The 57,671-nt window shown below is 68.6% G+C and carries 43 protein-coding genes, 1 tRNA gene and 1 riboswitch (2 of these 45 cut by a window edge); of the genes, 16 read left to right on the top strand and 28 right to left on the bottom strand.

The window, feature by feature from the left end:
- From FK267_RS06800 to purH, 3 genes are all read right to left on the bottom strand, one after another.
- Positions 1-1,165, bottom strand: partial view of a dicarboxylate/amino acid:cation symporter gene (locus FK267_RS06800; protein WP_141406732.1) — the 5' portion only. 188 nt of this gene lie to the left of the window's left edge; only the first 1,165 of its 1,353 coding nucleotides appear in the window; the start codon lies at positions 1,163-1,165; its stop codon lies off the left edge, out of view.
- A 182-nt stretch (positions 1,166-1,347) separates the two neighbouring features.
- On the bottom strand, positions 1,348-1,647 hold the full coding sequence (locus tag FK267_RS06795; RefSeq protein ID WP_009747903.1) for a DUF3017 domain-containing protein: 300 nt from the start codon (positions 1,645-1,647) through the stop codon (positions 1,348-1,350).
- A 119-nt stretch (positions 1,648-1,766) separates the two neighbouring features.
- Positions 1,767-3,569 (bottom strand): bifunctional phosphoribosylaminoimidazolecarboxamide formyltransferase/IMP cyclohydrolase, encoded by a 1,803-nt coding sequence (gene purH / locus FK267_RS06790; protein ID WP_141406731.1) that lies wholly within the window; start codon positions 3,567-3,569, stop codon positions 1,767-1,769.
- Positions 3,570-3,594: 25 nt separating this feature from the next.
- Positions 3,595-3,684, bottom strand: a riboswitch (ZMP/ZTP riboswitch).
- Between the two features lie 147 nt (positions 3,685-3,831).
- On the opposite strand from purH, the gene FK267_RS06785 reads away from it, so the two are divergent.
- Complete coding sequence (locus FK267_RS06785) at positions 3,832-6,327, top strand: hypothetical protein (protein WP_141406730.1); 2,496 nt, start codon at positions 3,832-3,834, stop codon at positions 6,325-6,327.
- Between the two features lie 9 nt (positions 6,328-6,336).
- Here the strand turns inward: FK267_RS06785 and FK267_RS06780 are convergent, their stop codons facing one another.
- From FK267_RS06780 to sucC, 3 genes are read right to left on the bottom strand one after another with little or no spacing between them, the layout of a single operon-like run.
- Positions 6,337-7,614 (bottom strand): cell division protein PerM, encoded by a 1,278-nt coding sequence (locus FK267_RS06780; RefSeq protein WP_141406729.1) that lies wholly within the window; start codon positions 7,612-7,614, stop codon positions 6,337-6,339.
- Positions 7,611-8,552 (bottom strand): succinate--CoA ligase subunit alpha, encoded by a 942-nt coding sequence (gene sucD / locus FK267_RS06775; protein WP_009747943.1) that lies wholly within the window; start codon positions 8,550-8,552, stop codon positions 7,611-7,613. Before sucD ends, FK267_RS06780 begins: the two co-directional genes overlap by 4 nt.
- A 3-nt stretch (positions 8,553-8,555) precedes the next feature.
- Positions 8,556-9,761 (bottom strand): ADP-forming succinate--CoA ligase subunit beta, encoded by a 1,206-nt coding sequence (sucC, locus tag FK267_RS06770; protein WP_009407046.1) that lies wholly within the window; start codon positions 9,759-9,761, stop codon positions 8,556-8,558.
- A 627-nt stretch (positions 9,762-10,388) separates the two neighbouring features.
- On the opposite strand from sucC, the gene FK267_RS13425 reads away from it, so the two are divergent.
- The 3 genes from FK267_RS13425 to FK267_RS06755 all read left to right on the top strand — a co-directional run bounded on the left by FK267_RS13425 (position 10,389) and on the right by FK267_RS06755 (position 14,483).
- A complete protein-coding gene (locus FK267_RS13425) occupies positions 10,389-10,529 on the top strand; it encodes a hypothetical protein (RefSeq protein ID WP_170198613.1) in 141 nt (46 codons plus the stop codon).
- Between the two features lie 233 nt (positions 10,530-10,762).
- Positions 10,763-13,138 carry a 6-phosphofructokinase gene (locus tag FK267_RS06760; RefSeq protein WP_176746993.1) on the top strand — a complete coding sequence of 792 codons (2,376 nt, stop codon included), beginning with the start codon at positions 10,763-10,765 and terminating at the stop codon, positions 13,136-13,138.
- A gap of 43 nt (positions 13,139-13,181) precedes the next feature.
- A complete protein-coding gene (locus tag FK267_RS06755; RefSeq protein ID WP_141406728.1) occupies positions 13,182-14,483 on the top strand; it encodes a chloride channel protein in 1,302 nt (433 codons plus the stop codon).
- A gap of 12 nt (positions 14,484-14,495) precedes the next feature.
- On the opposite strand, the gene FK267_RS06750 is transcribed toward FK267_RS06755, so the two are convergent.
- Positions 14,496-14,975: a hypothetical protein gene (locus FK267_RS06750; protein ID WP_141406727.1), complete on the bottom strand. Its 480-nt coding sequence runs from the start codon at positions 14,973-14,975 to the stop codon at positions 14,496-14,498.
- A gap of 383 nt (positions 14,976-15,358) precedes the next feature.
- On the opposite strand from FK267_RS06750, the gene FK267_RS06745 reads away from it, so the two are divergent.
- Positions 15,359-16,225, top strand: coding sequence for a CPBP family intramembrane glutamic endopeptidase (locus FK267_RS06745; protein ID WP_141406726.1), 867 nt, complete (start codon positions 15,359-15,361; stop codon positions 16,223-16,225).
- Here FK267_RS06745 and FK267_RS06740 read toward each other — a convergent pair.
- Both FK267_RS06740 and FK267_RS06735 read right to left on the bottom strand, forming a co-directional pair.
- Entirely contained in the window at positions 16,215-16,862 is a 648-nt protein-coding gene (locus tag FK267_RS06740) for a nitroreductase (RefSeq protein WP_141406725.1), read from the bottom strand. The two genes, FK267_RS06745 and FK267_RS06740, sit on opposite strands and share 11 nt — an antisense overlap.
- A gap of 112 nt (positions 16,863-16,974) precedes the next feature.
- Positions 16,975-18,843, bottom strand: coding sequence for an alpha-glucosidase (locus tag FK267_RS06735; RefSeq protein ID WP_141406724.1), 1,869 nt, complete (start codon positions 18,841-18,843; stop codon positions 16,975-16,977).
- 231 nt (positions 18,844-19,074) lie between these two features.
- Between FK267_RS06735 and FK267_RS06730 the strand changes: the two genes are divergently transcribed.
- The 3 genes from FK267_RS06730 to FK267_RS06720 all read left to right on the top strand — a co-directional run bounded on the left by FK267_RS06730 (position 19,075) and on the right by FK267_RS06720 (position 23,070).
- Positions 19,075-21,609, top strand: coding sequence for a glycoside hydrolase family 31 protein (locus FK267_RS06730; RefSeq protein ID WP_141406723.1), 2,535 nt, complete (start codon positions 19,075-19,077; stop codon positions 21,607-21,609).
- Between the two features lie 79 nt (positions 21,610-21,688).
- Positions 21,689-22,354: a sugar O-acetyltransferase gene (locus tag FK267_RS06725; RefSeq protein WP_141406722.1), complete on the top strand. Its 666-nt coding sequence runs from the start codon at positions 21,689-21,691 to the stop codon at positions 22,352-22,354.
- Positions 22,351-23,070: a nitroreductase gene (locus FK267_RS06720; RefSeq protein ID WP_141406721.1), complete on the top strand. Its 720-nt coding sequence runs from the start codon at positions 22,351-22,353 to the stop codon at positions 23,068-23,070. Before FK267_RS06725 ends, FK267_RS06720 begins: the two co-directional genes overlap by 4 nt.
- Before the next feature lie 147 nt (positions 23,071-23,217).
- On the opposite strand, the gene FK267_RS06715 is transcribed toward FK267_RS06720, so the two are convergent.
- Both FK267_RS06715 and FK267_RS06710 read right to left on the bottom strand, forming a co-directional pair.
- The gene (locus tag FK267_RS06715; RefSeq protein WP_141406720.1) at positions 23,218-24,213 is read right to left on the bottom strand and encodes a CPBP family intramembrane glutamic endopeptidase; all 996 of its coding nucleotides are present in this window, start codon (positions 24,211-24,213) and stop codon (positions 23,218-23,220) included.
- A 115-nt stretch (positions 24,214-24,328) separates the two neighbouring features.
- Positions 24,329-27,238: a UvrD-helicase domain-containing protein gene (locus FK267_RS06710; RefSeq protein ID WP_141406719.1), complete on the bottom strand. Its 2,910-nt coding sequence runs from the start codon at positions 27,236-27,238 to the stop codon at positions 24,329-24,331.
- A 132-nt stretch (positions 27,239-27,370) separates the two neighbouring features.
- Here FK267_RS06710 and FK267_RS06705 point away from each other — a divergent pair, with 132 nt between their 5' ends.
- From FK267_RS06705 to FK267_RS06685, 5 genes are all read left to right on the top strand, one after another.
- Positions 27,371-28,006: a DJ-1/PfpI family protein gene (locus FK267_RS06705; protein ID WP_141406718.1), complete on the top strand. Its 636-nt coding sequence runs from the start codon at positions 27,371-27,373 to the stop codon at positions 28,004-28,006.
- Positions 27,987-28,460, top strand: a complete 474-nt coding sequence (locus tag FK267_RS06700) for a MarR family winged helix-turn-helix transcriptional regulator (protein WP_141406717.1) — start codon at positions 27,987-27,989, stop codon at positions 28,458-28,460. The genes FK267_RS06705 and FK267_RS06700 overlap by 20 nt, the downstream gene beginning before the upstream one ends.
- A gap of 360 nt (positions 28,461-28,820) precedes the next feature.
- Positions 28,821-29,816 carry an NADP-dependent oxidoreductase gene (locus tag FK267_RS06695; RefSeq protein ID WP_141406716.1) on the top strand — a complete coding sequence of 332 codons (996 nt, stop codon included), beginning with the start codon at positions 28,821-28,823 and terminating at the stop codon, positions 29,814-29,816.
- 83 nt (positions 29,817-29,899) lie between these two features.
- The gene (locus tag FK267_RS06690) at positions 29,900-30,316 is read left to right on the top strand and encodes a MarR family winged helix-turn-helix transcriptional regulator (RefSeq protein ID WP_141406715.1); all 417 of its coding nucleotides are present in this window, start codon (positions 29,900-29,902) and stop codon (positions 30,314-30,316) included.
- A gap of 293 nt (positions 30,317-30,609) precedes the next feature.
- On the top strand, positions 30,610-30,849 hold the full coding sequence (locus FK267_RS06685) for a helix-turn-helix domain-containing protein (RefSeq protein WP_309313450.1): 240 nt from the start codon (positions 30,610-30,612) through the stop codon (positions 30,847-30,849).
- On the opposite strand, the gene FK267_RS06680 is transcribed toward FK267_RS06685, so the two are convergent.
- The 13 genes from FK267_RS06680 to argS all read right to left on the bottom strand — a co-directional run bounded on the left by FK267_RS06680 (position 30,786) and on the right by argS (position 47,537).
- On the bottom strand, positions 30,786-31,178 hold the full coding sequence (locus FK267_RS06680; RefSeq protein WP_141406714.1) for a VOC family protein: 393 nt from the start codon (positions 31,176-31,178) through the stop codon (positions 30,786-30,788). The genes FK267_RS06685 and FK267_RS06680 overlap by 64 nt on opposite strands.
- Before the next feature lie 228 nt (positions 31,179-31,406).
- A complete protein-coding gene (prmC, locus tag FK267_RS06675; protein ID WP_075378619.1) occupies positions 31,407-32,303 on the bottom strand; it encodes a peptide chain release factor N(5)-glutamine methyltransferase in 897 nt (298 codons plus the stop codon).
- On the bottom strand, positions 32,293-33,387 hold the full coding sequence (gene prfA, locus FK267_RS06670) for a peptide chain release factor 1 (RefSeq protein WP_009407171.1): 1,095 nt from the start codon (positions 33,385-33,387) through the stop codon (positions 32,293-32,295). The genes prmC and prfA overlap by 11 nt, the downstream gene beginning before the upstream one ends.
- Before the next feature lie 119 nt (positions 33,388-33,506).
- A complete protein-coding gene (rpmE, locus tag FK267_RS06665) occupies positions 33,507-33,719 on the bottom strand; it encodes a 50S ribosomal protein L31 (RefSeq protein WP_003782958.1) in 213 nt (70 codons plus the stop codon).
- A 141-nt stretch (positions 33,720-33,860) separates the two neighbouring features.
- Positions 33,861-35,945, bottom strand: coding sequence for a transcription termination factor Rho (gene rho / locus FK267_RS06660; RefSeq protein WP_141406713.1), 2,085 nt, complete (start codon positions 35,943-35,945; stop codon positions 33,861-33,863).
- A gap of 376 nt (positions 35,946-36,321) precedes the next feature.
- A complete protein-coding gene (locus tag FK267_RS06650) occupies positions 36,322-37,107 on the bottom strand; it encodes a CE1759 family FMN reductase (protein WP_141406712.1) in 786 nt (261 codons plus the stop codon).
- Between the two features lies 1 nt (position 37,108).
- Positions 37,109-38,257, bottom strand: a complete 1,149-nt coding sequence (locus FK267_RS06645; protein WP_141406711.1) for a CE1758 family FMN-dependent luciferase-like monooxygenase — start codon at positions 38,255-38,257, stop codon at positions 37,109-37,111.
- Between the two features lie 896 nt (positions 38,258-39,153).
- Positions 39,154-40,056, bottom strand: coding sequence for a homoserine kinase (gene thrB, locus FK267_RS06640; RefSeq protein WP_141406710.1), 903 nt, complete (start codon positions 40,054-40,056; stop codon positions 39,154-39,156).
- Between the two features lies 1 nt (position 40,057).
- Complete coding sequence (locus FK267_RS06635) at positions 40,058-41,386, bottom strand: homoserine dehydrogenase (protein ID WP_141406709.1); 1,329 nt, start codon at positions 41,384-41,386, stop codon at positions 40,058-40,060.
- A gap of 269 nt (positions 41,387-41,655) precedes the next feature.
- Positions 41,656-41,823, bottom strand: coding sequence for a hypothetical protein (locus tag FK267_RS13420; protein WP_003786832.1), 168 nt, complete (start codon positions 41,821-41,823; stop codon positions 41,656-41,658).
- Between the two features lie 252 nt (positions 41,824-42,075).
- Positions 42,076-43,899, bottom strand: a complete 1,824-nt coding sequence (locus FK267_RS06630) for a DUF7926 domain-containing protein (protein WP_141406708.1) — start codon at positions 43,897-43,899, stop codon at positions 42,076-42,078.
- A gap of 485 nt (positions 43,900-44,384) precedes the next feature.
- Positions 44,385-45,845, bottom strand: coding sequence for a diaminopimelate decarboxylase (gene lysA, locus FK267_RS06625; RefSeq protein ID WP_141406707.1), 1,461 nt, complete (start codon positions 45,843-45,845; stop codon positions 44,385-44,387).
- 6 nt (positions 45,846-45,851) lie between these two features.
- On the bottom strand, positions 45,852-47,537 hold the full coding sequence (argS, locus tag FK267_RS06620; RefSeq protein WP_141406706.1) for an arginine--tRNA ligase: 1,686 nt from the start codon (positions 47,535-47,537) through the stop codon (positions 45,852-45,854).
- 133 nt (positions 47,538-47,670) lie between these two features.
- Between argS and FK267_RS06615 the strand changes: the two genes are divergently transcribed.
- Positions 47,671-47,743, top strand: a tRNA-Arg gene (locus tag FK267_RS06615).
- Between the two features lie 133 nt (positions 47,744-47,876).
- On the opposite strand, the gene FK267_RS06610 is transcribed toward FK267_RS06615, so the two are convergent.
- The 4 genes from FK267_RS06610 to FK267_RS06595 form a co-directional block, all read right to left on the bottom strand.
- A complete protein-coding gene (locus tag FK267_RS06610; protein ID WP_101558586.1) occupies positions 47,877-48,632 on the bottom strand; it encodes a glycerophosphodiester phosphodiesterase family protein in 756 nt (251 codons plus the stop codon).
- A 12-nt stretch (positions 48,633-48,644) separates the two neighbouring features.
- Entirely contained in the window at positions 48,645-50,840 is a 2,196-nt protein-coding gene (locus FK267_RS06605) for a M23 family metallopeptidase (protein ID WP_232622544.1), read from the bottom strand.
- 343 nt (positions 50,841-51,183) lie between these two features.
- On the bottom strand, positions 51,184-52,263 hold the full coding sequence (locus tag FK267_RS06600) for a hemolysin family protein (protein WP_141406704.1): 1,080 nt from the start codon (positions 52,261-52,263) through the stop codon (positions 51,184-51,186).
- The gene (locus tag FK267_RS06595; protein ID WP_141406703.1) at positions 52,260-53,603 is read right to left on the bottom strand and encodes a hemolysin family protein; all 1,344 of its coding nucleotides are present in this window, start codon (positions 53,601-53,603) and stop codon (positions 52,260-52,262) included. Before FK267_RS06595 ends, FK267_RS06600 begins: the two co-directional genes overlap by 4 nt.
- A 260-nt stretch (positions 53,604-53,863) precedes the next feature.
- Here FK267_RS06595 and FK267_RS06590 point away from each other — a divergent pair, with 260 nt between their 5' ends.
- Positions 53,864-55,951 (top strand): tetratricopeptide repeat protein, encoded by a 2,088-nt coding sequence (locus FK267_RS06590; RefSeq protein WP_141406702.1) that lies wholly within the window; start codon positions 53,864-53,866, stop codon positions 55,949-55,951.
- A 624-nt stretch (positions 55,952-56,575) separates the two neighbouring features.
- Positions 56,576-57,671 carry the beginning of a multifunctional oxoglutarate decarboxylase/oxoglutarate dehydrogenase thiamine pyrophosphate-binding subunit/dihydrolipoyllysine-residue succinyltransferase subunit gene (locus FK267_RS06585; protein WP_141406701.1) on the top strand. Its footprint extends 2,732 nt past the window's final position, so only the first 1,096 of its 3,828 coding nucleotides appear in the window; the start codon lies at positions 56,576-56,578; the stop codon falls past the right edge of the window.

The raw sequence follows: 57,671 nt of genomic DNA, 5'->3' as shown, positions 1-57,671 counted from the left end.
CGGTGACGTTCGTGGCGGTACCGAAGGAGTCCAGGGCGATGTAGGTGGCGATCATGAGGGCCACCTGCTGGTCATTGAAGCCGAGCATGGAGGACAGCAGACCGGTGGCCGCCATGATGGCGCCCCCGGGGACACCCGGCGCGGCCACCATCGTGATGCCGAGCATGAAGATGAAGCCGATCCACTGGGTGGTGCTCACGTGCAGGTCCTGGGTGAGGACGATCGCGAAGGCGAAGGAGAAGATCTTCGAGGTCGACCCCGCCAGGTGGATCGTGGCGCACAGGGGGATGGTGAAGGAGGCCACCGCGTCGGAGACGCCGTTCTTCTTCGTCTGACGCAGGGTGACCGGGATCGTGGCCGCTGACGAGGAGGTGCCCAGAGCCGTCAGGTAGGCCGGGAGCATGGTGAACAGTGCCTTGAGCGGGTTGCGGCGGCCGATGAGTCCCGCGGTGAGGAACTGGATGCCCAGGATGACGACCTCGAGGATGAGGACCACGACGACGACGCGCAGGAGCGCCTTCATCACCGCCCCGGCCGCCCCGGTGTAGGTGAGGTTGAGGAAGATGCCGAAGATGTGCAGGGGCAGCAGCGGGATGATGAGCCGCTCGATGAGGCGGGTGATGATGGCTCGGAACTCGATGAATCCCTTGCGCAGCACGCCCCGGGGCACCATGGACAGGCCGATGCCCAGGACGAAGGACAGCAGCAGGGCGGTCATGACCTCGACGGCCGGCGGCATCTCCACCGTGAAGTAGCTGCTCAGAGCCCCCTCCGGCTTGGAGACGTCGGCCAGAGAGGTTCCGGCGAGCAGCCGGGGGAAGGTGGCGTAGCAGACCAGGAAGGTGAGGAAGCCGGCGAAGAGGGTCGAGGTGTAGGCCAGAGCCGTCGTGATCCCGAGCCACTTACCGGCCCCGCGCCCCAGGTCGGCGATGGCGGGAGTCACCAAGCCGATGATGATGAGCGGGATGGAGAAGCTGAGGAACTGGCTGAACAGGTCGGAGAAGGTCGCGAAGACATTGCCGACGGGCTTGGGAATGAGCGGGTGGCCCCCGAAGCGAACCGAGCCCAGGAGCAGGGCCAGCAGGATCGCGCCAATGACCCAGGTCAGAATGCTGTGGCTGAGACGATGGGTCAGCGAGGGCGCGGCTGAGGGATTGCTTGACATAGAGGGACCTTCAGGGTGTGAAACGAGATGACAAGACGTCTTGACTGGGGCCAGCGTGCCATACCGCTTGGTCATGGCGCCGCACCGGACCGAAGAATGAGCACTCCCAAGGCACAGATCACACGGGGCGGCGCACAGCGTCGCCGTGAGAACTCACGCGGAGGGCACAGAGTGCTCCCCGCTCACAGGATGCGGGGCAGGTTGACGTAAGGCGACAGGAGCATCAGGACGGCGGCCAGGCCGATGCCGAGGACGACGTCGAACAGGCGGCTGCGCGCCGCCAGCCAGGTGCCGTCGGGGCGCTGGATCCGGACGATGGCCAGCATCAGGATCCCGGCGGCCGCCCACAGGACGGCGATGCGGCGGTGCCCCAGCAAGGCGATGGCTGGGACAGCCGCCAGGCCGAGGGCAACGAGGACAACACAGATGGTGCGGTAGGGCTCCTTGTGCTCGGCCTGCTGGGGATGCGGGTCATGAGTCACGGGCAGGAGCCTATCGGCGCGTGGGGTGCGGGTCCATGACCTTTCTCCGACTGGCACGCCCGCCTGGTGCCCGGCGCGAGGAGCCGGGCACCAGGCGGCGCAGGCGACCCAGTGGGAGATCAGTGGGAGAAGTGGCGGGTGCCGGTGAGGTACATGGTGACGCCGGCGGCCTGGGCGGCGTCGATGACCTCCTGGTCACGGATGGAGCCACCCGGCTGGACGACGGCGCGGACCCCGGCGTCGATGAGGACCTGGAGGCCGTCGGCGAAGGGGAAGAAGGCGTCGGAGGCGGCCACGGCCCCGCGGGCGCGCTGTGGTGCGGCCGCTCCTGCCAGGACATCGGCGGCGTCGGCCCCACCCACAGCCCCCTTCTCCTGCTGGGAGCCGTCGAGTGCGGCGTCGCCGGTGGAGCGGGCCCCCAGGGTGTTGGCCCGCTCGACGGCCAGCTTGCAGGAGTCGACGCGGTTGACCTGCCCCATGCCCACACCGACGGTGGCACCGTCATGAGCCAGGAGGACCGCGTTGGAGCGCACGGCACGCACCGAGCGCCAGGCGAAGACCAGATCGGCCAGGAGCGCGTCGTCGGCGGCCGGGCCCGCGGCCAGGGTCCAGGTCGAGGGGTCGTCGCCGGCGGCGTCCAGGACGTCACGCTCCTGGATGACGGCACCTCCCGAGACCTGCTTGATCTCGTAGCCCTCGCGCTGGGGGGCCTCGACGAGGAGCAGGCGCAGGTTCTTCTTGGTGGACAGGATCTCCACGGCCTCGTCGTCGAAGGCGGGGGCGGCGACGACCTCAGTGAAGATCGGCTTGATCTGACGGGCCATCTCGGCGGTGACGACCGTGTTGGTGGCGATGACGCCGCCGTAGGCCGAGACCGGGTCGCAGGCGTGGGCCTTGCGGTGGGCCTCGGCGACGTCGCCGGCAGCCGAGACCGCGATGCCGCAGGGGTTGGCGTGCTTGACGACGGCGACCGTGACGGCCTGGCCGTGGTCGTAGGCGGCGCGCACGGCTGCGTCGGTGTCGGTGTAGTTGTTGTAGCTCATGGCCTTGCCGTGGAGCTGGCGGGCGCCGGCCACTCCCCCGCTCGCCCCGGCGATACGGTAGACGGCGGCCCGCTGGTGGGGATTCTCCCCGTAGCGCAGGCTCGCCAGGCGCTCGTAGCAGACGCCGACGTAGGCCGGCGGTGCGGCCGGCCCGCTGGCTTCGACCTCGGCCGAGTCCGTGGCGTGGGCGACGTCGCCGGCCTCGATCTGGGCGGCCATCCAGGTCGACACGGCCGCGTCGTAGGCGGCGGTGTGGGCGAAGGCCTCGGCGGCCAGGCGGCGGCGGCCGGCCAGGGTGAAGCCGCCTTCTCGCACGGCGGCCGCGACGTCCTCGTACCGGTCGGGGCTGGTCACCACGGCGACAGCGGGGTGGTTCTTGGCGGCGGCGCGCACCATGGTGGGGCCACCGATGTCGATCTGCTCCACGCAGGCGTCGAAGGGGGCACCGGAGGCGACGGTGTCGGTGAAGGGGTAGAGGTTGACGACAACCAGGTCGATGGGGGTCACCCCCAGGGTGGCCAGCTGGTCGAGGTGGTCGGGCTTGCGGCGGTCGGCGAGGATGCCGGCATGGACGGCCGGGTGGAGGGTCTTGACCCGTCCCTCGAGGCACTCGGGGAAGCCGGTGACCTCCTCCACCGGGGTGACGGCCAGGCCCGCGGCGGCGATGGTGGCGGCGGTGGAGCCGGTGGAGACGATCTCGACACCGGCGTCGGCCAGGGCGTGGGCGAGCGGGAGGAGACCGGTCTTGTCATAGACGGAGATGAGGGCGCGGCGCACGGGGACGCGGTCGGGGCTGACGAGGCCCTCGGTGGGGACGTGAGCGGTAGGGACCGCCTGGTTCGTGGGCTGCGAGGACTGGGACGACGGGGACGTGGACATGGCGCTCCTGGTGTGGCGTGAGGAAGCAGGACGCCCAGGCGGGCGACGTCCCCTTCATGGACGGCCTCGGCCACTCCCCGGTGGTGCCCCACCCTCGCCAGTCGCAGCCGACCTCATCCTATCGGGTGGCGGCCACGACGGCATCGGATGAGGCCACCGAGCCTGCCTGACCTGACGTTTTCCATGTCGCTCCCGGCGAATCACCCGACCGAACGGCCTGTTTCCTTGCGAGCGGCTTGAGGGACCGCATACAGTCCACAGCATGACTGCGCCCATCAACATCGCAGCAACACCGGTATATCGGAGGACTCCCCCGGAGCAGTGGCAGGAGGCCGCCTCCGCCTACCGGCGCTGGTGGAGCCGCCATCCGGGATTGTCCAGTGCCCTGAACCTGGTGGTGCGCGGAGCCTATGTCCTCATGATCCCGCTGCTCATCGCCGCCCTGGTGATGGTCCCGAGGCTGGCCTACGCCGCCGTGCCGGCGGCCTTCATGGCCGTGTGCCTCATGGTGGTGGCCCTCCTGACGCGCACACGCACTATCAGCTGGCGCTCGGTTCTGCTCATGTACGGTGTCGGCACCGCCTGGTCGCTCGTCGTGGCCGCCATCATGAGCTCGGTGCGTACCCGCGCAGGCCTGTCCGTCATGGGCAACGGGATGAGTATCGCCCTGACCATTGCCCTGGAGGTTCTCAGCCCGCTGGTACCCCTGGTGCTCGTGGTCTTCCTGGCGCCGGGGCGGATGCGCCGCCTGGCGGCCTCCGACTGGGCCCTGCTGGGTTTCGCGGCCGGAGCGGGCCTGACGGCCCTCAACGACGGCATTCGGGCCCTTGAGGAGAGCAGCCTGCTCTCCTCGGTCCTGGGCAACGGGCGCCTTCCCTTCTCCTTCAACCCATGGACCTCGGGGTCGATGACCCAGGAGAACAGCAATGTCCTGGCCGTCAGCAACCAGGTGAGCACCGCGAACATCACGATGGCGGTGGCGCTGGCGATCACGCTGTGGCGCCTCAAGGACTCCCCGGCCTTCGACGGGGCCAAGAACCTCGTGTGGCTGCGGATCGTGGCCTGGATCCTGCCGGCGGTGGTCATCCTGCAGTCGGTCAGCGACCACGCCACCTACATCGCCAGGATCGCCCAGCAGCTCGGCCAGAGCGACTCCGGCGGCGGCTTCCCGGCGCTGCTCATGTTCCTGTGGAGGGTCAACGGCGGAGGCCTGAGCGCCATCCCCCTGTCCGTCATCCTCATGGCCGCCTGCCTGCTCCTGGACGCCCACCGCCGCGCCTACGCGGGCGTGCACGGCTGGACGGTGGCCGGGGCGCCGGCTCCCCGCTACCCCAATCTCACCGAGGCGCCGCCCTTCGTGCGCGCCCTCATCGTCTCGGTGGTGGCGCTGGCGAACTTCACCTGGGGCGACCTGGCCGTCACCTGGGGCGCCTACGGGGACCTGCGCCAGGGACGTCTGTACGCCATGCGGGCGGGACGGGCCACAGCCGAGCAGGTGCGCGGCGTGCGGGCCGACGCCATGGAGGCCACGACACCGGGTGCTGAGCCCAATGCCCGCCAGGGCTTCCGCCTGGGGATCCTGGTGGTCAGCGTCGTGCTGTTCCTCCTGTGCTGCATGTACGAGGTACGCACCGTCTGGCAGCTCGCCCCCGAGCTCAAGGAGACCGAGGACGACCTGTTCCTCTCCGCCCTGCCACGCCTGTTCTCCCAGTGGTGGAGCGGGTTGAGTGGCACCCAGGGGCTCCTCTACGCGATCGGTGCGCTGGCGGCGGTGGCCATGAGCCTGTCCCTCGTCCTGACGCTGGGGGCCCCGGGGCGCCGCATCAGCACGGCGCCGTCGTCGAGCAGCCTCATCAGTCACCTGCTCACTCTCACGCCGGGGCAGGCGTGCCTGGCACTGCTGGACTTCGCCATGACCTACATGCCGCGCTCGGCCCTGAGCGCCAGTCCCGCCGGGGGCGGAACCGACCTGGCCGCCGAGCTCTCCGTCAACCGGCGAATCCGGAACGCCGAGAGCTTCTCCGAGAGTCAGGCGCTGTTCACGGCGCGCACCAAGCGGCAGGTGGCGGTCGAGGCCGACATTGCGCGCCTTCGCGAGCTCGCCGAGTCCCTGGGCGTGACCGACGTCGATGCCCTGGAGCCCAGCCGGATCGATGAGACCGTCGCCGATCTGGCCGCCTCCGGGGCCGACTCCCAAGTGGTCGGGCAGATGCGCGACCTGGCCGCCTCAGTGTCGGAGCAGCAGGCCGAGATCCTGGACCTGACCCGCCGCCTCAACACCGGCAACGGCGAGCAGTTCGCCATCCTGGAGGGCTATCGGATCACCGACGACTTCCGGGGTGAGGCCATCGACCAGCGGCCGGTGGACAGCCCCGTCCACGCCCTGGCGCTGTCCCCGGCCGGGAACCAGCTGGTCGTCGTCGAGTACCAGGGGGCGGCCCCCACCATTGATGACGACGACGAGACCGACATTCCTCCCCGCAGGCTGCCGGGGCGGGCGGCGCACAAGTCGGCCGACAACGTCCTGGAGCACCTGGCCCGCGACGAGCGCGTCGCGCGGTTCTTCCGGGAGAATCCTGAGCTGTGGCGGGACATCAAGGAGGGACGCGCCCTCTTGGAGGCGAACGTCCTCTACACCCCCATCCCCGGGATGACCTACCGGGCCGGGACCGCGCTCCTGGCGGTGACGCCCGAACTCGTCGACGGCGTGGACGCGGCCGTCAGCGCCCTGAGCGGCGCGGGCACCGCGGCGCGCTGACCTGCGGGCTCAGGCCTCGCCGTCCACCTCGTCGTCGTCCGCATCGTCCTCTTCGTCAACGGCATCGTCGCGCGCGTCCTGGCGCCGGTAGGCCGCCGGCAGGACCGACTCGGGCAGGGTGTTGCGAGCCCAGGTACGCGTGTAGGGGTGGGCCAGGACGGCCATGGCCGCCAGTCCGACACCGACCTCGACGAAGACGAGGATGACGGTGTAGAGGACCAGTGGGCCGACGCTGCTCATCCGGTCCGGGCCCACGGATCCGGAGGCGGCCAGGCACAGCAGGCCCACGCCAACGGCCACGAGGAGGGCGGCCAGACCGGCGGCGCTGAGGGCGTAGCGCACCCGCAGGGCGTTGAGCACCGTCCGACGGCGCCAGGCGGCCACCATGGCGCCGGCCGTCACCACCAGGGGCAGCCACAGGCCCACGCTGCTCAGCGGCGTCGACGGCACCAGCCCCAGCAGCGGCAGGCGCGGGACGGGGCCGGCCACGACCCGGTCGGGGGCGAAGACGGTGCCCGTGCCCACGGAGAAGCCGGCGCCGATGAGCCAGGAGCAGGCCCAGATGAGCAGGGTCGGCACCCAGCCGGCCTGAAGCAGGATGAGGCCGGCCATCGCGACGAAGCCGTCCCCGGCCAGGGAGTCGTGCAGGACCGAGACCCGGCCGGCGCCGTTGACGACAGCCGCGACCACCACCAGCAGGCTCAGCAGGCTCAGGGCTCGCGTGGCCCCGTAGGCCAGTGACAGGGACGGCCCCAGCCAATGGGGTCGGCGGTCCCACCAGCGGGTCAGGGGCGGCCAGTGGTGGCCGGCGCGCATGAGCTGGATGGCGACGATGACGCCGGTGAGCAGGGCGATGCCGATGACGGCGGGCCAGGTGTCCAGCCCGGCGGGGCCGGTGAGGCAGGCCAGGGCCGCCACGACGGTCGCGGCGGCGACGATGGCCGCCCCGGCCGCCGGCCGGGAGGGGTGGGCGCGCCGCACGCAGAACCAGGTCCAACCCGCCTGCACCAGGGTGAGTCCCAGCAGCGGCAGGCTGAGCACGCCGTCGTCCTCGGAGGTCAGCGCGGTCGAGCCCCCGAAGCCGAGGCTCCACAGGGCGGTCCCGGTGTGCAGGGCGTCGCCTGCGCTGAGGATGGCCGCGGCGTTGAGGCTGGCGGCCGCCTTGGACACGGCGATCGTCGCCAGCACCACCACCAGCCAGACCAGGCCGACTGACTCGACCCCCACGCGCAGGGACCACAGGGCCCAGGACGCCAGGCTGGTGGCTCGCTGCCGCGCCAGGCTCAAGCGCTCACCTCTCCGGCCAGCTGACGGTAGAGCTCGCGGGCGATCTCAGCGGTCTGGCTGGGGGTGCGCCCCACCCGGACGCCGGCGGCCTCCAGGGCGATCTTCTTGGCCTCGGCGGTACCCGAGGAGCCGGAGACGATGGCGCCGGCGTGCCCCATGGTGCGGCCCTCGGGTGCGGTAAAGCCGGCGACGTAGGCGACGACCGGCTTGGTCATGTGCTCGCGGATGTAGGCGGCGGCCCGCTCCTCGGCGTCGCCCCCGATCTCACCGATCATGACGACCAGGCGGGTGTCGGGGTCGGCCTCGAAGGCGGCCAGGGCGTCGATGTGGGTGGTGCCGACCACCGGGTCCCCACCGATGCCGATGCAGGTGGTGAAGCCCAGATCGGACAGCTCGTGCATGAGCTGGTAGGTGAGGGTCCCGGACTTGGAGACCAGTCCCAGGGGGCCGGGGCCGGTGATGTCGGGCGGGGTGATGCCCACGTTGGAGCGGGCCGGGGAGATGATGCCGGGGCAGTTGGGGCCGATGATCTGCACGCCGTGGTCGGCCGCGTAGGCGCGCATCCAGGTGGCGTCGGCGACCGGGATGCCCTCGGTGATGACGACGAGGAGGCGCACTCCGGCGTCGACGGCCTCGACGACGGCGCCCTTGGCGAAGGCGGGCGGGACGAAGACGACGCTCACCTCGGCGCCGGTAGCCTCCTTGGCCTCGGCGACGGTGCCGTAGACGGGGACCTCAACGGTTCCGGCCTGGACCTCGCCGGCGCCGGGGCCGATGGGGGCGACGTCGAAGGCGACGGTGGTGCCGGCCTTGCGGGGGTTGACACCGGCGACGACCTTCGTGCCGGCCGAGAGCATGCGGGTGGTGTGCTTGCGGCCCTCGGAACCGGTCATGCCCTGGACGATGACGCGGTCGGTCTCAGTCAGGAAGATGCTCATGTCTCAGGCCTCCTTGCCAGCGGGCCGGCCGCTGATCTTCTCGGCGATGGCGGTGACGACGTCGGCGGCCCCGTCCATGGTGTCGACGACGGTGACGCCCTCGATGGCGGCGTCGGCCAGGATGGCGCGACCGGTGTCGGCGTTATTGCCGTCCAGGCGCACGACGACGGGCTTGGGCAGCCCGCCCAGGGACTCGACGGCGGTCACGATGCCCTGGGCGACGGTGTCGCAGGAGGTGATGCCGCCGAAGACGTTGACGAGGATTGCGCGCACCTGGGGGTCGGAGGCGACGACCTCCAGGCCGGTGGCCATGACCTCGGCCGATGAGCCGCCTCCCAGGTCGAGGAAGTTGGCGGGCTTCATGCCGCCGTGGCGCTCGCCGGCGCCGGCGACGACGTCGAGGGTGGACATGACCAGGCCGGCGCCGTTGCCCAGGACCCCGACCTCGCCCTCGAGGCGCACGTAGTTGAGGCCGGCCTCGCGGGCGCGGGCCTCCAGGGGGTCGGTGGCGGCGTTGTCGACGAGCTCGGCGTGGGCGGGGTGGCGGAAGCGGGAGTTGTCGTCGAGAGTGACCTTGCCGTCCAGGGCGATGATGCGGCCGTCGGCGGCCTTGACCAGGGGGTTGACCTCCACGAGGGTGGCGTCCTCGGCGGTGAAGACCTCCCAGAGGCGTTCGATGACGGCGGCGACCTCGTCGGCCAGGGGGCCGGCCTCGAAGCCCGCGGCCTCGACGATCCGGTGGGCGACGGCGGGGGTGATGCCCTCGAGCGGGTCGATGCCGATGCGGGCCAGGGCCTCGGGGCGCTCGACAGCGAGGGTCTCGATGTCCATGCCGCCCTCGCGCGAGCACATGGCCAGGTACTGGCGCTCAGCGCGGTCCAGGAGGATGGAGAAGTAGTACTCGGCGTCCAGGTCGACGCCGTCGGAGATGAGCACGGCGCGCACCGTGTGGCCCTTGATGTCCATGCCCAGGATGTCGCGGGCGCGGGCCTCGGCCTCCTCAGCGGTGCGGGCAAGCTTGACGCCGCCGGCCTTGCCGCGGCCGCCGGTCTTGACCTGGGCCTTGACGACCACCAGCTCGCTTCCCGCGTCGAGGAGGGACTGCGCGGCGCTGCGCGCCTCCTCGGGGGTTGTGGCCACGGCGCCGTCGAGCACGGGGACGCCGTGCTGGCGGAACAGGTTCCTGGCCTGGTATTCGTACAAATCCATGCAGCTGATCCTCTCGGGGCATGTGGATGGCTTGCGGGCGCGGGCCGACGTCGGCCGGACAGGCACCAGTGATGAGCCTAACGTCCCAGTGGCCGGTTGGGAGGGCGGACACGGGCGCGAAGCGGCGGCGTCTCACACAGCGTGGTCGCAGCGTCTCACGGCGGGGCGTGCGCACCGGGGCCTCCACCGGCCACGAGCGCCGTCCAGCCACGTAGGATGACGAGGGATGGGACACGTAGCATGAGCAAGGATCCCGAGAGTCTTCAGGGTGGGCGGCGCAGGGCGACACTGCATTCCAATCCCATCTCGACGACGGCCACGACACCCTCTATCTGCGCGACATCCACTATCTGAGGACCAACGCGGCGGCACTCACCAGAGCGCTCATGTAAGAGCCCCGATCAAACCACTACTGGATTGCGACACGCGGTCTCTACCCATGAGCGCCGTCGAGAACGTACTTTTCCTACGAGGACTGCGTTGTCCTCCAGATGACTGCGGTCCGGCCCCAGTCGTCTGGAGGAGAACGCAGTCCCCGATCGCGGAGTACGTTCCCGATCCTGCGCCGCCCGCCACGACGCGAATTATCATGAATTGACACGAGGAGGCTCGAGAAGGGAGACGGTCATGCCCGCACTAACAGCGACGAGTGCGCTGGTCGGCGCCGCGGTGCTGCTCGGCGTCTGGAGCGGCAGGCGATGGGGTCGACGACGCAAACGCGTCCTCGACGCCGAGGCCCGCAGGTTCCACACCCGCAGAGACCGGTAGTTCCTTAGCCCGTGGACCTACTGTCCCCCTGCTCCCACAGCAGGGGGACACATCGCTCCCCTCCTCCTGGGGTTCACCAGGAACCGGCGAATGCGCGGATGTCGCGGCAAGGAAACGCTTCTGGGACCACAGGCGGATGACGTGGCGGCGCTCACCAGCAACAATATGGACTGATGTCCTCCCGGCCGACGCCGGGAGCCAGGCCTACCGGCGCCCCCAGGGAAGGACCCCACATGCCAGCCGCCATGTCCTCAGACAACGCAGACACTGCCCCCTCCCCCACCGGCTCGTCGGCCGGCCCGCTGCTCGGCCTGGACGGCGAGCCCCTGCGCATCGGGGTCCTCACCTCCGGCGGTGACGCCCAGGGCATGAACGCGGCCGTGCGGGCCGTGGTGCGCACCGCCATCCGCCTGGGGGCCAGGCCCTACGCGGTCATGGAGGGCTGGGCCGGGGCCGTGGCCGGAGGCGACGGCATCCGCCCCCTGGAGTGGGACTCGGTGGGCTCCATCCTCCAGCGCGGCGGCACCATCATCGGCACCGCCCGCTCAGCCGAGTTCCGCGAGCGCGCAGGCCAGCTGGCGGCCGCCCGCAACCTGCTGGAGCACGGCATCGACCGGCTCGTGGTCATCGGCGGCGACGGCTCCCTGACCGGCACCAACGAGTTCCGCAAGAACTGGCCCTCCCTGCTGGAGGAGCTCGTCGAGACCGGTGACATCAGTGCGCAGACGGCCGCCGCCCATCCCGTCCTCATGGTGACCGGCCTGGTGGGCAGCATCGACAACGACCTGGTGGGCGCCGACATGACTATCGGCACCGACTCCGCCCTCCACCGCATCCTGGAGGCCATTGACGACATCTCCTCGACGGCCGCCTCCCACCAGCGCACCTTCGTCGTGGAGGTCATGGGCCGCCACTGCGGCTACCTGGCCCTTATGGCGGCTGTGGCCGGGGGCTGTGACTACGTCCTGGTCCCCGAGCTCCCCCCGGGCAAGGACTGGGAGGAGGACATGTGCTCCAAGCTCAAGGCGGGCCGAGAGGCCGGGCGCCGCGAGTCCATGGTGATCGTCGCCGAGGGCGCCACCGACCGCGAGGGCAACCGCATCACCGCCGACGACGTCCGCCAGGTCATCGCCGACAAGCTGGGTGAGGCCGCCCGCGTCACCATCCTGGGGCATGTCCAGCGCGGTGGCCGCCCCAGCGCCTACGACCGCTGGATGTCCACGCTGCTGGGCTGCGCTGCCGCCCGCGAGGTGGTGTCCATGGAGCCGGGCAGCGAGCCGGTCATCATCGCCGAGCGCCACAACCGCATCCACCGCCTGCCGATGATGGAGCAGATCGCGGCTACGCGCGCCGTCAAGGATCTCGTGGCCGCCCACGACTACCTCGGGGCGATCCAGGCCCGCGGGGCGAGCTTCGGCAGGATGCTCGAGCTGTTCGAAACCATGTCCACGCCTCCCGCCGAGCCGGCCACTGACGCGGGCTCGACGCCGTCGGCCTCCGACCGCCCCAAGCGGGTCGCCATCATCCACGCCGGCGGCCTGGCCCCGGGGATGAACACGGCGGCGCGCGCGGCCGTGCGCCTGGGCATCGACCACGACTTCACGATGCTGGGCGTCTACGGCGGCTTCCCCGGCCTGCTCGACGGCGACGTCCGCGAGCTGACGTGGGCCGACGTCGAGGGCTGGGTCGGTGACGGCGGCGCCCAGCTGGGCACGCGCCGCGAAGTGCCCACCATTGAGCAGCTCTACGCGCTGGGGCGGGCCATTGAGCTCCATGAGATCGACGCGCTGCTGGTCATCGGCGGCTACAACGCCTACCTGAGCGCCTACCGCCTAGTCACCGAGCGGGACCGCTACCCTGCCTTCCAGATCCCGATCGTGTGCGTGCCGGCCTCCATCGACAACAACCTGCCCGGCTCCGAGCTGAGCATCGGCACCGACACGGCTCTCAACAACGCGGTGGTGGCACTGGACTCCATCAAGCTTTCCGCGGCGGCCTCCCACCGCTGCTTCGTCGCCGAGGTCATGGGCCGCAAGTGCGGCTACCTGTCCCTGATGTCGGGCCTGGCCACCGGCGCGGAGAAGGTCTACCTCAACGAGGAGGGCATCACGCTGGCGGGCCTGGCCGCCGACTCCGAGCGGATGGTGGAGTCCTTCCGCTCGGGACGCAGCCTCTACCTGGTGATTCGCAACGAGCGGGCCAGTGTCAACTACACCACCGACGTCCTGGCCCACATCTTCGCCGAGGAAGGCAAGGGCCTCTACGACGTGCGCGAGGCGATCCTGGGTCACCAGCAGCAGGGCGGCAGCCCCACGGCCTTCGACCGGATCATGGCGACCAAGCTCGTCGCCCACTCCCTGGAGCTGCTGGCCTGCGCCCTCAAGCGCGGCGAGCCGACGGCCTCCTACGTGGGACTGGTTCGGGGCAAGGTCTCCGACCACCCGCTGGACCGTATGAACGACGACCTCGACCGCGACCACCGTCGCCCCCGTCACCAGTGGTGGCTGGGCCTGCGCCCCGCCGTGGGCCTGGTCAGCCAGGACATCGGGACCCTGACGCTTCAGGACGTGCCCGACTTCGGTGAGGCGGTCGACGACGCGGCCAGCTGACCCACTGGCCCCGGGAGCCGAGCGGCCGGGTATGGTGCCTGGCGTGCGCGCGCTGATACGACCCCGGTTCCTGGTGGCTGCCGCCGTGGCGGGCGTGGCCGCGGGTCTCATCGGAGTCGCGATGGCACTGCTCCTGGGGCTCTTCGAGTCACTGTTCTACGGCGTCACCCACGGCGGGCTCCTGGAACGCCTGGCTGCCGCCCCGCCCTGGCGGCGCGCGCTCGCCCCGGCCCTGGGCGGCCTTGTCGCAGGCAGCTTGTGGTGGTGGTTGCGCGCCACCGGCGGGGTGGCCGACGTGGAGTCTGCCGTCGCGGACCGCAGCGGTCAGGCGGCTGCCCGGATGGGGCTGGCGCGGCCCTTCCTCGACGCCGTCACCCAGGTCCTCACGGTCGGTGCGGGCAATTCGGTGGGCCGCGAGGGCGCTCCGCGTCTGGCCGCCGGGGCGGTGGCGGCCAGGCTTGCCGCCCGCCTGGGGATCGGCAGGAGTGAGGGCGCGATCCTCATTGCCTCCGCCGCCGGGGCGGGGCTGGCGGCTATGTACAACGCGCCGCTGGGTGGGGCCGCCTACGCCGTCGAGCTCGTCATGGTCGCCGGGATGCGACGGCGCGGTGCCCTCGTGGCGGTACCGGTGTGCCTCATCGCTACGCTCGTCTCCTGGCTGCACTCCCACGGGCGCCCCACCTTCGAGGTCGCCTCACCGGGTCTGTCGTCGGGGACCGTCCTCGGGCTGGTCCTGCTCGTTCCCGTGGCCGCGGTACTCGGCGTGGGGGCGAGGCGACTGTGGTCGTGGATGCTGGCGCACCGGGTGCGCGTCCCCCGGTGGCTGCCGGCGGCGATCGGTACCGCAGGACTGGTCACCGGGCTGGCGAGCCTGTGGGTCCCGGCGATCGTCGGCAATGGCCGTGACGCCATGGAGATGGCTCTGGGTACTGGCCTTCCCGGGGCCTCGAACAGCGCTGCGGGAGCGGGCCTAGTCCTGCTGGTGGGCATCGTGGCCCTCAAGCCGGTCCTCACCGGTCTCACGCTCGCCGCCGGCGCCACCGGCGGCCGGCTGGCCCCCTCCCTGGCCGCGGGCTCGAGCGCCGGAGCCGCCCTGGCGATCGCGCTCCACGCCTGCGGGGTGGAGGCCAGCGTGCCGGTCCTGGCACTGGCGGGGGCAGGTGCCGTCCTCGCCACCACTCAGAGGGCCCCCGTCTTCGGGATCGTCTTCACCTGGGAGCTGGCCCGCGCCGGAGCCTGGACGCTGGTGGCCCTGTTCGCCGTCGTCCTCGCCGCCACAGTGCTGACCGCACCAGCTTACTTCGGCAATTTAACTCGCGTGTTTCACAAACCACAGACAATATAGACACCATAACCCTTATTGCCGATTAGCGGCCACGATCATAAAACCTAAGGCCGCAAGAATTAAAAAAATAAAGCTTGATACTGACATAGGAATGGTGGCCGCCGCCCGTCGAAGCACCTCCGACAAGGCCGCCAATGCAGTCAACGCAAGCGCCCCACCAAATACAATACCACGAGCCAACCATGAATCCTCGTCCAGGGAGTAACGCCAAAACGCGCACAACAAGAGCGCAGCAAGAAGCAGATACACCCAAAACGCCGATCGTCCCGACTCAAGCCTGGAAACCCCCAGCCACACACAGAGGACTGCAACATACTGAGGGAGGACACGAGCAGAAATTGATAGCCAGGTAGGCCAATATATTTGTTTGAAATAAAAGGAAAGCCAGCAGGAAAAGCCCGCGAACACCAGCCCAACGATCGTCACAGCGAGTACCGCGCGCCAATCCCAGTCAACATAGTGATTGACGGCCACATCTTCGACATTAAACACTTACTCACACCTCAAATCTAATCGCTGAAAATACATGACCAAGAAACCAGCACCCCAAACACAACAAGACATCAATTCAGTTCCCAACGAATCGAAGTCGCGACCACAAAAGGAAGCGACCTTTAAGTCTGCATCAAAATAACATTCACCTCTCCAAGCAATACAACCACCGCACCAGGAAATCGCAGCCGCCTACAATCACACCCCACCCCCCTTTTCAATCTCCCTTAATCGGAACTGTAACACAAGTAGACAGTCCACATAAGCTCAGACTTAAGTCACTTATTCAACATTCTCAAATTAAACTAATAGGATTCTTGCTTCATTAATTTAATCGCACTAACATATCTGCGTCAGTAGATAATGTTGCCTATCGGAGCCTCATGCGCCGTCATCACGACAACGCCCCGCCTCGCCATGCCGCATCTCCTCGCCGCACGTGGCGCGCCGGTGACGGCACCGAGCGGCCGCCGACCTCGGGCGGCATCGTCGCCGTGTCGCTCGTTCTGATCTCCGGGTCCCCAGCGCTGGGCACCGCCCTGGCGCTCCTGAAGGGGCCGTGGATCCTCATGCTCGTCCTCCTTCACGTCGGCGGGCTCGCCCTGTGGTTCGGACTGTCCGGCCGAGACTGGCGCGACCTGTTGACCGGCGGCGGCATCCGCAGCAGAACCGTCCTGTTCGCCGCTGGCGCGCTGGGCGGAGTCGCCTTCGGCGGCCTGCACACCTGGATGGGGCCGACGGGTACCGGCCCGCTGTGGAAGCCGGAGATCACCGCCTCCACGGTGCTTCACGCACTGGTCTTCGCCCTGACAGTCGGCGTCGTCTACAACGCGGTCCCCGAGGAGATCACCCTCAGGCGCACCCTGTTCTCACCGATACACGAGCGCTTCGGGGCAACGGCTGCTGTGCTGATGACGACGGCGTCCTTCACCGCACTGCACCTGCCGACCTGGCTGACCTCCGACACCAGCCTCAAGGGCTACGCCTGGCAGATCCTCCACAAGGTGCTCTTCGGGCTGCTCGCCGGCTGGTCGGTGGTGCGGCTGCGGTCGGTGTTCTTCGCCCTGGGCCTGCACGTCAGCGGAAACGCGCTGGGACTGTTCATCGGCCAGCTCCAGAGCGAGAACCTGCCCGACTTCGAGATCTCGTGGCTCAACGCGGCGATCCTGCTCACCGGCGCGGCCGTGGCCGCTTCCCTCATCCTCCTCCTGGGCCGACGAGGCAAGCAGCCCTCTGCGCTCAGTCCTTGATCGTGAGGATCTCGTTGACGTCGACGCGGCTGGGGGCGAAGGCCGCCAGCGCCGAGTCTGCGGGATGGCCCAGCGCGATCCCGATCGCGACGATCTCATCGGCTCCGATCCCCATGGCCTCGCGCACCTCGTCCGGGTACATGACCAGGGCGTAGGCGTTGATAGCGCCAAGGCCCTTGTCGGCAGCCGCCAGGACGAGCATGGCGGAGAAGGCCCCGAGGTCGTGGAAGGACCACAGGGTGGATTCGACCGGGATCGTCACGTACAGGGCTGCCTGAGCGTTGAACAGCCGTCCTTGCGATGCCTGGAACTCCTGGACGCCATCACCCAGCTGCGCACCGATCTGCTCTCCGAGCGCGGCCATGTTCTCCTGGGTGGTCGCAGACCACTCTGTACGAGGCTTCACCGGGAGGTCGGCGTTTCCCTTCCTGCCGGCAGCGACGTCCGCAGCATGGCGCTTCTTGATCCCGGCCAGCGTGGCTCCCGTGGCCGCATAGACCCGCCAGGGCTGGGAGTTCACCCACGACGGCGCCTGCTGGGCGGTGCGGACAATGTCGACCAGATCCTCCCGGGAGACGGGCTGGTCGGTGAAGTCTCGTACCGAGTGACGATTGGCGACGACCTGGCTGAACTCCATGGTGCTCCCCTACTTCCGAAATCCGCGGGTGTGTCCACCGAGGCCAACGACCGGCCGGCCAGCACTATTCCAGTTGGGGCCGTCGGGTAGGCACAGAGCGCGTCCGACCTCCTCAGGCCCGACGGCGCAGCAGGACCGAGTCCCATCCCGGTAGCGCCTCCGGCAGGCCCGCGTGGGCAGAGCCGGGCTGGACGTCCGGGTCGGCGGCGCGCAGCACCTGCTCGACCCCGCTCCATTCCTCTAACTGCAGGCCCTCGGCCGCGAGCGCCGTCAGCAGGCCGCCCTGCCCGGTCAGGGGCAGGTCCTCGCGGGCGCACTGGGCGATGAGCAGCAGCTGCTCGATGCCGCCGCCCTGCGTCTCGGGGGCGCGCCACTGGCGCAGGATGACCCAGGCGGTGGGGTGGTCGGCGGCCAGGAGTCGGAAGGTGCCCAGGGCAAGGGCGTCGTCGTCGTGCCGCAGGGCGATGAGCTGGCGGTAGTGCTCGAAGACGCTGCCGGGCACTCCCACCTGGGCGGCGGCGTTGACGGTGCCGTGGTCGGGGGCCAGGGCGATCCAGGGCTCGCCGGTGGTGAACCCGGCCTTCTCGCTGCTGTCCCAGTGGACGGGGGTGCGGGCGTTGTCCCGGGAGACGGGGGCGATGCCGGCCAGGACGGCGGCCGGGTCGTCGCCGGCGCGCACGCGCTCGTGGAAGTGGTTGACGGACTCCAGGTCCCGGTAGTCATCGATGGAGCGGAAGACCGTGTTGGCCATGCCCAGCTCCTCGCCCTGGTAGATGTAGGGGGTGCCGCGGTGGGTGTGGAGGATCGTGGCGAGGGTCTTGGCCGAGCGGACACGCCAGGCGGGGTCGTCGTCGCCGAAGCGGGAGACGGCGCGGGGCTGGTCGTGGTTGTCCCAGTAGGTGGAGTTCCAGCCCTTCTCCGCGCTCACGGCGCCGGTGGGGGTCGTGGCGGGGGCGAGGGCGGCCTGCCAGTGGGCCAGGTTCTGCTTGAGGGTGACGAGCTCGAGGGGCTGGGGGTCGAACTTGCCTCCGGGCCCGTCGGTGAGGCAGACGTGCTCGAACTGGAAGACCATGTCGAGCTCGCCTCGGGCGGGGTCGGTGTAGAGGGCGGCCTCGGCGCTCGTAGCCCCGGGCATCTCCCCGACGGTGATGACATGACCGGGCCGCGGCGCGAGGACCTGCTGGTTCATCTCGTGCAGGAACTCGTGAATACGGGGGCCGTTGGCGACGGCGGCGAAGGCGTTGCCGTAGAGGTCGCCCTCGCCCTGGGGCGCGTCAGTGATCGGGTAGGTCTTGGAGATGAGGTTGATGACGTCCATGCGGAAGCCGTCGACGCCGCGGTCCAGCCACCAGGTCATCATCTCGTGGATGGCGCGGCGCACCTGCGGGTTCTCCCAGTTGAGGTCGGGCTGCTTGGGTGAGAAGAGGTGCAGGTAGAACTCCTGGGTGCCCTCGTCCCAGGCCCAGGCCGACCCGGAGAAGGCCGATCCCCAGTTGGTGGGCTCGGTGCCCGGCTGCCCGGGGGCGAGCCCGTCGACCTGCCGGGCGGGCCGCCAGATGTACCAGTCGCGCTTGGGGTCGTCCTTGGAGGAGCGACTGGCGGCGAACCAGGGGTGCTCGTCGCTGGTGTGGTTGACGACGAGGTCCATGACCAGGCGCATGCCGCGGCAGTGCAGTCCCTCGATGAGGGCGTCCAGGTCGGTCAGGGATCCGAAGAGGGGGTCGATGTCCTGGTAGTCGGAGATGTCGTAGCCGTTGTCGTCCTGAGGGGAGCGGTAGACGGGGCTGAGCCACACGACGTCGACACCCAGCTCGTCGAGGTGGTCCAGGCGGCTGGTCAGGCCGGGGATGTCACCGATCCCGTCGCCGTCGGAGTCGGCGAAGGAGCGGGGGTAGACCTGGTAGACGACGGCGCGGCGCCACCAGTCCGGGTCATCGCCGACGTGGTGGGCAGAGACGACGAGGGGTGCGGGAGAGGTCACGGGCGACTTCCTTCCTACCGGACAGGGGATGCGAGGAAAGTGGGGCGGGCCGGATGCGTGAGGGCCTTCCCCTGCTCCGCCGCCAGGGCTGACGGGGTCTTGCGGGCCGGTACCGATTGTGTCAGAAGCCGCCCGGGAGGAGGCCCGATTAAGATGAGTTCTCGCGCCTCACTCGGGGCGCCGCCTCTCCCACCGCTCCCCGTGACGACTCCTGCTGTGAAAGGCCAACCGTTGGTTTCTCCTCTCCGCGATGCCCCTGACACTCCGCGCCCGGCCGCCGCCCGCCCTGAGGCGGTCATCACCGGGACCTCGTCGGAGGAGTCCCGCTACCGGTTCACGGTGCTCACCTCTCGGCTCATCCGCATGGAGCACTCCCCCACGGGCGTCTTCACTGACGCCGCCACCCAGCTGGTCGTCAACCGCGACCTGGGTGAGACGCCGTCGTTCCGGGTGGTGCACGGCCAGGACCGCGTGGAGATCATCACCGAGCACCTGCACCTGACCCATGTGCCATCCCTGGGCTTCTCCCCCGCCGGGCTCAGTGTCAGGCTGCGTTCGACGGCGCTGCACGCCCACGGCGGCACCTGGCACCACGGCGACGTGTGGGACCCGGCCGAGACCTTCCCGACGAACCTGGGCGGCACCACCCGCACCCTTGATGAGGCCGACGGCGCCGTCGCCCTCGGTCCGGGCCTGCTGAGCCTCAACGGCATCACCGCCCTGGACGACTCGGCTTCGCTGCTGCTCACCCAGGACGAGTGGGTCCAGCCCCGCGAGCCCGGCAACCGCCTGGCCGACGGGGCGCAGGACCTCTACGTCTTCGGCTACGGTCAGGACTACCAGGAGGCGCTGCGGGACTTCTTCCGCCTCACCGGGCCCAGCCCCCTCATCCCACGGGCGCTGCTGGGCAACTGGTGGAGCCGCTACCACCCCTACAGCGACCAGGAGTACCTGGCGCTCATGGACCGCTTCGCCGCCGAGGAGCTGCCCTTCTCCGTGGCCGTCATCGACATGGACTGGCACGTCACCGACATCGACCCGGCGATCGGCACGGGTTGGACCGGCTACACCTGGAACCGGGAGCTGTTCTCGGACCCGGCGGCCTTCCTGGCCGGCCTGCACGAGCGGGGCATGCTCACCACGCTCAACGTGCACCCGGCCCAGGGGGTGCGCCGCCACGAGGAGGCCTATGAGGAGGTCTGCGCCGACCTGGGCCTGGATGCGAGCACCGGCGAGGACGTGCCCTTCAACATCGCCGACCGAGACTTCGTGGGCTCCTACCTCTCGCGCCTCCACCATCCCCTGGAGGATGAGGGCGTGGACTTCTGGTGGCTGGACTGGCAGCAGGGCGGGTCCACGACGGTTCCCGGACTGGATCCGCTGTGGATGCTCAACCACGTCCACTACCTCGACTCGGGCCGCGAGCGCCCGGCGGCCGACGGTGGTGTGGAGCGGCGCCGCCCGGTGACCTTCTCTCGCTTCGCCGACGCCTCGAGCCACCGCACCCCGGTGGGCTTCTCCGGGGACACGATCATCAGCTGGGACTCCCTGCGCTTCCAGCCGCGCTTCACAGCCACGGCCGCCAACATCGGCTACTTCTGGTGGTCCAATGACATCGGCGGGCACATGCTGGGCGGCAGCGACGACACGATGGCGGCGCGCTGGTTCCAGCTGGGCTGCTTCTCCCCCATCAACCGCCTGCACTCGTCGAACTCGGGCTTCACCTCGAAGGAGCCGTGGCGCTACTCGCGTGACGCGCGCGCCACGATGGAGGCGCACCTGCGGCTGCGTCACCGGCTGGTGCCCTACCTGTACACGTGGGCGCGCCGTTCGGCGGGTGAAGGCATCGCTCCGGTGCGTCCGGTCTACCACGACCACCCGCGTGAGCTGGCCGCCTACGAGCACCGGGGCAGCTTCTGCTTCGGGGACCTGCTGGTGGTGCCCTTCACCTCCCCGCTCGATGAGACCACGGGCCTGGGGCGGGAGCTGACCTGGCTGCCCGACGGGGTCTGGTACGACCTGCCCACGGGGCGCCGTTATGAGGCCACCACCGGCGGGCGCGGGCGCATGCTGAGCCTGTCGCGCCCCCTGGACCGGATCGGGGTGCTTGCCCGGGCCGGCTCCGTGATCCCTCTGGCCGGGAACCTGACGGAGGCGGCCGGGGACAATCCGCGCGAGCTGGAGATCGTCGTCGTGCCCGGGGGCTCGGGGAGCTTCACCCTGGAGGAGGACGACGGCTCGGCCCAGCCCGGGCAGGACCAGATCGCCCGCACCCACATGGCGCTGACCTGGCCCGAGGCCGAGGAGGAGGACGGCGCCGACGTGGTGCTGCGTATCCGCCTGGAGGGGGCGGCCGAGGTCGTGCCGGCCTCGCGGCTGGTGACGGTGCGACTCCTGGCCGGCCAGGTGGCCGGCGCCTGGCTGGGGGTGGGTGAGCGGGCGCGCCGGCTGGCCACCGAGGAGGTCAGCGGTGACGGCTTCACCCTGGGGGCCGGGACGCTGGTGCACCTGGAGGAGCTGAGCCGCCAGGAACTCATCGACGGCGTCCAGCTGGTCCTCCGCGGCACGAAGCACTCCCCAGCCGACTGGCGCGATGAGGTCCACGCAATCCTGGACGCCGCGCGCGTGGAGTACATGGCCAAGGACCTGGCTTGGGACGCGGTGCAGCGGGGCCTGAGCGGAACCGCCCTGCTGGGTGAGCTCGAGGCCCTGGGCCTGCCGGAGACGCTGCGGGCGGCCGTGGCCGAGGTGCTCCCCCACTCCTGAACAGGCTCTGAGCGCCGACTCCGGCGGGTCGGCTCGAACGGACCAACGGGCGCATCGGGCCGCCGCTAGGCTGCTGGGTATGAGTGAGACCCCCACCCCACGCTTCCCGGAGGCAGAGCCCTACTTCGAGGGCGACGAGCGCACCAACCGCGAGCGCATGCTCGCCGGTGACTGGTACGTCGCCGATGACCCCGATAACGCCAGGATCGCCGCCCACGCCCGCAAGATGCTCCACCGCTTCGAGCGGGCCTTCGCCGAGGGCGAGGAGAACTGCTGGGACCTGCTGCGCTCCGCGATCCCGGGGCTGGGCGACAAGGCACACCTGCTGCCGCCGGTGCGCGTGGACTACGGGGACAACATCGCCGTGGGTGAGGGGACCTTCGTCAACTACGGGCTCGTGGCCCTCGACGTCGCCCGGATCAGTATCGGCGCACACTGCCAGATCGGCCCGAACGTCCAGCTGCTCACGCCGGTCCACCCCCTGGAGCCGACGCCGCGCGCCTGCTCCCTGGAGGCGGCCGACCCCATCACGATCGGGGACAACGTGTGGCTGGGCGGCGGGGTCATCGTCTGCCCGGGTGTGACCATCGGGGACAACTGCGTCATCGGCGCGGGCTCGGTAGTCACCAAGGACATTCCCGCCAGCAGCCTGGCGGTGGGCAACCCGGCCCGGGTCCTGCGCCAGCTGGACGACTCCACCTTCGGCCCACGCCATCAGCACCCGTCTCAGGAGATGCCGCAATGAACCCCGAGACCTTTTCCGACCTGGCCGCTTCCCGGCACTCCGTGCGGGACTTCCGGGCCGATCCTGTACCGCCTGAGGTCATCGAGGAGATCTTGGAGGATGCCCGCCAGGCGCCGAGCTGGTCGAACACCCGCCCCTTCATGGTGGCGCTGGCCACCGGTGAGCAGACGGACCGCCTGCGGACGGCCTACGTCAAGGAGTTCGATACCATGCTCCCCGTCCAGCACAAGGAGCGCGGGGCGATGGCTCGCCTGGCCCTGAGCGGCAAGGCGCCCGACGGCGACTACCGGACCTGGGCGCCCTACCCCCCGGATCTGCTGCCCCACTCCCAGGCGGTCGGTGGCCGGCTGTACGCGCACATGGGTATCGGCCGCAAGGACCGCGAGGCCCGTGATGCGGCCGCCCGCCGCAACTGTGAGGCCTTCGGCGCCCCGGTCATCGGTTTCGTCCTGGTCCACGAGGGCCTTATGCCCTTCGCGGCGCTCGACGCCGGGATCATGTTGCAGACCCTGTTTCTGTCCGCCAAGGCCCACGGCGTCGATTCCTGCCCCCTGGGGGTCCTGGCTACCTGGCGCCGTCCCTTCGACGCCGAGTTCGAGGCTCCGTCGGACTACCGCCTCATCACGGGCTTCGCCCTGGGCTACGCCTCCGAGGCCCCGGTCAACGACTTCCGGGCCGAGCGGCGCCCCGTGCGCCTGGTGCCGAGCCGCAGCTGATCCGGTTGCGGTCGGCTCACGCCGTCACCGCCCGAGGTGCTCGACGTCGCGGTCGTACCTTGAGCCTCGCGTTCGAGGGGTAGAGGGTACGACCGCGCGCGCCATGGTACGAACACAAGGTGCTCCGTCCTGGTTTCGTGACGGATCCTAGGCCGGCTGCGTGCCGTCCAGTGCGGCCTGAGGCGGGCGGCGCCAGCAGGGCGGGACGACGAGCCCGCGCCGGCGGACCGCCAGCAGCATGGCCACACCGGCCGCGGTGCACAGCACGACCGCGACGACGGAGGCCTCGATCCCCATGACTCCACCGGTGAGCAGGTCGGGGCCGGTGAAGCGGGCCTCGATGAGTCCGCGTCCCGACCCGGTGCCGGAGATGTCGGAGCCGAAGATGCCGCCCTGGACGAAGTTCCAGGCGGCGTGCACCCCGATCGCCAGCCACAGGCGACGGGTGAGCAGGTAGCAGGCGCCCAGCAGGATGCCCGCCTCCAGTGCGATCGCCACCGCACCGAAGACGGTGGCTTGAGGGTTGCCGAGGTGAGCGGCCCCGAAGAACACCGCGGTGATGGCCAGCGCCCACCAGGTCCCCAGCCACCCCTCGATAAGGCGGAGCATGACACCTCTGACGAGGATCTCCTCGGTGAATCCGGCGACGATACCGGCTTGGAGGCCGACGAGGATCCCCGTGCTCCAACCGACGTCCACCACGTGATAGGAACCGAGCAGGGCCAGGACCGCGATGACGGCACCCATCAGCAGCGCACCCATGGCCAGGCCGGCCAGGAGCTCACGCAGTGCCGCCCCGCGCCCGCCCAGCTCGATGACGGGCCGGCCACCGACGAAGCGCACCAGCAGCCAGTACCCGAGCACGGTCAGGGGCACGGCACTGATCGCGACGATGAACGCGACACCCGGCCGGGCTACCGCCCCGCCCCCGTGTCGCACGAGTCCAGTCGCCGCCGCCAGCAGCCCGACGATCATCTGAGCGCCGAGGACGACCAGGATCCCCAGAAGGAGCTGGAGCCAGCCGAGGCGCTCCGCCTTTCGCGGAGGAATGCGCCACTGGGGACTGACCGGGACGAGCCGGTCCAGGAGGCGAGGAGCCTGCGGCTCCGCTGATGAAGTCGGGAAGGAGGCCGGGGCGTTCATGACCCCAGTGTTGCCCACCTGCCGGTCGCCACACCTCCCCCGCCAGGAGGAACCGGTGCCCACTGCCTTCAGCACGGTTTCCGATACCGCGGGGGGTGGGCGAAGGATGGATCCGTCAGATCTTGGCGACGGGGGCGTAGCGCAGGATGAGGCGCTTGGTGGTGGGGGCGCCGTCGATGACGAACTCGACGCGGGCGGTCAGGGACCGCCCCTTGCCCTCCAGGCCGACGACGGTGCCCACCCCGTAGGAGTCGTGGCGCACCTGGTCGCCGGTCCTCAGCCCGGCGACGGCTGCGGGCAGGTCCTCTGAGGCGGCGCCGGCCGGTGAGGGGGCGATCTGCTTGCCGCGGGCCTCGAGGCGGGCGGAGGCGCGCTTGGCGGCCCGGTCCTGGGCGGTCTCCACGCGCCCCAGTTTGCCCGAGCGCTTGGTGCCTGCGCCCACGGGCGGGGCGAAGTCATCGTCGTCGGAGTAGGAGCCTTGCCGGGAGGAGCCTGAGCGCCGCCCGCCTGAGCCGAAGCCGCCCTCGCCCCAGCTGCTGCCCCAGCCGGTGCCGCCGCCGCGCAGCGCCTCCATGGAGGAGGCCAGGCGCTTCCAGTCGATGGTCTCGTCCGGCACGTCGTCGAGGAAGCGGGAGGCGGGCATGGCGTTGGCGGCGCCCCAGGCCGAGCGCACGGCGGCGCGGGTGAGGTAGAGGCGTTCGCGGGCGCGGGTGAGGGCCACGTAGGCCAGGCGCCGTTCCTCGGCGAGCTCGGTCTCCTCGGTCAGGGAGCGGCTGTGGGGGAAGGTGCCGTCCTCCATGCCGGTGACGAAGACGACCGGGAACTCCAGGCCCTTGGCGGTGTGGACGGTCATGAGGGTGATATGGCCCTGCTCCTCGGCCTGCCGGGCGTCCTCGTCCTCCAGGTCGGCGCTGGGTGGGAGCTGGTCGGAGTCGGCCACGAGTGAGACGCGTTCGAGGAAGTCGGCCAGGGTGCCGTCGGGGTTGGCGGCCTGGAAGTCGCTGGCCACGGAGTGGAGCTCGGCGAGGTTCTCCACGCGGGTGGCGTCCTGGGGATCGTCGCTGGCGCGCAGCTCGGCGAGGTAGCCCGAGGCGTCCAGGGCGGAGTCGAGGATGTCGGCGACGCCGTCGCCGGCGGTGACCATGTGGCGCAGGGTGGTGAGCAGCTCGTGGAAGCCACACACCTGGTTGCGGGCCCGGGTGGTCAGGCCCTCGACCTCGGGCGGCTCGCCTACCCCGGTGGTGGAGGTGTCCTGCCCGCTGGTCTCCTCGGTCTCGGCTGTCTGGGCATCACGGGGGGCTCCGGCGGCGTCGGCGACGGCTTGCCCGAAGGAGACGGCGTAGCGGGCGGCGTGCTCGGCCAGGGCGCTCTCGGCCTTGTCGCCCAGGCCGCGTTTGGGGACGTTGAGGATGCGGCGCAGGTTGACGTCGTCGTCGGGGTTGTCGACGGCGCGCAGGTAGGCGATGGCGTCCTTGATCTCGCGGCGGTCGTAGAAGCGGGTGCCGCCGATGACCTTGTAGGGCTGGCCGGCGCGCATGAAGGCCTCTTCGAGGGCGCGGGACTGGGCGTTGGTGCGGTAGAAGACGGCGACGTCACGGGGGCGCACGCCGTGCTCGTCGGCCAGGCGGTCGACCTCCTGGCTGATCCAGCGGGCCTCATCGTGCTCGGAGTCGGCGACGTAGCCGGTGATGGGGGCACCGTCTCCGGCGGCGGTCCACAGGTTCTTCTCGCGCCGGCCGCTGTTGCGGGAGATGACGGCGTTGGCGGCCGAGAGGATGTTCTGGGTGGAGCGGTAGTTCTGCTCCAGCAGGATGGTGCGCGCCGAGGGGTAGTCCTCCTCGAACTCCTCGATGTTGCGGATGGTGGCACCGCGGAAGGCGTAGATGGACTGGTCGGAGTCACCGACGACGGTGAGCTCGCCCGGCGGCAGGGCCGAGCCCGCACCGGAGGTGCCGGGGCCGCCGACGAGCTCGCGCACGAGGACGTACTGGGCGTGGTTGGTGTCCTGGTACTCGTCGACCAGGATGTGGCGGAAGCGGCGCCGGTACATCTCGGCCACGGCCGGGCGGGTCTGGAGCAGGGCGACGGTGCGCATGATGATGTCGTCGAAGTCCAGGGCGTTGGCGGCGCGCAGGCGCTCGGCGTAGGCGCGGTAGACCTCGGCGAGGTGGCGCTCGAGGGGGTTGGAGGTGACGGCGCGCTCGGCGAACTGGGCCGGGGTGATGAGCTCGTTCTTGAGGTCGGAGATGCGGTGGGCGAAGGTCTTGGGGGTGAAACGCTTGGGGTCGATGCCCAGCTCGCGCACGATGAGGGTGATGAGGCGGGTGGAGTCGGCGGCGTCGTAGATGGAGAAGGTGGAGCGCAAGCCGGCGGCCTCGTGCTCGCGGCGCAGGATGCGCACGCAGGCGGAGTGGAAGGTGGAGACCCACATGCGCTCGCCTGCGGGCCCGACCAGGGCGGTGACGCGCTCGCGCATCTCGGCGGCGGCCTTGTTGGTGAAGGTGATGGCCAGGATCTCGCCAGGGCGGGCGCGGCCAGTGGCGATGAGGTGGGCGATGCGGTGGGTCAGGACCCGGGTCTTGCCCGAGCCCGCGCCGGCGATGATGAGCAGGGGGGCGCCTGCGTGGGTGACGGCGGCCTCCTGAGCGGGGTTGAGGCCGGAGAGCAGCTCGGCCGGGTCCGAGACCGTCACCCCCCAGGCCGGGCCGGAGACATGGCCCGAGGGCGTAGCGGCGCCGGCTCGGGCGCGGGCCGCGGCGGCGTTGGCCTGGGCGCGGGCAACGAGAGCCGAGACCTCGTCCTGGCGCTCCTCCCAGGTGGGGGCTGCGGCGGCCTCGTCCTCGGGAGGCGGTGCGTCCTCGGGGCCCCAGTCCTCCTCCGGGGCCTCGATGTTCGCCCAGGAATCGTCGTCGAAAGAGCCTGCGGCGGGGATGAGGGCGGGCAGCGCGGCCTCGGGCGGCGGGGTGGCCGCACCGCCGGAGCCGGGCATGGGCAGGGCGCCGAAGAGGGAGTTCATCGCGTTCATCGTGAGACCAAGCCTAGGCCAGGGCGCCGACACGTTCCGTTCTTCTCCACCCCAACCCGACATTGACAGCATACTGTCGATGTTGACAGCATGCTGTCAATAAATGGCGGAACCAACCTGAGGGGAGCCGAGATGCGGACCATAGCCCTGTACACGACCGAGACCATGGCGGACTGGGAGTACGCCTACCTCACCACTCAGATCACGGGCGCGGAGCACCTCAAGCCCGAGCGCTTTCGACTGCTGCTCGTGGGCGACGGGCTGGAGCCGGTGCGCACGCTCGGGAACCTGCCGCTGGCGCCGGAGGCCGACCTCGACGTCCTGGATGCGCTGGCCGCCGACGGCTCACTCGCAGCCCTGGTCATCCCTGGAGGGGACCACTACGCGGCCGGGCACAAGCGGCTCATCGAGGCGGTCGGCCACCTCGTGGACAAGGAGATTCCGGTGGCGGCGATCTGCGGTGCCACGCTTCTACTGGCCCGGGGCGGTTTCCTGGACGAGCGCCGTCACACCTCGAACGCCGCCTCGTACCTGAAGGCCAGTGGATACCGAGGCGGTGCGCGCTACGTGGAGGCGCCGGTGGTGACCGACCGGGGTGTCACCACGGCCTCAGGCATTCATGCGGTCCCCTTCACCGCGGAGGTCATGCGGATCACCGGGCTTGTGCCCGATGCGATGGTCGACTCCTGGGAACAGGTCTTCCTCAACGGCCGAGAGAAGGACTACATGGCCCTCATGGAGGCGACCGTTGCCTGGCAGAACGCCTGAGGGGGACGCCCTCACCGCCTTGGTCCTTCCCGCCTTCGCCCTCAACGGGGAGCTCCTGGAGGCGGCTGCGGCGATCACGGCCCCACATGAGCTGACCCCGGCCCGGTGGCAGGTGCTGGGCGCCGTCCTGGAAGAACCGCTACCGGTTGCCGAGATCGCGCGTCGGGTCGGACTGACGCGGCAGAGCGTGCAGCGGGTGGCCAATGATGTCGTCGCACAGGACTGGGCGCACTGGCAGCCCAATCCCGGGCGGCGCGGTCAGAACCTGCTCGTCCTGACCGGCAAGGGACGGCGAGTGATCACAGCACTCACCGCGGAACAGCACGCCTGGGCCGACACCGTCGGCCAGGAGATCGGAGAGAAGAACCTGAAGACCCTGGGGACGCTGATCAGCAGGCTTACTGACGCATCACGCCGCTACCGGCAAGCCGCCGGAGAGGAGCCCTTGCCTTAAGCAGGAAACCACTCCCGCCACACCGGACCCCGAGCGGGCACCTGGGGAGCCACCCGTGTCCAACCCGATTCGAAACTCGCGCTCATGGTCAACGACTAAACGAGCGACATCATCCTGGATGCACTCGGGTTCGCCGACAAAGGATGCGTTGCTGGCATTGACGACACTGTCGGACAGTGAGCACTGGGCGCAAAAGGCGAAGTCACGAGACTGACCACATCCCTCTCCTTGAAAGGCCCACAAAACTCATCCAGAGATGCCTCCTTGTCTAAACTAGTACGAATCTCGTACTATTTGTTCCACGTAGTAGTTCAAGGTGAGCACGGCATCTCACTGTCGAGCGAGTCAGAGGAGGTAACCATGGGGCGGGCGATCGAGTACCGGAGATTCGGCGGACCAGAGGTTCTGGAGGAGGTCGAGCGCCCGACGCAGGCACCGGGCGACGGAGAGGTACGCATCGCGGTGCGCGCCGTCGGGCTCAACCCTCTCGATTTCAAGACCTTCGAAGGCGACCTGCGACCTGTCGAACGGGTTCAACGCCTCATTCACCCTCGACGGTGGCTCGAGGGCGCATTCTCCCGTTTCCCCAGGGGCGTGGCCCGAGACTTCGCGGGAGTCATCGACGCAGTCGGTACCAACGTCACGGACCTCGCCGTGGGCGACGCCGTGCTGGGTACCTTGCGAAGCGCCCCCGGCCAGGCCGACACCCGCGGAGCGTTCACCACCGAGTTGGTGGCACCCACCGACGATGTCGTCAAGAAGTCAGCCCCGTTGTCATTCACGCAGGCGGCCTGTCTGGGTGTTGCCTCCCAAACCGCGTGCGGCGCATTCAGACAGCTGAACCTGCACGAGGGCGATGTCATTGTCATCAGTGCCGCCGCAGGCGGCGTGGGCTCGATTGCCGCTCAACTCGCTTTGAGCCGGGGTGCCACCGTGATCGGAATCGCCGGCGCCCGTAATACCGAGTATCTCCGCTCCTTGGGCACCATTCCAGTCACCTATGGTGAGAACCTGACAAGTCGGGTTCGCGAGGCAGCTCCGTCACCTATCACCAAGCTTCTGGACTGCTACGGCGGCGGCTACGTAAAACTTGGTCGCGATCTCGGGCTGACGGGCCGTTCCATCGGCACCCTGGTTCCCTCACCCACGGCGATACTCAGGGGAGCGCAGTTCACCGGTTCACGACACAGCAGTGGACGCATCGACCTTGAGGAAGTAGCACAACTGGTGGCGGACAACGTCATCAAGGTCGACATCGCTCGCACGTACCCATTCACATTGGAGCAGGTTCGCGCCGCCTATACCGAGCTGGCAAAGGGCCACGTCCGCGGCAAGCTCGCCGTCGATCTATCCTGACACCCATCCACGGTCAACCGGATCAGGAGGATCGCTTGAACAGATGGTCTCATGATCAGTGTCTCATCCGGGCGTTGCGTGCTATGAATAGCGAGCTCGCCGCCAGCAACCGCACTGTAGCGGCGCAAACCGGGCTCAACGACAGCGATCTGGCTGTACTCGACATCCTGCACCGTGAGGGTCCGCAGACCCCCACTGCCCTCGCCCGCCGAACCCGGATGGGGACGACAACGATGACGAGCGTGCTACGCCGGCTCACCCGCGACGGCTGGGTCGAACGTCGCCCCAGTGAGACGGACCTGCGCTCATTCACCATCCATGCCATAGGCGTTGATCGCCTTGCCAAGGTATTCCTGCCCGTCAACCGGAAACTGACTGCCCTGGTGGAGGGCTGGCCCGAGAGCCGGGTCGATCAGCTCATTGAGTTCCTGGAGGACGCCACCGAGGTGATTCATGAGTCGGCGGAGCGGCTATCGACCAAGGACGGCGACAACTTCTGACCTCGTTCATACATCCCCCCAGGCGCGTATACATACAGCGCCGGATCCACTCTGACGATCCATCCTCGACAGGTCTCTGGACTCGCATCGCTCTGGGCTCCACGATAGAGAGGTGTACTCCGAGACGGTCCTGAGCGAGCAACGCTTCCCGGCCCGATCTCGTGCTCTCTGAGCTGCTTGTCGACCAGGCGGAGCCGTGGGTGACGACGGCGCACCGACTCGCCCGGACCGGAGCGCCAGCGCAACAGGCCGCCCGAGCTCTGGGCTGGTCGGAGCGCACGCTGCGCAGACGAATGCTGGAGACCTTCGGCTACGGGTACACCACTCTGGCACGCATTGAGCGAGTATTCCGAGCACGCTCGCTTCTCCAGCGGGGACTTTCGCCGGCCCACGTCTCAGCGACTTCGGGTTATGCGGATCAGCCGCATCTGACCCGCGAGTTCGCGCACTTGGTCGGGGTGACGCCGGCTCAGTTCTCCAAGGCCGCGAAGAGGTCGACGCTATTGCCATCGGGATCGAGCACCGTGGCGTAGCGCTGCCCCCAGGGGGCGTCCCATGGCTTGGTGCGACCTTCGTATCCTGCTCCGATGAGCCTGGCGTAGGTGGAATCCACAGCACTCACTGTCCCCTGATCAAAGGCCAGGGCGATGCGGTGACCTCCCGAGGGCGACTCATAACCGGGATCAAGACGGCGAATGAGGTCGATGGTGTCCCATGCAAGAATGGTGCAGTCTTCGAGCCTGGTATCGACATGCGGCTCGTCGCTCCTTTCAGGAACGGCCGCTCCAAGCAGACGGTAGAAGGTGAGTGAGGCGGACATATCGCGGGTCACGATGCCGATGAATCCGAGTCGTAGTGCCATAGCGACACCGTATGCCGCCTAAGACATCCCGTCTTGAACAAAGCGGCCACGGCCGGGCTGGACTCCCTGACACGCCTGATCAGTCCGTATACGCTCGAACTGCGGCGTCTCAGCTCACCGAGTGCGAGCGAGCATCACACAGCCGAATCAAGTACCCGCCGCGGTTGTGCTCGCACGGGCTTTCAGAACCACTGGGACTCTCAACGCCGTCGGCCCCGCCGGCGGGGTTTACCGCACGGCGCGCAGGTAGCGGTCGCGGCCGGTGAGGTCCTGGCCGGTCTCGGCCTTCTTGAAGCCTGCCCCGAGCGCAGCCGCACGCAGCAGCGCCCCCTGCTCGTGGTCGTGCTCCATGACGAGCACCCCACCGGTGCGCAGCAGCGCGACCGAGCGCACCAGGACATCAATCGGAATCTCCAGCCCGTCAGGGCCACCACCGTAGAGCGCCACCGTGGGCTCGTGCTGCTCCGTCTCGGTGTCCTCCACGGCGCCGGCCGGCACGTAGGGCGGGTTGGAGACAACGACGTCGACCTGCCCGTTGAGGTCGTGAAGGACCAGCGGGTCGGTGGCGTCGGCGTGGATCACCTCGACGCGACCGGGCACCAGCCGCTCGCAGTTCTCGCGGGCCAAGGACGCCGCAGTCTCGCTGATCTCAACGGCGACCACCCGGGCTCCCGGCACCTCCTTGGCGACGCAGGCCGCGATCGCCCCCGAACCGGTACACAGGTCGGCTGTCAGGACCACTCCCCCGCCGCCGTCCATGACCGCCCGGGCCGCCTCAATGGCGGCCCCGGCCACCACCTCGGTCTCCGGGCGCACGATGAACACACCGGGACGGCTGATGAGCTCGGCGCCCCGCAGCCACATGCGCCCAATGATGTGCTGGAGCGGCTCACGGCACTCGCGGCGCAGCACCAGCGCGTCATAGGCGGCCGGGAAGTCGCCATCGGCGCCGTCGGCCAGCAGCAGGGCCCGCCCCAGCAGGTGCTCAGCCAGGATGCGGGCATCGACCTGAGGGCTGGTCACGCCGGCCGCAGCCAACCGACCGGCCGCCTGACGCACCAGCGCCCGCAGCCCGTAGCGGTCCACCGCGCCCGCCGGCGCGCCGCCACACAACTCAGGAACCACTGCCCTCACCCACCTGGGATAATCGTTCGGCCTCGTCCATGGCGATGGCCGAGGCGATCACTGGACCGAGGTCACCGTCAAGAACGGCATCGAGGTTGTAGGCCTTGAAGCCGGTGCGGTGGTCGGCGATCCGGTTTTCAGGGAAATTGTAGGTGCGGATGCGCTCGGAGCGGTCCACAGTGCGCACCTGACTGCGACGGGCCTGCGCCGCCTCGGCGGCAGCGGCCGCCGCGCGCTCGGCCAGGAGCCGGGCCCGCAGGACCCGCATGGCCGCTTCCTTGTTCTGCAGCTGGGACTTCTCGTTCTGCATGGATACGACAATCCCTGTGGGCAGGTGCGTGATGCGCACGGCCGAGTCCGTGGTGTTGACGCTCTGGCCCCCGGGTCCCGAGGAGCGGAAGACGTCGATGCGCAGGTCGGCGGCGTCGATCTGGAGCTCACCGGGGTCGTCGGCTTCCGGCATGACCAGGACGCCGGCCGCGGAGGTGTGGATGCGGCCCTGGGACTCGGTGACCGGGACGCGCTGGACGCGGTGGACGCCGCCCTCGTACTTCAGGTGCGCCCACACCCCGTCCTGGGGCTCCACGGGCCCGCGGGCCTTAATGGCCAGGCGCACGTCCTTGTAACCGCCCAGGTCAGAGTCGGTGGCGTCCAGGACCTCCACGGCCCAGCCCTGCCGTTCGGCGTAGCGGGAGTACATGCGGGCCAGGTCGGAGGCGAACAGCGCCGACTCCTCACCGCCCTCACCGGCCTTGACCTCGATGATGACGTCGCGGGCGTCGTCAGGATCCCGGGGCACGAGGACCTCGCGCAGGTGCTCGCCGGCAGCGGCCTCGGCGGCCTCCAGGGCCGGCACCTCGGCGGCGAAGTCCTCGTCCTCCGCGGCCAGCTCGCGGGCGTCGGCCAGGTCGGCACTGGCCGACTGCCAGGCCCGGTAGGCGGCCACGACCCTGCCCAGCTCGGCATAGCGGCGCCCCAGCCGGCGCATGGCGCCCGGGTCGGAGGCCGCGGGCCCGGCCATCTCGGCCTCGATATCCGCGTACTCAGCCAGGAGCGGCTCTGCGGCGGAGAAGTCCTCACTCATGGACTCGGGTTCCTTCACTGGCTAGGAGTCGTGCTGACGGGCACCAGCGGCACTCGTGCGATATGCAAACGACGCCGACGGCGACTCTGGGAGCCGGCCGCCGGCGTCGTGAGACGCGGCTACTTGCTGCGCTTGCCGTACCGGGCCTCGAAGCGGGCGACGCGGCCACCGGTGTCGAGGATCTTCTGCTTGCCGGTGTAGAACGGGTGGCAGGCCGAGCACACGTCCACGCGGATCTCACCGGAGGTGACGGTGGAGCGGGTCTCGAAGGTGTTGCCACAGGTGCACGTGACCGTGGTGGCCACGTAGTCGGGGTGGATGCCCTGCTTCATAGGTTTCTCCTTAAGCGTCAGAGGGTCCCGGGTCCCACGCGGGAGCGAGGGTGAACCGGAGGCCAGCAGCAGATTTTGCCACTGTCTCACGCGCCATCGCAACGGCTGGGCCGCGTGAGACCGGGCACCTGGCCGGTCGCGTTACTCGTCCTCGCCGTCGGCCAGGGACGTGCCGGCCGGGGTGGTCTTGGACAGCACCATGAGGAACTCGGCGTTGGACTGGGTGTCCTTGAGCTTGGAGAGGACCAGCTCGATGGCCTGCTGCTGCTCGAGCCCGGCGAAGAGGCGGCGCAGGCGCCACATGATCTTGAGCTGGGCGGGGTCGATGAGCAGCTCCTCACGACGGGTGCCGGAGGCCGCCACGTCCACGGCCGGGAAGATGCGCTTGTCGGCCAGCTGGCGCGACAGTCGCAGCTCCATGTTTCCGGTGCCCTTGAACTCCTCGAAGATGACCTCATCCATCTTGGAGCCGGTCTCCACCAGGGCCGTGGCCAGGATGGTCAGGCTGCCGCCGTTCTCCACGTTGCGGGCCGCCCCGAAGAAGCGCTTGGGCGGGTAGAGGGCGGAGGCGTCCACACCACCGGAGAGGATCCGGCCGCTGGCCGGGGCCGCCAGGTTGTAGGCGCGCCCGAGCCGGGTGATGGAGTCCAGCAGCACGACGACGTCCTGGCCCAGCTCCACGAGGCGCTTGGCGCGCTCGATGGCCAACTCGGCCACGATCGTGTGGTCGGAGGCGGGGCGGTCGAAGGTGGAGGCGATGACCTCGCCCTTGACCGTGCGCTGCATGTCGGTGACCTCCTCGGGGCGCTCGTCGACGAGCACAACCATGAGGTGGGCCTCGGGGTTGTTGACGCTGATGGCGTTGGCGATCTGCTGCAGGACGATCGTCTTACCCGCCTTGGGCGGGGAGACGATGAGCCCGCGCTGCCCCTTGCCGATGGGCGAGACCAGGTCGATGATCCGCGGGGTGACGGCCTTGGGCGTGGTCTCCAGGCGCAGCTGCTCCTGAGGGTAGAGGGGGGTGAGCTTGGCGAACTCAGGGCGGCGCTTGGAGCGCTCGGCATCCATGCCGTTGACGGTCTCGACGCTGACCATGGGGTTGTACTTGACCCGGCCGGCCCGGTTCTGACGGCGGTTGTTGCGCCCGCCCTGGTGGGGCGTGGAGGACTCTCCGCCCTCGCGGACCCAGCCGGTCACGGCGTCACCAGCACGCAGCCCGTTGTCCTTGATGAGCTGGTTGGAGACGTAGACGTCCTTGGGGCCGGGCAGGTAGCCGGAGGTGCGCAGGTAGGCGTGCTGGTTGTCGGTGACGTCCAGGATGCCGGCGACCGGCAGGAGGACCTCGTCCTCGCGCGGCTGGTTGCGGTTGCCGCGCCCCGCGGAGCCGTCCCGACCCTCGCGGCCGGAGTCGCGGTCGTCCCGGTCGAAGCGGTCGCGTCCGCGCTTACGGCCCCGACGACGGCGCCCACCGCGCTCCTCGTCGTAGCCGTCGGACTCGTCGTTGCCGTCACGGCCCCGGCGCGAACGCTCCTGGGGCTCGACGACGGAGGTACCGGTGGCGTCGGCCAGGTCCCGCATGAGGGCGGCCTTGGCGTCAGCGTGGTCCTCGGGCGAGTCGGTGCGGGGCTCGCGTGAGGTGCGCTCCTGGTTCTCGGGGGCGCCGGCGGAGGCCTGGGCACGCCGGCGGCCGCGGCGGAACTGATCGCGCGAGGAGCGCTCGCCGCGCTCCGAGCGACCGTAGGAGTCGCGGTCATCGCCGTCGGTGGTCTCGGATCGCTCGCGCCACCGGCTGCGTGCGGGGCGCTCCTCGTCACGGCCGGAGCCGCTGTCCGAGTCACTGCCGGAGGAGCCGGAGCGATCCGGCAGATCGAGGCCCAGGTCGAGGGCCGGCACGGACTGGCGCTCCTCGGGGGCTCCGGAGGCCGCGGTGGCGCGACGACGGCGGGAGCGCCCGGAGGCGGCGGCCGGGGCCTGCTCAGCTACGGGCTCACTGGCCGCTGAGGAGGAGTCAGCGGCGTCGGTCGCCCGGGCATCGGGCGAGCTCTTCGACGTGCTGTGGGAGTCGGGAGTGGAAGCGGAGGAGCCGCGCGCCTCACGGATGGCGGCGACGACCTCACTCTTACGCATACGGGAGGTGCCCTTGAGGCCCATGGAGCTGGCAAGCGACTGAAGCTCGGCCAGACGCATGGTGGAAAGCGAGGGCTGGGCGCTGGAGGTCTCGGTCACGAGTGTCCTAACGGTGTGATGACGCTCCGAAGAAGGGGCGTTCAACTGGGGAGACTCCCCCGGAATCATTCACAGGGGTGGGTCATGCACTGCTGGCTTCTGCTGAGACCTGAGCCTCAGGTCCGGGGCTGGTGCGGTCAGCGGCGTGGTGCGATCCGTGCGGCCGACAGCGTCATCATAGCAGCCCGGAGAAGCAGCACCTAACGGAACACCGGCAAGCAACGCCGGGGATGCAGCCATTATTCCATCCATGGCAGTTCTCGTCGTCGCCGTGACGCCGGTGGGGCCGACCGTACGCACGATCAGCCCCACCGGACTGATCGACTCGGACACAACCAAGTCGACTCTTGCCCTTCAAGCTCCCAGGCTCACGGCCTCAGCGACCTGCGAGAAGCGTCTCCATGGGCGCGAAGTCGGCCAGCGGGTCAACCGGCGCCTGGCGCGGGAAGCGCTCCATGAGCGTGGCCAGCTCCCGCCCCGCCCGAGCCACGCGCTCACTCAAAGGCGACTCAGGCCTCTCAGAGGATGATGGCGTCTGCCAGGCCGCGCCGAAGTCCTCACTGGCCGCGAAGACGGCGGTCTGCGTCGGCAGGGCCTTCATGTAGACGACCAGCGGCCGCAGCGCCATCTCGGTCACAAGACTGTGCCGCGCAGTGCCGGCCGTCGCCCCCAGCAGGACGGGGACGCCCTCAAGCGTGCCCGCCGGCAGCACATCCATGGCGGACTTGAACAGTCCGGAGTAGGAGGCCTGAAAGACCGGGCTGACCAGGATGACGCCGTCGGCGGCGGACAGGGCATCGATCACCTTCTGCAGGTCGGCGGACACCGGCCCACCCACACCGGCCAGGGCGATGTCCTTGACCAGGGGCCTGAGCCCGATGACCTCGATGCTGGCCAGGCGGGAGTCGGCCTCCAGGGCCTTGCGAGTCGACTCAGCCAGCCGCTCGGCGAGCTTCTGGGAGGTCGAGGGCTCCGAGACCCCGGCGTGCAGAGCCACGATCCGGCTCAGACGCCCCATCTGGGTATTGGCGTAGGCGTCATAGGTCGGCGATCCGGCCAGGGACTGGGTGCCCCCAGAAGGGGCGACGGGCGCGGTCGTATCAGCGGTCACGTCATCCATCTCCTGCCTGTCACTCGTCGTGTCACGGGTTCCCCATGCCATCTCAGATCCTCACCTTCCGGCCCGTGAGCGGGTCGAACTCGTTGGACAGGGAGAAGGGCTCCTCAGCCGGAGGCTCGGCCCCCTCCAGCAGGGCCCGGTGGCGCGGGTGGAGCGGCGCGTCGGGAACCCCTTCGGGCCTGGTGGACTCCAGCTCGGCGCGCAGCGCCGGAACGATCTCGGAACCCAGGTACTCGATCTGCTTCATGATCTCCTTGTGCGGGACGCCGCCCAGGTCCAGGTTGAAGGCCTGACGCTGGTAGTCGCCGATCGCGTCCCGGTAGGTCAGGTACTTCTCCACGATCTGCTCAGGCGTGCCGACCGCGAGAGGCGTGTGCTGTGTCATCTCTTCCAGCGACGCCCCCTGGTAGACGTAGGTGTTGCGGAAGTAGGGGGTGTATCGCTCGATGGCCTCGGTCTCACTCCTGGCGGCGAAGATCTGTCCGCCCAAGCCCACGATCGCCTGCTCGGGCCGACCATGACCATAGAAGGCGAAGCGCTCTCGGTAGAGGTCGACCATCTTCTTGACGTGGTCGATGGGCCAGAAGATGTTGTTGTGGAGGTATCCGTCTCCGTAATAGGCGGCCTGCTCGGCGATCTGGGGCGAGCGGATGGAGGCGTGCCACACGAAGGGCGGGACGCCGTCGAGTGGGCGGGGCATGGATGTGAAGTCCTGCAGCGCGGTGCGGAACTCACCCTCCCAGTCCACATTGGTCTCGCGCCACAGGCGGCGCAGCAGGTCATAGTTCTCCACCGCGAGCGAGATGCCCTTGCGGATGTCCTTGCCGAACCAGGGATAGACCGGCCCGGTGTTGCCACGCCCCATCATGAGGTCGACGCGCCCGTCGGAGAGGTGCTGGAGGTAGGCGTACTCCTCGGCCAGACGCACCGGGTCATTAGTCGTGATGAGGGTGGTCGCAGTGCTCAGGAGCAGCCTGTCCGTGCGGGCAGCGATGTTGGCCAGCAGGGTGGTGGGTGACGACGGCGCGAAGGGTGGGTTGTGGTGCTCCCCGGTAGCGAAGAAGTCCAAACCCGCCTGCTCGGCCAGGACCGCCATCTCGACTGTGTTCTTGATGCGCTGATGCTCACTGGGAGCCTTGCCAGTAGCCGGATCGGTCGTGATGTCTCCAACTGTGAAGATCCCGAACTGCATCAGACGTCCTCCCTGTTCTCAACACTGGATCTCAATGATTTCTTGTGTTCTGAGAGAACTGGAGAAGCTCATAGTTTATTTCTCAACTACCCAGATGTGGTGCACGTCCCACGTGGAAGCAGGGCTCTGCCGCCTCACCGGGGATTCTGTGTTGCCTCACGACCTCTGAGAGTTTCAAATGTCATGACATCTCAAGACACCGCTTGGAAGCGTCTGCCAGATGGGAGAGCTGCTGCCTCGGCCTGCCGGAGCAGACTGACCCGGTCACTGCGGTGGCTGCCGGCATCGCCTGGACACACTGAACGAGGGTGGGATGCTACTGGAGGAAGGTCGGGGGTACTGCAGGTAGGTGGGACCTTCGTGCAGTACGCACAACCCTTGGCCAGTGGATCCCGACCCTCGTGGAGCAGGCCGACCCGAGGCGAGACTCACTGCGAAGCCGGAGTCGAACCATGACCACCGGGACCCTGCGCAGGCGGCGGACAGGGAGCGGTAGGGGCGGACCTGTGACGGAGGCGCCGGGCCGTGCCGCAAGAACCCCGGACTCACTCCTGCGCGGCCCGGTGTCCACAGCGCTGACATGAGCGGGCCCGACGTCAGTGCGCCCAGCGGGCATCGTTGGAATACTGCGGTTTCTCTCCGGCGTGCAGCGCCGCTACGCCTTTAATGTCAGCACCATGGACACCCACACCCCGTCATGCCTCACCTCCAGAGCCACTAGCCTGCCCAAGGTTCCCGCCCGAGCGGGTGTCTCAGAAGTCATGACACTCACATGCCTCAGAAGTGAGGAGACAGCACACCTCACCAAGGATTCGAGACGGACGCAGATCGCGGGCGTCCTCGGACTCGAGGACGCCCGCGATCAGGGAGGCGGATGAAGAAGCCGTTCGCACGGATCAGGAGGTCAGGACCGCCCCACGGGTGTCGATTCCGGGGCTGAGTACGCTCCAGCCGTGGTTCTCCAGGGCGAAGCGGGTCTGGTCGGCCAGGGTGGACAGGACCAGCACCGTGGGACCGGCGCCGGAGATGACGGCCGGGTAACCCTGCTCGCGCAGCGAGTCCATGACGGCCATCGAGGCGGGCAGGACCCCACGCCGGTATTCCTGGTGGAGGCGGTCCTCGGTTCCGGCCATGAGCAGGTCGGGACGCCCGGCGAGCGCCAGCATGAGCACGGCGGCCCGGGAGGTGTTGAACAGGGCGTCCTCGCGCGGCACGGAGACCGGCAGGACCTGACGGGCCTCCTTGGTGGACAGGCGCGTCGTCGCCGGCGGGATGAGCAGGCTCACCCCGAGGGAGGCGTCCACGGGCATGGGCGCCATGCGCGGGCGTCCCCCGCGCTCGACCCAGGCGACAGCGGCGCCTCCGAACACGGCGGGCGCGACGTTGTCGGGGTGGCCCTCGAAGTCGGTGGCCAGGGCGAAGATCCGGTCATCGCTGAGGGCCTCGGGCTCGGCGATGAGGCCGCGCGCCAGCATGAGTCCGGCCACGGCGGCACTGGCGGACGAGCCCATGCCCCCGCCGTGGGGGATCCGGTTGACGCAGCGCATCTCGAAGCCGGCCTGTGGGGCGCCGACGACGTCCAGACCGGCTCGCAGCGCCTGCACGACGAGGTTGTCATCATCGGTGGGGACCGTCTCGGCACCCACGCCCTCGACGATGACGCGGGTGGTGCCGGTGATCGGCCGCACCGAGACCTCGTCGTAGTAGCGGAAGGCCATGCCGAAGGAGTCGAAGCCCGGCCCCATGTTCGCCGTCGTGGCCGGGACCCGGACGGCCGCGCGCTCGTAGACGATGCGCATGTCACTCGCCCTCGACGCGTTGGATGGAGACGACCTCGGCGACCCGGTCGGAGTCCCGCAGGCCCTCGACGGCGGCGTCGAGGTGGAAGACGGGGGCAGGGTGGGTCACGAAGGTGACGATGGCCTGGTCGTGGCTGCCGTCGGAGGTGACGTAGGCGCTCTGGCGCACCGAGTTGATGGAGACCTCGTTCTCGGCGAAGACGGAGGCCATCGCGGCCAGGGAGCCGACGGCGTCGTCTGAGCGCAGCTGGATCTGGTAGCGGGTGACAGCGGCCTCGGGGCCGAGGACCGGCAGGCTCGCGTAGGAGGACTCGCGGGGGGCCTGGCCGCCGTGGACCCGGTGGGCGGCGGCTGCGACGACGTCGGACAGGACCGCTGAGGCGGTCGGGGCTCCTCCCGCTCCCTGACCGTAGAACATGAGGCGCCCGGCGCTCTCGGCCTCGACCAGGACGGCGTTGTAGGCACCGTGAACGCTGGCCAGCGGGTGGTCGTTGGGGACGAGGGCGGGGTGGACGCGCACGGAGACGCCTTGCGCCTGCTCGTCGTCGCGGCGCTGGGCGATGGCGAGGAGCTTGAGCTCGCAGCCCGAGGCGTGGGCCTCGCGGATGTCGTCGGCGGTGACCTCGCGGATGCCCTCGACGGAGACGTCGTCGAGGCCCACGCGGGTGTGGAAGGCGAGGGAGGCGATGATGGCGGCCTTGGCGGCGGCGTCCAGGCCGTCGACGTCGGCGGTGGGGTCGGCCTCGGCGTAGCCGAGCTCCTGGGCGGTGGCCAGGGCGGTCTCGAAGGAGAGTCCCTTGGTGCTCATCTCGTCGAGGATGTAGTTGGTGGTGCCGTTGACGATACCGAGCACGCTGGTGACGCGGTCGCCGGCCATGGACTCGCGCAGCGCGTAGACCACCGGGATGGCACCGGCGACAGCGGCCTCGTAGTAGAAGTCGGTGCCTGCGGCCGCGGCGGCGGTGTAGAGCTCGGGGCCGTGGGCCGCGATGAGGGCCTTGTTGCCGGTGATGACGCTGGCCCCGGCCTTGAAGGCGGCCAGGATGAGGGTGCGGGCCGGCTCGATCCCGCCGATGAGCTCGATGACCAGGTCGTTGCCGGTGGCGACGGCGGTGGCGTCATCGGTAAGGAGGTCCTGGGGGACGGCGAAGTCGCGCGGCGCGTTGACGTCGCGGACGGCGACGCCCGTGATCTCAAGACGTGCGCCGGAGCGGGCGGCGAAGTCGTCGGCCTGCTCGGTGAGGAGGCGAATGACCTGGCTTCCGACGGTCCCGGCGCCGAGGACGCCGACGGTCAGTGTGCGCTGGGCGGGTGAGAGGTCCTGAGCCACGGGATGACCACCTTGCTGTGTGTGCTGTGTTGCGTGCCGCGTGTGGGCACTTCGACTGCGTCATGCGATGGGGCCGATCGGCTGGCACGGTCAACCGACCGCCCACCGGCGCTGGCCATCACTGCGGGCCAGCATAAGGGGCATCGGCCGTGGAGCGCTTGCATGTCCGCCTGTGGACACACGACCGGCTCTGTGCTCCCCGGTGCGATGAGGCCGGCGGGGGTGCCTCCGGCGCTGGCCTGAGGCTGCGCGCGGACGAGGCGGAGTTCTCAGCGACGCCAGATGATCTGCTTGAGCAGTCGGCCGATCACCCGCCCCAGTCCCAGAGATACCGGGGCGGCCGCGCTGTCGGAGTACCCCCAGGCCGGAGGCGGCTGCTCCAGGGAGGAGAGGAAGGAGGTCAGTGAGGACGAAGAGGAGGAGGTTGTTGCGCTCATGCCTTCAGGCTAGAAAACAGCCACACGATAAGCGCCCCTCGAGAGAATGATTAGCGGGGCGGCCTCCTCCTCCCCACGGCCGAGACGATCGAATGGGGCTCTCCTGCTTTCGGTAGATCCACCGAGCCGGACCGTCGGGGCGGGACCCCAGGGCGCAGACGGCCAGTGGCCCCACCCCGGTTGAACCGGAGAGGGGCCACTGGATGGGCTCTGCTGACAGAGCGTTCAGGCTCGAGAAGCGGTCACCCGCGTTCAGGAGGCGTTGCGGCGACGAGCCACCAGCAGGGCACCGCCACCCAGGCCGGCGCCGGCGAGCAGCACGAGCGCAACGGCGTTAGCACCGGTGTGCGCCAGCGGCGGGGTGCCACCGTTCGGCGTCCTCGGGGTGGAGGTGGGCGGCACCGGAGCACCCGGGGTGCTCGGCGGCTGCTGCGTGGTGGTCGGCGGGGTCGCCGGCGGAGTGGTCACCGTGGGCGGGGCCTGCGTGGTGGTCGGCGGGGTCGCCGGCGGAGTGGTCACCGTGGGCGGGGTCTGCGTGGTCGTCGGCGGCGTCGAGGTGGTCGTCGTCGTGTTGGTCAGAGAGACATTGACGATCTCCTGGTCGCGGATGGTGAAGGTGTTGGTCTTCTGGCCGTCGATGGTGAAGACCGGCTCGCCCCAGCTGAAGCCGGAGGCGGCGGGCTGGGCCTTGGAGGTGTCCTCGGTGAGCGTGACCTTGGTGCCCACGGGGAAGGTGCCGTCGAAGGTGACCGGCTCACCGGGCTTGACCGTGACGGAGGAGGTTCCGGTGCGGCCGTCGCCGGTGGCCTTCTGGCCCTCGGGAGCCTTCCAGTCCGGGTAGGAGCTGGCAGCGGCCGGCAGCTCGTAGGCGACGTCGACGACGAAGCTGGAGCCGGCGGCCTTCGCGGCAGCCTCGCCCTCGACGACCTTGGTCACGTTGAAGCTGCCGAAGCCGGGCTCCATCTGGACCGAGATGTCGAAGTACTGGACGTAGGACTGCTTCTGGGTGCTGGTCAGGTCCGTACCGTTGAGGTTCACGGTGTTCTCGTAGGAGGTGCCTCGTGAGGCGGCGACGGCCTTACCGTTGGCGTCCACGAAGGAGACGGGGTACTCCAGGGTGAAGTTGGTGCCGTTCTGGAACGGACCGGTCACCTCGTAGGTGGCGGTGCGGCCGTCCTCGGAGTAGGTGGCCTTGACGTCGTAGTCACCGTACTGGGTGGTGGAGTCCTGGCCGGCGGCGTTGGTCAGCGGGATGGACTTGCCGTCAGCGGGACGCAGGTTGAGGACCGTGCGGGTGGCGTCGACCTGGTTGAAGGTCATGCCGCCACCGAGGGTGTCGGTGAAGACGATGCTCTGGCGGGAGCCGTCGAAGGTCTTGCCGAGCTTGCCACCAGTGGTCTGGTTGGTCCCGAAGTTCACACCCCAGGTCAGCTCCTTGTAGTTGTTGTAGAAGCTGGAGGCCCACTTGGTGAGCTCCCAGTCGCTCTCCTTGGGGCCGCCGATGCCGCCACCGCCGGGCAGGGTGACGGTCGTGGTGACACCGTTGACGGTGAAGTCAACGGACTGCACGTCGGTGGCCTTGGCGACGGACACCAGGGCGGAGCCGGAACCCTTGAAGTTGTGGAAGCCGGCGGCCTTGAGCTCGTCAACCTTGGAGTTGAAGGTGCAGGTGACGTCCTTGACGGTCAGGGTGCAGGTACCGACCTCGACATCCTTGCCGCCGTACTCGACGGTCATGGGGTGGGTCTCACTGTTCTGCAGGTTGGTGAAGTACTCACCCAGACCGATCGTGAAGGAGTCGCCGCTCTTGAGGTTGGCGTCGACGCCGCTCCAGTCGAAGCTGAGACGGGCGAGGTCGTAGGTGTTGAGCTGTCCGTCCTGCTCGACGTTGTTACCGTCCACCCGTGTCAGAGACAGGTTGGTGACGTTGACGCTCTTGTTCTGCTCAGCGCTCGCCTGGGGGGCGAACTGCGACAAGATCGCGACAAGGAAGAGAGTGAGGATGGCGGCGGCCCCCCTCACCGCCCCTCGCGTGAGGGCCGGCCGAGAGGCGGCGCCCGTGGACATTGTGTTCATGGGTTCTCCGGATTCCTGGCATAGATGACAAGGGTCTGCCTTGTGAAACATCACCGAACGTTCCCACCGTCTGTTCAGGAGAGGGAAAGGCCGCCCCGTGATGACCAAGACCACTGTGTCACAAACCGACTGATTGGGAACAGGGAACACTCAAAACACGCGCGACGTCACAGTCTCGTCACATCCAAACCCGCTATTCTGACAAACAGAAACCCATTTTCTTGTAGGTTTCCTACAAGAAATCTGTCGCCGGGCCATGCCGCCCCTGTGTCTCTCCTATCAGGCAAGCCGCACGTCAGTTGTGTCAGCCCTCCAAAACAATCGACATCCACCCCGCCTTTGAAGTGGCTACACCCAGCACTCTTTAAGGTTGTTGTTGCCCTCAGGGCCACCTCATCGTTTTATCAGAACATATACAGAAGCGCCGTCGTCGCAGGACTTGTTCCTGGCACGACGGCGCTTCAGTGAGCGACCGATAGGAGGCCTCAGCCCTCCAGGCGTAGGAGGTCCTCGATGGTCTCGGGGCGCAGGACCCAGCCCGACTCGCCCTCGCGCACCCAGCGCACGCCGGGGCGGGTGAAGAGGTTGTAGTTGGAGGCCATGGAGCGCCCGTAGGCGCCGGTGGCGGGCACGGCCAGCACATCACCGACGGCCAGGTCGGCGGGCAGGTCCACGTCGCGCACGACGACGTCGCCGGACTCGCAGTGCTTGCCCACCACCCGGCTGCGCACCAGCCCGGCCTGCGGGTCGGGGCGGCGGTTGGCGACCAGGGCCGTGTAGGCGGCCTCGTAGAGGGCGGGACGGATGTTGTCACTCATGCCGCCGTCGATGCTGACGTAGAGACGCGAGGCCCCCTCCTCCAGCTCGACACGCTTGAGGCCGGTGACGGTGTAGAGGGTGACCGTCGTCGGGCCGGCGACTGCGCGGCCGGGCTCGATGGAGACGGTGGGGACCTCGTCTCCAAGACGCTCGCAGGTCTCGCGCACGGCCTCGGCCAGGGTGCGGGCGACCTGCGCCGGGCTGGGCGGCACCGGGTCGGCCCCGGTGTAGGCGATGCCGTAGCCACCGCCCAGGTCGACCTCCGGGCACAGGTGCCCGGTGTCGACGGCGACCTCGTGGCGCAGGGTGAGGACGATGCCGACGGCCTCCCGGAAGCCGGCCAGGTCCAGGATCTGGGAGCCGATGTGGGAGTGCAGCCCGTGCAGCTCGAGCTCGGAGGCGGCGATGATCGCGTCGATGGCCTGCCGGGCAGCGCCTCCGTGGACGGAGAGGCCGAACTTCTGGTCCTCGTGGCCGGTGGAGATGTACTCGTGACCACCGGCGTGCACGCCGGTGGTCAGGCGCACCATGACCTTGCCGGTCTCCTCGGGCCCGTAGACGCCACTGGCACGCAGCTCGCGCACGGCGCGGGCAGCGAGCTCAACCTCCTCGAGGGAGTCGAGGACGAGGTGACCCACATGGTGGGTGAGGGCGACGGCGATCTCGGCCTGCGTCTTGCCGTTGCCGTGCAGGCCCAGACGGGTGGCGTCCGTGGTGGCCTCCTCCCCGTCCACGTCCTGCAGGGCGGCCAGGGACACGGCGAGCTCGCCGCGGCTGGCGGTGTCGATGCCCATGCCCTCCTCGAGGACCCACTGGGCGACCTTGGTGGTCAGGAAGGCCTTCCCGGCATAGAAGGCCTCTCCCCCGGCCATGCCATAGCTGGGCCAGAACTCCTCATGCATGGCAGCGGCCCAGGAGGCGGCGCGGCCACGCAGGTCGGCCTCATCCAGGACGAAGACGGGGCTGGGGGCCTCGGTGAGGATCTCGGAGACGGTCAGCCCGCCCAGGACGAGCTCGCCGTCGTCCGTGCGCCGTGCCGTGGTGGGCCACAGGTCAGGACGGTCCTCGGGCTCGGGGCAGGCCAGTGACCCCAGGGGCGGCTCTCCGGCGGGAATCTGGTCAGTCATCGATTCTCACATCCTCTCGGGTGCGCTCACACCCAGCAGGTCGAGCCCGTTGGCCAGGACCTGCCCGACGGCGTCGTTGAGCCACAGGCGGGCCACGTGCCCGGAGTCCACGGCGTCATCCCCACGGGGGGTGACGCGAGTGGCGCCGTACCAGGTGTGGTAGGCGGCGGCCAGCTGCTCGAGGTAGCGGGCCACACGGTGCTGCTCACGCAGCTGTGCGGCCTGGGCCACGGTGGCGGGGAACTGGGCCAGGACCCCCAGCAGGGCGGCGTCGGCCGGATCGTCCAGGGCGCCGGGCTCGAAGGGCGCCTCGTTCGGGTCGCGGCTCACGCCGTGCTCGGCGGCGTTGCGGGCCACGTTGCGGGTGCGGGCGTGGGCGTACTGGACGTAGTAGACGGGATTGTCGGAGGTGGAGGAGGCCAGCAGGTCCAGGTCGATGTCGATCATGGAGTCCATGGAGGAGCGGGCCAGGGCGTAGCGGGCGGCGTCCACGCCGACGGCGTCGACCAGGTCCTCCAGGGTGACGATAGTGCCGGCGCGCTTGGACATGCGCACCGGGACGCCGTTGCGCACGAGGTTGACGAGCTGTCCGATGAGGATCTGCATGTTGGTGCCGGGGGTGTCCCCGAAGGCGGCGCACATGGCCATCATGCGGCCGATGTAGCCGTGGTGGTCGGCCCCGAACAGGTAGAGGGCGCAGTCGGCGCCGCGCTCGCGCTTGTCCAGGTAGTAGGCGAGGTCGGCGGCGAAGTAGGCGGCGTTGCCGTCGGACTTGATGAGGACGCGGTCCTTGTCGTCCCCGAAGTCAGTGGTGCGCAGCCAGGTGGCGCCGTCGCGCTCCTCGATGACGCCGCGCTCGCGCAGGCGGGCGATGGCGCGCTCGACGGCGCCGGAGGTGTGCAGGGAGTCCTCGTGGAAGAAGACGTCGAAGTCGGAGCGGAAGGCGTGCAGCTCGGCCTTGACGGCGGCGAACATGAGATCGACGCCGCGGGAGCGGAAGACCTCGGTGGCCTCGGCGTCGGGCAGGGTGGCCGGGTCGGGGCGGCCGGCGGCGAGCTCGTCGGCGGTCACCTGCTGGGCGATCTCGCTGATGTAGGCGCCGCCGTAGCCGTCCTCGGGGGTCTCCTGGCCGCGTGCGGAGGCCAGTAGGGAGAGGGCGAAGCGGTCGATCTGGGTGCCGTGGTCGTTGAAGTAGTACTCCCGGGTGACCTGGGCGCCGCAGGCGGACAGGATTCGGGCCAGGGAGTCGCCGACGGCGGCCCAGCGGGCGCCACCGAGGTGGACCGGCCCGGTGGGGTTGGCCGAGACATACTCGAGGTTGATGTGCTGGCCGCTCAGGGAGTCGTTGCGGCCGTAGTTCTCACCGGCGTCGACGATGGAGCGGGCGAGCTCGCCGGCGCTGGCGGCATCGAGGCGGATGTTGAGGAAGCCGGGGCCGGCGACCTCCACGGAGGAGATGCCATCGAGGGCCTCAAGACGAGGGACGAGGAGCTCGGCGAGATCGCGCGGCTTGGTGCCGGCCTTCTTGGCCAGCTGCATGGCCACGTTGGTGGACCAGTCACCGTGGTCGCGGTTGCGGGGGCGCTCGACGCGGGGGTCGGGAATCTCGGCGGCGGGCAGGGCGAGGGAGCCCTCGGCGGAGGTCTCCTCCAGGACGGTGCGGATGGCTGCGGCAAGCTCTTCTGGGGTCACGCGCGTCAGCGTACCGTCAACGGGCGGGCCGGATCGCGAGCGAGCCCGGCGGCTGCCGGGCATCGTGGGACATGTCGCATGTCTCGCGCCGGTTTCGCTCCGGGACCGGGACGCTGGTACAGTCACGCCTCGGGCCCCGGTAGCTCAGTGGATAGAGCGTCTGCCTCCGGAGCAGAAGGTCGCAGGTTCGAATCCTGTCCGGGGCACTACCTCCGAGCCCTCGTCGCCACTCGCGGCGGGGGCTCGCTCATGCGTGTTGCGGCACAATTCCCCTGGCCGAGGCGGAGCCCAAGCGAGTTCCGCGAGGCCATCCTCCGGCTCCGGGTTCTTGACGGCCCTTCAGCTGAGGGTCTTGAGGGCGAGGCTGGGGACGTCGGTCATGATGGCGTCCACGTTGAGGTCGGCCAGGTAGCGCATCCGCTCGGGGTCGTCCACCGTCCAGACGTGGACCTCCAGGCCTGCGGTGTGCGCGGAGGCGACGAAGCGGCGGGTGACCACCGGAACGCCGTGGTAGCTCTCCGGCACCTGGACGGCGTCGACTCTGCCGCGGGTCCAGCCCCAGCGGGTCTGGGGCAGGGGGACGGCCGCCTCGCTGCGCAGCATGAGGCCGAGCACGTCACTGACGCCCAGTGAGGTCATGGCCCGTGGCTCCTGGCGGCGCAGCACGGCCAGCCGGCGGGCGGAGAAGGAGGCGAACCGGACTCGGTCGAGAGCCTGGGCGTCGCGCACCGTCTGCAGGGCCGCCTGGACGACGCAGGAGTCCTTGAGGTCGATGTTGAACTTCATCGCCGGCTGGGCGTACAGGGCGTCGTCGAGCCGGACGAAGCCGCGCCCGTCGCCGGAGTCGAGGTCGGCCAGCTCGGCCCACATGACCTCCCCCACGGTGCGGGGGTCGTTCGCGGTACGCCGCAGGTCCTCGTCGTGGCTGAGCACGACGACGCCGTCGGCGGTCAGCCGCAGATCGGTCTCCATCCACTCCAGCCCGAGCGCGGCCACGTGCTCGACGGCGCTCCAGGTGTTCTCGGGAACCTCGCGTCCGCCGCCGCGGTGGGCAATGACGGCAGGACGGCGGGTTCGTGACGCGGCAGGCGGCACAGTGGGTCTCCCTCAGCTGCAGTTGGTGGTGAGCTCGACGGCGTTGTGCTGCTTGAGCCAGCCCCACGGCTCCACGGTGGACTCGTCGGCGGTGTCGTCCTTGGTGCGCACCTCGAAGTGCAGGTGAGAACCGGAGGACCGGCCCGTGTTACCCACGCCGGCGATCATCTGACCGGCCGTGACGGTGTCACCGACCTTGACGTGGATGCCGTCCTCGTACATGTGCAGGTAGCTGGTGTACCAGACCTGGCCGTCGATCTCATGCTTGATGGTGATGGTTCCGGTGCCATCGACCATGCCGGCGGTGGTGACGGTGCCGGCGGCGGCCGCGTAGATGGGCGTCCCCACGGGGGCGGCCATGTCCTGCCCGGCGTGCAGCTTGCGGTAGCCGAGGGTGGGGTGGGTGCGGTAACCGTACTCCGACGAGATCTCGTAGGTGCCCGGAAGCATCGGGTAGAACAGCTGCGGCTTGGAGCTGAAGGCGGTGGTGTCGCCGGAGGCGCCGGTGGCCGAGGAGCAGGTCTTGGCGGCGTTCTGGAAGGCCTCACGGATCCTGGCGCGGGTGGCGGCGTCGGGCACGTTGGACAGCTGGGTGTCGGAGTCGTCGTCCAGGTCGTCGCTGCCGAGCACGGCGCTGGCCACGGAGGAGGCCTTCGTGCCACCGGCGGCCGGGCTCTGCGTGCTGGAGCCGCTGGGGTGCATCTTCATGGCGGCCGAGGCCAACGGGGTGTTGTCGAGGTGGTTGGACAAGGGAGCGAGCACCGTGACCACGGCCAGGACCGACAGGACGGCGGTGCGCCCCAGAATCCCGGAGCCGGTGCGGCGGCGGGCGGGACGGGCGGGGGCAGGTCCGGTCGAGGAGTCGCGGTGGGCCTCCGGCTTCGATGCCGCTTTGGCCTTGGCCGACGACGTCGGGGAGCCGGCCTCATCGGCCGCCTCGCCTCGCTTGGCCTGGGCGGCTGACTTCTCGGACTTGGTCTTCCTAGTGCTCCGGGCGGCCTTGATGGCGCGGATGGTCTCCTCGTCCGCGAGCGGCACCCCGGCCTTGCGGGCGGCCATGATCTTGCGGACCTCGGGGACCTCGATGGTCTCGGCACCTCGGAAGTCCGTGATCCGCTGCGAGAAGCGGATCTCGTGGGGCGTCTCGGGAGCGGAGGGAGCCTGCTCCGCGAGCGCTGACGGCTCAGCCTGCGGCGTCTGGACGGCGGGGTGGTCCGCCTGCGCGCCAGGGACGTCGAAGGAGGCGGTGTGGTGGGACGTGGCGGCGACGACGGGCTTGGCCGAGGCGGTCGAGGCTGGGGCTGCGGCGGAGGCGGTCTGCGCGGCTGCGTGCCGATGACCGTGACGCTGTGCGTCGCTGGGCGAAGCAGGAGGTGTGCCACTAGCGGCCCACCACGGCGTGGCACCGACGGGGTGAGCGGCTGCCGGCTCGAACCCTGAGGTGGACTCGGCCAGTGAGGCTGCAACCAGGGGCGACAGCGCCGAGGGCGTTGAAGGTGCCGCGGCGGGCGCGGCCTGGTCGCCACGATGCGAGTGGTGCTGGTCGTGGTGGAGCTCGGAGTGGCCCTCGGGGCGATGAGCCTGGGGTAGCGCGGAGCTCTGGACAGCGGGATTCTCCCGCGTCTGCTCGGGGTCCTCGAAGGCCTGGGCGGTGCGCAGCTCCTTGCGGGAGCGCCGGGTGGGGCGAGTGTCACCGGTGACCTGCGGCGAGGAGGTGAAGACGGAGGGGGCCGCAGATGCGGCGCCGTGCGCCTGAGCCGCCGGCGTCTGCGAGGGCTGCTGGGAGGTGGGCTCGGGCTCTTCGATGGTGCTCTGATGCCGGCGGGCCATACGGCTCATCGGTGCGACGGGCTGGGGCTGCGCCGACTCTGCCGGGACCGACGGCGCTGAACCGCTCCCTGGGCGCGTCGCAGGCGCTGCCGGCGCCACGGGCCGCTGCGGGTGGTTCTGCTTCTGCGGGGCGACCGGGACGTCAGGGAGAGCCGATGGGCTCGGAGCGGTGACGGGGCTGGAGGCGGCAGCGTTCTCGGCGCGGTGAGTGTGAAGGTCTCGACGTGAGCGGCGAGTGGCTCCGGCGACGTGAGTGGTGTGCGTCGTCGACGGTGACGACGGGGCGGTTCGGGCCTGCGCCTCAGCGACTTGACGAGCAGCTTCGGCAGCACGTTCCGCCTCGCGACGCTGGCGTCGACTCATGGGCTGCGGGGTCACGCGGGAAGCCTCCAGGTGGCTGAGTGTCATAGGGAAGTCGTTGCGGCCGGTCTCCCGGCTGTGGCGACAAGGTGGCTGCCAGAGCGACAGCCTGGGTTGTACTCGGTTAAAACAGTAGCGGTCCGCTGTGAGTCTTGCCAGGAGAACCAGCACACCTTTGTGTGACCTGCACTTCTCACACAAACCCCAGGGGTTCCATCCGACCAGCCGGCCGCTAACCGGATTCGCGTGCCATACGAAGGAATCGGCGCCTGGACGCCAGTGCTGGAGCAGCGATCGACAATGGTCGCCCCAGGCAGCCCATGTTGTGGGAATCCGCCGATTCCGGCCATTAAATCACGATTTAATCACGGCGCTGGTGCTCTTCACGCTGCATGGCGTCGTTGACCTCGCCGACGAGCTCTTCGAGGATGTCCTCCAGGAAGAGGACCCCGATGAAGCGCCCTTGCGCGTTGCGCACGTGCCCGAGGTGGGCCCCCGAGCGCTGCATGGCCGCCAGCGCCTCCTCGACCTCGTCGTCGTAGCCGACGGGCACGAGTGCGCGAGCGCGCCAGGCGGGTACCGGCTCGGTGCGCTCGGCGCCGTCGGCGTAAAGGATGTCCTTGAGGTGCAGGTAGCCGGTGATGACGGGCTCCTCCCCCTGATCAGCTGCGGCCTGGTCGGCGACCAGCGGGAAGCGGGAGAAGCCGGTGGAGGCCACGGCCCGCTCCACGTCCTCCGGGGTGCAGTCCTGGGGCAGGGTGACGAGCTCACGCAGGGGCACCATGACGCTGCCGGCGGTCTCCTCGGAGAACTCCAGTGCGCCGCTGAGCAGACCGGTGGAGTCCTCCAGGACGCCCTCGGCGGTGGAGCGCTCGACGATGGAGGCGACCTCCTCGGCGTTGAAGGCGGCGGCGATCTCCTCCTTGGCCTCGATGCCCAGGACCCTCAGGACCCCGTTGGCGAAGCCGTTGAGAGCGTTGACCACGGGGCTGAAGACGCGCGAGCACCACACCAGGGGCGGGGCGAGCCAGCGCACAGCCTTCTCCGGGGAGGCGATGGAGATGTTCTTGGGCACCATCTCCCCGGCGACCACGTGCAGGCCCACGACGATGACCAGGGCGATGATGACGGCGACGGCGTGGGAGCCGGCGTGCCCGACGCCGATGGTCGCCAGCAGGGGCTCCAGGGCGTGGGCGATGGCCGGCTCGGCGACGACGCCCAGCCCGGTGGAGCACAGGGTGACACCGAGCTGGGCGGTGGCCAGCATGCGCGAGACGTTCTGCAGGGCCCACAGGGCGGTGGCGGCGCGGGCGTCGCCGGCCTCGGCCAGTGGCTCGAGCTGGCTGCGGCGCGAGGAGGTGACGGCGAACTCGGCACCGACGAAGAAGGCGTTTCCTGCCAGGAGGATGACGGTGAGCAGGAGGGCGAGCGGAGTGCTCATCGGCGCTCCCCCTCTGGTCCTCGACTTCCGGGGGCGGCCTCGGGGTCCTTGGGGCGCACGTGGAGGCGGGTGACGCGGCGCCCGTCCATGGCGTCGACGGTCAGGGAGGCGTGGGGCAGCTCGACGACGTCACCGACGGCGGGGATGCGGCCGAGCTCGGTCATGACCAGGCCGCCGAGGGTCTCGTAGGGGCCGTCGTCGGGGACCTGGATGGCGGCGCGGGTGGCAAGCTCGTCGGGGCGCATCCAGCCGGGTACGACCCAGTGCCCGGAGGGGTCGAGGTGGGCGCCGGCGCGGCGGCGGTCGTGCTCGTCGGCGACGTCCCCGACGACCTCCTCGACGGCGTCCTCGAGGGTGACGACGCCGGCGGTGCCGCCGTACTCGTCGACGACGATCGCCATCTGGGAGCCCTGGGCGCGCAGCTCGACGAGCAGGTCGGCCAACGGCATGGTCTCGGGGACGCGGGGCGCGGGCGTCATGAGGGAGGTGGAGGCGACGGGGACGTCGGCGCGCCGCTCATAGGGGACGCCGATGGCGCGGCGCAGGTGGACGATGCCCATGACGTCGTCGACGTCGCGGCCGATGACGGGGAAGCGGGAGTGTCCGGTGGCGCGGGCCAGGTGCACGACGTCCTCGGCGGAGTCGTCGGCATCGAGGGTGTGGAGGCGGCCGCGGTCGGTCATGACGTCGACGGCGGTGAGGGCCCCCAGGCCGATGGAGCGGGTGAGCAGGGTGGCGGTGGAGGCGTCGAGGGTGCCTTCCTCGGCGCTGTGGCGCACGAGGGAGGCGAGCTCGCCGGCGCTGCGGGCGCCGCTGAGCTCCTCGGCGGGCTCGATGCCCATGGCGTGCAGGACGGCGTTGGCGGCGCCGTTGAGCAGGACGATGAGGGGCTTGAGGAGGGTGGTGAAGCCCATGAGGAAGGGGGCCACGAGGCCTGCGGCGCGCATGGGGTCGGCCAGGGTGGCGTTCTTGGGGATGAGCTCGCCGATGACCATGGAGAAGGCGTTGACGACGATGAGGGCGATGACGACTGCGGCGCCGGTGGCCACGGAGGTGGCCAGCCAGTGGCTCATGAGGCCGGTGAGCAGGTTCGCGAGGGCCGCCTGCATGGTGTAGCCCAGGAGCACGGTGGTCAGGGTGATGCCGACCTGGGCGCCGGACAGGAGGGTGGAGAGACGTCCCAGAGCGCGCCGGACGGTAGTGGCGCGCTTGTCGCCGGTGGCTGCTCGGGTCTCGACGGTCGATGGGTCGAGGGCGACCAGGGAGAACTCACCGGCCACGAACAGGGCGGTGCCCACGGTGAGGACCACGCCGACGGCGATCATGAGCCAGTCGGTCATGCGGGCCCCTCCCCCACGTGGGATGAGGTGTGGACGCTGGAGGCGGACGAGTCGGGGTGGGGGTGGTCAGAGACGGGCGAGGAGGCGCGGTGCGTGCGGGTGCGGCGCCTCGAGGCCCGGCGGAAAGCCGATCGCATAGTGACCGAACGGTACCACCGCAGCGGTACTGCGGCCGAGGCAGACATCGGGCGTCATGTAGCCATCGCTGAAGTCACTGATTTCTCACGATTGAGGTAACTTACGCCACAGACCAAGCGAGCATGGAGGTTACGATGCCATCACGGAAGCAACAAAGGGCGGTCCGTTCAACCAACCCAGGCCAATCCGCCTGGTGGCTCCTCCCGCCAGTTGGTGGCATCATCGCTGGCGCTTCGATCCCTTACCTCGCGACTCACAGCACAGCATGGGCTACAGCCGGAGGCCTCATCGGAGCAACTATCGGAGGGACGGCGACCGCAACACCCCAGTTTCGCGAATGGATCTCCACACAGTCCGAAAGGCGACACATCGCCGAAATAGCAGGAGCCACAACCAACATAAATGAGGAACCTTTAGAGGCCCTGCGAGTCCACCGCGCATATCGAGACATCACCGAGTTCGTTCCCCGAGACATTCAAGACCAACTGGTCGAGCACCTCAATAACGGAACGCCCGTTCTCATCGAGGGTCCACCCATGGCCGGGAAGACTCGTCTTGCGGTTGAAGTGATTCGCGCTGAATGGCCCAACGCACCCACCTGGTTTCCACGAGACGAAAACGACATAGAGGTGCTTTTGAACAATCACCTCGAGCCAACTTCGAAGACCATAATCATACTTGACGACATAGACCGTTTTCTAAATAATCAGTCGCTCACTCTAGGGAGACTTAACAGATGGATCAACAATGGTTGCACCATAGTAGGAACTATAACACGATCCGCCTATTTTACACACCGCACAAATGAGTTCGAGCAATTGACTGGATGGGATAGTGTAAATAGATTTCATACATTACATCTCTCAGATCTGCTCAGTCAGAATGAGCTGAACGACTTAGCGACTACAAGTTACTCAAGATTCACGAAAGAAATAAGAGGATTTGGGCTCGGTCCAACACTAAGTTGCGCCCAGGACGTAAGAGACGCACTACAGGAAGAGTGTGCCGCAAAATCACAATGTAGCGCCTTAATCAAGGCAGCCACCGATTGGAAGCGAATAGGGCTGGGGGCCGCATCCAAAGCACAGCTCACGTCACTAGCAGAAGCAGCATTTTGCGACGATAGTTCCCACTTAAACTGGGACGAAGCATGGATAAAAGCTACAACCCCTATCAACTCCGTAGTTCCTTTCATTAATCGAGTTGCCGACGACAAATGGGAGGTTCTCGACCTCATTATCGACGACAATAATAATGCTGGACAGCCAGTTTCCTCTGATTGCCTACACGCAATATCATCGTTCAACCTCAACGCCTCGCAAACTCTCATGGCTGCGATCAGAATGTTTATAAACGGAGGCTTAAGTTCGCAGATTGAAGAAATGTACGCCAGATCTGTCGAAGCCAATCCAGACAACATCAAAGTTCTTGGAAACTATGTGAAGTTCCTAGACAATATCCAACGCAAAGCGAGCTATCTAGATATTTCGAGCATACAAGGCAATCTCACCCTCTCTTCACATAAACTATCAATAGATTTCCCGAACAGTCTCCCAGCCCCCCTCTCAGGAAAACATGTAAACCACTACACTTTGTCGAAAGAGTCTTTGGAGTGCCACGTCGAATCAATTGAAACACATACAACACAAATTGATACCCCTCTCATGTCCGCGAGGAAGAATCAGAATCGTTTATCAATTAATCCCGTTGGAGCGTTTCTCAAGTTTCTAGAGCTAAAGTGGACCAGCGCAAAAAATTCTGCGCGAACCTACATTGGTCAATCCATGCGAAATCGACACAACGACAACACCCGCCTCGCCCACATTTTCAGCAAAGACGACAGTTGGCACGAACATCTCTACGGTAGACATCATACCAAAGACGTTTACGACTATATTCTATCACTATATCCATCTAACGCGGACATACTAGGGCATTATGCTGCATTCCTAGACTCAGCGCTTCACGACACTGACAATGCCGATACAACTTATCAACTGGCACTCAAGATTGACCCGACAAACATCCATATAATCTGCGACTATGCATTGTTTTCCTTCGACAGAAAAAAAGACTACTTCCGTACAGAGCGCCTTTACAAACGAGCAGTCCAGATCGACCCATATTACAAACATGCAACTCGAGGATGCATTGACTTTCTACAAATTATACGATCTAATCACGAATCTAATCACGATTGGCCTCGATAACTTTCGATTACACCAAGCTAACTATGTGACGCTAAGTTCTCCGATGCCTCCGATCAAACCGGAAACACCCAAAGGAGCTAACCCACCTAGAGGCTTACTGATAGTGTGTAGGTAAAGTATGATTCCGAGGGCTTCCATGATGACGATCGGGAATGTTGCCGGGAGTCTCTTGCCCTAAGTTGCACAGTTTGGGATGGCTCGTGTTTTAAACTGGGACTATTTGCTGGAATGATGACGACAGGACAGTCGTTATGGGTATCTAAGCCAGTAATAGGGCCTGGCAGGTAAATCCGCACCTGCGTCAGGTCAACACAACTTTAGGAGACTTATTCGTAGTGAATCGTTCGGGCGCGCAGGTTTCCCAACACAGGAGTCATTTTGGGCTCTTCGACTGTTCCAGTTGACACAACTTCGGATCGTGGCCGGTCTCCTTGCATTGCTCCCCTGCCTGGTTGCGAGCGCGTCACGGTCGGGACACACGTGTGTCTTTGGTCCCGTGTTTGCTCGCATGAGACGCCCTTCACCTTCTAGGATGTCTGGTGAACACCGCCGTTCCTCCCCCGGGGTCCCGCTGAGGCTCCCAGTGTCGGAACGGGAGACTGACGAGCTCCGAGGAGACCCGACGTGCCCACGCAGGACCAGATCAGCCCAGGCTTCGGTGCCAACGAGTGGATGGTGGAGGAGATGCGGGCCGCCTGGTCGGCGGATCCCTCCTCCGTGAGTCCCCAGTGGCGCGAGCTCTTCGAGACCGATCCGAGTGCCGGCCTTCACCAACCGGGCCCTGCCTCCTCCAACGGCTCTGCGTCGTCGGCCGCCGGCGGGCCGCGCCGGGCCACCATCACGCCCCAGGCCGCCTCCACCCTGCGCCGCTCCTCCGCCGTCCAGGACGTCACGCGCTCCGACCTGCCGCCGGCCCCGCCGTCGGACACCGCGCCCCCGACCTCCCCCTACGCCCAGCGCCAGGCCGGCCACCCCGCTCACGACCAGGACGGTGACGCCTACGAGGACCGCACTACCAGGCTCAAAGGTGCGGCGGCCCGCACCGCCAAGAACATGGACGACTCCCTGTCCATGCCCACGGCCACCTCCGCCCGGGCCGTGCCCGCCAAGGTCCTCATTGAGAACCGCTCCGTCATCAACACCCACCTGGCCCGCACCCGCGGCGGCAAGGTCTCCTTCACCCACCTCATCGGCTGGGCGGTCGTCGAGTCCCTGACCGAGATGCCCTCGATGAACGTCTCCTACGGGGTCGACGAGGCCGGCAAGCCGGTCCTGCACGAGCCCGCCCACGTGGCCTTCGGCCTGGCCATCGACGTGCCCGGCTCCGACGGGCAGCGCCGCCTGCTGGTGCCCTCCATCAAGCAGGCCGACCTCATGGACCTGTCCCAGTTCGTGGAGGCCTACGAGACCCTCGTGGCCAAGGCTCGCGAGAACAAGCTGGACCTTGACGACTTCCGCGGCACCACCGTGACGCTGACCAACCCCGGCATGATCGGCACCCTGCACTCGGTGCCGCGCCTCATGCCCGGCCAGGGGCTCATCGTGGGGGTCGGCGCCATGGACTACCCGGCCGCCTTCGCCGGTGCCAGCCCCGATACCCTGGCCCGTCAGGCCATCGGCAAGGTCGTCACCCTGACCTCCACCTACGACCACCGCGTCATCCAGGGCGCCGCCTCCGGCGAGTTCCTGCGCCTGGTGGAGCGCAAGCTCCTGGGACTGG

Source organism: Actinomyces oris (assembly GCF_006546825.1).
Classification (GTDB): domain Bacteria; phylum Actinomycetota; class Actinomycetes; order Actinomycetales; family Actinomycetaceae; genus Actinomyces; species Actinomyces oris.
The sequence above is the reverse complement of the archived record's forward strand: the minus strand, read 5'-3'. Positions and strand labels throughout refer to the sequence as shown.

Bases quoted from the DNA above. Each gene is read 5' to 3' on its own strand.
- purH (WP_141406731.1), bottom strand. From the start codon at position 3,569: ATGTCCACGTCCCCGTCGTCCCAGTCCTCGCAGCCCACGAACCAGGCG.
- FK267_RS06785 (WP_141406730.1), top strand. From the start codon at position 3,832: ATGACTGCGCCCATCAACATCGCAGCAACACCGGTATATCGGAGGACT.
- sucD (WP_009747943.1), bottom strand. From the start codon at position 8,552: ATGAGCATCTTCCTGACTGAGACCGACCGCGTCATCGTCCAGGGCATG.
- sucC (WP_009407046.1), bottom strand. From the start codon at position 9,761: ATGGATTTGTACGAATACCAGGCCAGGAACCTGTTCCGCCAGCACGGC.
- FK267_RS13425 (WP_170198613.1), top strand. From the start codon at position 10,389: ATGCCCGCACTAACAGCGACGAGTGCGCTGGTCGGCGCCGCGGTGCTG.
- FK267_RS06760 (WP_176746993.1), top strand. From the start codon at position 10,763: ATGCCAGCCGCCATGTCCTCAGACAACGCAGACACTGCCCCCTCCCCC.
- FK267_RS06745 (WP_141406726.1), top strand. From the start codon at position 15,359: ATGCGCCGTCATCACGACAACGCCCCGCCTCGCCATGCCGCATCTCCT.
- FK267_RS06740 (WP_141406725.1), bottom strand. From the start codon at position 16,862: ATGGAGTTCAGCCAGGTCGTCGCCAATCGTCACTCGGTACGAGACTTC.
- FK267_RS06725 (WP_141406722.1), top strand. From the start codon at position 21,689: ATGAGTGAGACCCCCACCCCACGCTTCCCGGAGGCAGAGCCCTACTTC.
- FK267_RS06720 (WP_141406721.1), top strand. From the start codon at position 22,351: ATGAACCCCGAGACCTTTTCCGACCTGGCCGCTTCCCGGCACTCCGTG.
- FK267_RS06715 (WP_141406720.1), bottom strand. From the start codon at position 24,213: ATGAACGCCCCGGCCTCCTTCCCGACTTCATCAGCGGAGCCGCAGGCT.
- FK267_RS06710 (WP_141406719.1), bottom strand. From the start codon at position 27,238: ATGAACGCGATGAACTCCCTCTTCGGCGCCCTGCCCATGCCCGGCTCC.
- FK267_RS06705 (WP_141406718.1), top strand. From the start codon at position 27,371: ATGCGGACCATAGCCCTGTACACGACCGAGACCATGGCGGACTGGGAG.
- FK267_RS06695 (WP_141406716.1), top strand. From the start codon at position 28,821: ATGGGGCGGGCGATCGAGTACCGGAGATTCGGCGGACCAGAGGTTCTG.
- FK267_RS06690 (WP_141406715.1), top strand. From the start codon at position 29,900: ATGAATAGCGAGCTCGCCGCCAGCAACCGCACTGTAGCGGCGCAAACC.
- FK267_RS06685 (WP_309313450.1), top strand. From the start codon at position 30,610: ATGCTGGAGACCTTCGGCTACGGGTACACCACTCTGGCACGCATTGAG.
- FK267_RS06680 (WP_141406714.1), bottom strand. From the start codon at position 31,178: ATGGCACTACGACTCGGATTCATCGGCATCGTGACCCGCGATATGTCC.
- prfA (WP_009407171.1), bottom strand. From the start codon at position 33,387: ATGAGTGAGGACTTCTCCGCCGCAGAGCCGCTCCTGGCTGAGTACGCG.
- rpmE (WP_003782958.1), bottom strand. From the start codon at position 33,719: ATGAAGCAGGGCATCCACCCCGACTACGTGGCCACCACGGTCACGTGC.
- FK267_RS06650 (WP_141406712.1), bottom strand. From the start codon at position 37,107: ATGGCATGGGGAACCCGTGACACGACGAGTGACAGGCAGGAGATGGAT.
- FK267_RS06645 (WP_141406711.1), bottom strand. From the start codon at position 38,257: ATGCAGTTCGGGATCTTCACAGTTGGAGACATCACGACCGATCCGGCT.
- thrB (WP_141406710.1), bottom strand. From the start codon at position 40,056: ATGCGCATCGTCTACGAGCGCGCGGCCGTCCGGGTCCCGGCCACGACG.
- FK267_RS13420 (WP_003786832.1), bottom strand. From the start codon at position 41,823: ATGAGCGCAACAACCTCCTCCTCTTCGTCCTCACTGACCTCCTTCCTC.
- FK267_RS06630 (WP_141406708.1), bottom strand. From the start codon at position 43,899: ATGAACACAATGTCCACGGGCGCCGCCTCTCGGCCGGCCCTCACGCGA.
- lysA (WP_141406707.1), bottom strand. From the start codon at position 45,845: ATGACTGACCAGATTCCCGCCGGAGAGCCGCCCCTGGGGTCACTGGCC.
- FK267_RS06600 (WP_141406704.1), bottom strand. From the start codon at position 52,263: ATGAGCACTCCGCTCGCCCTCCTGCTCACCGTCATCCTCCTGGCAGGA.
- FK267_RS06595 (WP_141406703.1), bottom strand. From the start codon at position 53,603: ATGACCGACTGGCTCATGATCGCCGTCGGCGTGGTCCTCACCGTGGGC.
- FK267_RS06590 (WP_141406702.1), top strand. From the start codon at position 53,864: ATGGAGGTTACGATGCCATCACGGAAGCAACAAAGGGCGGTCCGTTCA.